The sequence below is a fragment of the Pseudobutyrivibrio sp. MD2005 genome (assembly GCF_000621865.1).
Taxonomy (GTDB): domain Bacteria; phylum Bacillota; class Clostridia; order Lachnospirales; family Lachnospiraceae; genus Pseudobutyrivibrio.
This window is the reverse complement of sequence record NZ_JHXE01000014.1, coordinates 57672-115342: the sequence shown is the minus strand read 5'-3', so window position 1 is coordinate 115342 and position 57671 is coordinate 57672. Positions and strand designations below refer to the sequence as shown.

The following is a 57671-nucleotide window of genomic DNA, read 5'->3' as shown; positions in this document are numbered from 1 at the left end:
CTGGCAATCTTACACCTGATGAGATAAGCTCATTTGATGAAAAGGTTCCTTGGGAGTTCGGATTAGGGCAAAGTCTTTTCAATTACTCAACCAAGACATTAGATGAAAAGATTTTTGAGGCTCAAAAGGAAGCTATCAGAAAGGTTGCCGAAAAGGGTAATTGCGTTATCGTTGGAAGAAATGCAAATATAATCCTAAAAGAATTCGAAAGAACTTTACATGTGTTTGTTTCAGGAACAGAGTATTTCAGAGTAAAGCGTATGGCTGAGCGAATGAATTCTTCTGAAGACAAAGTGAGAACAGTACTTCACAACATTGATAAGGCTAGACACAAATACTGCAAGCACTACACAGGCACTGAATTTGGAAGTGCTGAATTCTATGACTTATGCCTTAAGAGTTCTACACTTGGCATTGATGGTTGCGTAGATATTATCTGCGAAACAGCAAAGAATTATTAAAAAAATCTTGCATAAAAATAGAATAAGTAGTATAGTTTTGCACAAGACAAAGGCGTCTAAAGAAATTCCCGCAGTGGGAGTTTCTTTAGGCGTCTTTTTTTGTACCCAAACGGTAATGGAAGGAGTAGCGTATATGGACAATTGCAATCAGCAGGTTGGATTATATGATCCATCATTTGAGCATGATAACTGTGGAATCGGAGCAGTGGTTTCTATAAAAGGAATCAAGACACATCAGACAGTGTCAGATGCTTTGAAGATAGTTGAAAACCTGGAACATAGAGCTGGCAAGGATGCATCAGGTGAGACTGGTGATGGTGTAGGTATTTTGCTTCAGATATCACATAAGTTTTTCAAGAAGGCTTGTGATGAACTTAAGATTAAAATCGGTGACGAGCGTGAATACGGCGTGGGAATGTTTTTCTTTCCTCAGGATGAGTTAAAGAGAAAACAGGCAATGAAGATGTTTGAAATCATTGTTGAGAAAGAAGGAATGGAATTCTTAGGATGGAGAGAGGTTCCAACAAGAGCAGAGATTCTTGGAAAGCTTGCGAAGGATTGCATGCCATTTATTTGTCAGGCATTTATAAAGAAGCCAAAGGATGTAGAAAAGGGACTTGAATTCGATAGAAAGCTTTATGTGGCAAGACGTGTATTTGAGCAGACTGCTGAGGATACATACGTAGCATCTCTTTCTAGTAGAACAATCGTATACAAGGGAATGTTTTTGGTTAATCAGCTTAGACTTTTCTTTGAAGATCTGTTAGATGAGGATTTTGAGTCTGCAATTGCGACAGTGCATTCTCGTTTTTCTACTAACACAAATCCATCATGGGAGCGAGCACATCCAAATAGATTTATTGTTCACAATGGTGAGATTAATACAATCAAGGGTAATGCGGATAAAATGCTTTCCCGTGAAGAGAAAATGGTATCTCAGGTGTTAGAGGATGAGATGACAAAAATCACTCCTGTATGTAATCAGGCTGGTTCAGATTCAGCTATGCTTGACAACGCGTTGGAATTTCTTGTAATGAATGGAATGCCACTTCCTCTTGCAGTAATGATTACTATTCCAGAACCATGGGTAAAAAACAAGGCAATGGATCAGGCGAGAAGAGATTTTTATCAGTATTACTCAACAATGATGGAGCCATGGGATGGACCTGCATCAATACTATTCTCAGATGGAGATATTATGGGTGCGGTACTAGATAGAAATGGTCTTCGTCCATCCAGATACTATATTACAAATGATGATTATCTCATCCTTTCTTCAGAGGTTGGTGTACTTCCAATTGAAGAAAGCAGAATCAAGATTAAAGATAGATTAAAGCCAGGCAAGATGCTTCTTGTAGATACTGTAAAGGGGCGTCTCATTGATGATGATGAGCTCAAGAAAGAGTTTGCAGCAAGAAAGCCTTATGGTCAGTGGCTTGATGCAAATCTTGCTCATTTAGCAGATATAAAGATTCCAAATGAGCCAGTACCAAAGTATTCACAGGAAGAGCGTGACAGATTACAGAAGGCATTTGGATATTCATACGAAGAGATTAAGGATTCAATCCTTCCAATGGCATTAAATGGAGTAGAAAACACAGGTGCAATGGGTATCGATGTGCCTCTTGCTGTGCTATCTAAAAATCATCAGCCACTTTTCAATTACTTCAAGCAGCTGTTTGCCCAAGTAACCAATCCACCTATCGATTCAATTCGAGAGGAAATTGTCACAGCTACAACTGTATATCTTGGAACTGCAGGAAACGTGTTAGAGGAGAAGGAAGAAAACTGTAACATGTTGCAGATTAATAATCCTATCCTTACAACAACAGATTTGATGAAGATTAAATCTATGAAGGTTCCTGGTTTGCAGGCTGCCACTGTTCCAATCATTTATTACAAGAACACATCTCTTGAAAAGGCTATTGAGCATCTTTTTGTAGAGGTAGATAAGGTTAACCATGAGGGAGCTAATATCATCATCCTTTCAGATAGAGGTGTTGATGAGAACCATGTTGCGATTCCATCACTTCTTGCTGTAGCAGCAGTGCAGCATCATTTGGTTCAGACAAAGAAGCGTACATCACTTTCACTTATTCTAGAATCAGGTGAGCCAAGGGAAGTTCATCATTTTGCAACATTGCTTGGATATGGTGCATCTGCAATCAATCCATATCTTGCACAGGAGACTATTGCTGAGCTTATCGAAAAAGGACAGCTTAAGAAGGATGTTCATGCTGCAATCGATTCTTACAACGAAGCAGTAATAAGTGGAATCATTAAGATTGCATCTAAGATGGGTATTTCAACAGTTCAGTCTTATCAGGGTGCAAAGATTTTCGAAGCTATCGGAATCAGTAAGGATGTAATAGATAGATATTTCACAGGAACTATTTCAAGAATTGGTGGAATAACTCTTAGCGACATAGAGTCTGATGTGGAAATGCAGCATTCAAAGGCATTCGATCCACTAGGTCTTGATGTGGATGAGACTCTTGATTCAAGAGGCCAGCATAAGATGCGCTCTGGAGCAGAGGAGCATCTTTATAATCCTGCAACAATACATCTTTTGCAGCTTGCAACAAGAACAGGAGATTACAATACATTCAAGGAGTATACAGCCCTTGTAAATGAAGAGGATAATATCAGAAATTTAAGAGGATTAATCGATTTCAAGTATCCTAAAAAGGGAATCAGCATTGATGAGGTTGAATCAGTTGACTCAATCGTAAGAAGATTCAAGACTGGTGCTATGAGCTACGGATCTATTTCTAAGGAAGCTCATGAGACTATGGCTATCGCCATGAACATGCTTCACGGAAAATCTAACTCTGGTGAAGGTGGAGAGGAAGATGAGCGCTATGAAATCGGTCCAGATGGACTTAATCGTTGCTCAGCAATTAAGCAGGTTGCATCAGGAAGATTTGGTGTTACCAGCAAATACGTAGTATCTGCTAAGGAGATTCAGATAAAGATGGCCCAGGGCGCAAAGCCAGGCGAAGGTGGACATTTGCCAGGTAAGAAGGTGTACCCATGGATTGCAAAGACACGTCTTTCAACACCAGGTGTAGCCCTTATTTCACCACCACCTCATCATGATATTTATTCAATCGAGGATTTGGCAGAACTTATTTACGATCTCAAGAATGCAAACAAGGATGCACGTATTTCTGTAAAGCTTGTATCAGAGGCAGGTGTTGGAACAATTGCATCAGGTGTTGCAAAGGCTGGTGCGCAGGTAATCCTTATTTCCGGATACGACGGAGGAACAGGTGCTGCGCCAAAATCTTCAATCCATAATGCGGGACTTCCATGGGAGCTTGGTCTTGCTGAGGCTCACCAGACACTTATCATGAATGGCCTTAGAAACAAGGTTGTAATCGAGACAGATGGAAAGCTTATGAGCGGCCGTGACGTTGCTATTGCATGTGCTCTCGGAGCTGAGGAATTTGGATTTGCAACTGCACCACTTGTAACAATGGGCTGCGTTATGATGCGTGTATGTAATTTGGATACTTGCCCTGTTGGTGTAGCTACACAAAACCCAGAGCTTAGAAAGCGCTTTAAAGGAAAGCCAGAGTATGTTGTAAACTTCATGCGCTTTATTGCACAGGAATTACGTGAATACATGGCAGCCCTTGGCTGCAAGACTGTAGATGAACTCTGCGGTAGAAGTGATTTACTTAAGGTTAAGGAAAATGCTGACAGTGTTTATGCCAAGGTCGATATGACAGCTGTTCTTAGCAACCCATCAGGTGGAGAAAAGATTTCTTATGCCTCAAAGAATGTGTATAACTTTGAGCTTGAGAAGACAGTAGATGAAAGAGTTCTCTTGAAAGAACTTAAGAGTGCAATTGCCTCTGGTAAATCTAAGGAAGTATCTGTTGATATCGTAAATACGGATAGATCCCTTGGTACACTTCTTGGCGCAGAGCTTACAAGAAAGTTTGGCGAAAGCTTGGCAGAAGATACTTATAAGGTACATTGCCATGGAGCTGGTGGACAGTCATTTGGTGCATTTATTCCTAAGGGACTTACACTTGAACTTTCAGGTGATTCTAACGATTACTTTGGAAAGGGATTGTCAGGAGGAAAGCTCATTGTATATCCACCAGAAGGCGCAACATACAAAGAGGATGAAAATATCATCATCGGTAACGTAGCGCTATATGGTGCCACAAGTGGAAAAGCGTTTATCAATGGTGTGGCAGGAGAGCGTTTTGCTGTAAGAAACTCTGGCGCTACAGCTGTTGTAGAAGGAGTGGGCGACCACGGTTGCGAGTACATGACAGGTGGACGTGTTGTAGTTCTTGGAGAAACTGGCAAGAATTTTGCTGCTGGTATGAGCGGCGGAATAGCATATGTGCTTGATGAGGATGCTACTCTTTACAAGAAGCTTAATAAATCTATGGTAAGCCTTGAAACAGTAACAGATAAATATGATGTTATGGAGCTCAAGGAAATTATCGGAGAGCATGTAAAGGCTACTGGTTCCAAGAAGGGACAGGAAATATACGACAACTTCAGCGAATATTTGCCTAAATTTAAGAAGATAGTGCCATTTGATTATAAGAAGATGCTAGAGGCCATGGTTAATATGGAGGCTAAGGGCTTGTCATCTGAACAGGCTCAGATTGAAGCATTTAATTTCTTGATTTCCCAGCAGAGCGTAGGAAATCGAGAACATGACGAGCCCCTTTTCCGAAGGAAAAACTCAGATGGGCGAGTATCAAATTTAGTTATGAATGGTCATACAGCGTAAGAGGAGGATTAGTCATGGGAAAATCTACAGGATTTTTAGAATATGAGCGTGTAGAGGAAGTGGCTGTTAGTCCTCTAGAGCGTATAAAGAATTTTAATGAGTTTCACACACCTTTATCTATTGAGGAGCGTGAGCGTCAGGCTGCAAGATGTATGGATTGTGGTGTGCCATTTTGCCAGTCTGGAATGACAATTAAGGGGATGACATCAGGTTGTCCTCTTAACAACCTGATCCCTGAATGGAACGATTTGGTTTATCAGGGAAACCTTGATATAGCATATAAGAGATTGCACAAGACTAGCAATTTCCCAGAATTTACATGCAGAGTTTGTCCAGGTCTTTGCGAAAAGGCATGTACATGTAGCTTGAATGGAGAGGCTGTTACAACAAAGGCTAACGAGATGGCCATAATCGAGTATGCTTATGCAAATGGTTTGGCGGATGCTAACCCACCAAAGCAGCGTACAGGAAAGACTGTTGCTGTAGTTGGATCTGGCCCTTCAGGCCTTGCTGTAGCTGACCAGTTAAACAGAAGAGGACATAGTGTTACTGTCTATGAAAGAAATGATAAAGTGGGCGGTCTTTTACGCTATGGAATTCCAAACATGAAGCTTGAAAAGCAGTACATTGATAGAAAGATTCATGTAATGGAGCAGGAGGGTGTTAACTTTATCGTAAATGCGAATATTGGCGATAACGTTAAAGCTAGTGAACTAACTGAAAAGTATGATGCAGTTGTATTATGCTGCGGTTCATCTAACCCAAGAGACATTGATGCAACAGGCAGAAAAGAGGCAAAGGGAATCTATTTTGCAGTAGATTTTCTTACATCAACAACAAAGTGTCTGTGGGCAAATGATATGAAGCTTGTAGATGGTCAGTATATCTCTGCAAAGGGAAAGGATGTAATTATCATCGGCGGTGGCGATACAGGAAATGACTGTGTTGGTACATCTATTCGTCATGGCTGCAAATCAGTCACACAGCTTGAAATGATGCCTAAGGCACCTGATACAAGGGCTGAAAATAACCCATGGCCACAGTGGCCACTTGTGTGCAAGACTGATTATGGTCAGGAAGAGGCTATTGCTAAATTTGGCCATGATCCACGTGTCTACACAACAACTGTAAAGGAATTTAAGACAGATAAATCTGGCAATCTAAAATCTGTAGTTCTTGTATCACTTGAGTCTAAAGTTGATAAGAAAACTGGCAGAAGAATGATGGTGCCTGTAGAGGGAACAGAAAAAGAAGTGAAGTGCCAGCTTTGTCTTATTGCAGCAGGATTCTTAGGTTCTCAAAAGTATGTTACTGATGCCTTTAAGGTGGAGCTTGATGGCAGAACAAACGTGGCTTCAAAGGCTGCAAATAGCTTCGCAACAAGTGTACCTAAGGTATTTACAGCAGGCGATATGCACACAGGTCAATCCCTTGTAGTAAAGGCTATCAGACAGGGACGTGATTGCGCTCGTGAGGTGGATGAGTATCTGATGGGATACACTAATCTCTAGTAAAATAGGCCTATATTAGGTATTATATTTTTAAAATAATCCATAGGAGGAGATTCTATGTCACATTTATCTATCGAAGATACCATAGAGTTTGTAGAAGAAAACGATGTGAAATTCATCCGTCTTGCGTTTTGTGACCTGTATGGAAATCAAAAGAATATTTCAATTATGCCATCAGAGCTGAGAAGTGCCTTTGAAGATGGTGTTAATTTTGATACATTTTTAATATTGGGCTTTGATGACGAGTCAGGGAAGGATTTGTTTTTGAAACCTGATCCAGACACTATGCATGTGTTGCCTTGGCGTCCACAATCAGGCCGAGTAATCAGATTTTATTGCAACGTTGTTTATGCTGATGGTACTCCATATGCTATGGATTACCGTCAGTTCCTAAAGAATACAATGGAAGAATGTAATGAGATGGGATTCTCTACCAGAATGGGACTTCGTTCAGAGTTTTATCTGTTTAAGACAGACGATGATGGTGCTGCCACAGATGAAACTTTTGATAATGGTGGATATCTTGATGTTGCTCCTAATGATAAAGGGGAAAACATCCGTAGAGAAATCTGTCTTACATTGGAGGAGATGGGCATTTCGCCTCAGACTTCACATCATGAGAGAGGTCCAGGACAAAATGAAATCGATTTCCAATCATCAGATGTGCTTACAACAGCGGATAATTTTGTTACCTACAAAAACGTTGTTGAGAATATGTCTGCCAGAAATGGAGCTGTGGCATGTTTCGAGCCTAGACCAATAAATGATGCGCCTGGCAATGGCCTTCACATTATGATGGCCAATTATAGGGGCAGTGCCAATCTTTTCAACGAGGATAGAGAATTCTCAGAGAGCTTTATGGCTGGAATTATAAACAGAATGAGGGATATTACAATCTTCTTGAATTGTAGAAGAGATTCATACGATAGACTTGGTTTTATGGAAGCACCAAAGTATATTACATGGTCAAAGCAAAACAATTCACGTCTGTTTAGAGTGCCTGAAATTAATGGTAAGAGAAAGCATTTTATTTTGCGTTCTCCAGATTCTTGTTTGAATCCATATCTCGCAAGTGCCGTTATTTTGCAGGCGGGCATGGCTGGTGTTAGAAATAACGAGAAGCTTCCACCAGCTTTAGAGGTAAACTCACGTCTTCTCACAGAAGAAAAAAACGCCAGCTTAGAAAAGCTTCCAGAGACTATCGAGGAAGCAATTAAATGCGCTGAAAACAGCAGCTTTTTGAATGAATCTAATTTTGCAAAAATAGCTAAGAACTATATTGAGACAATTAAGATGAACATTTAGTCGCAAAAGGAGTGGACTATGGAAAGAGCATTAATTGTCTGCGATAACGAAAAAGGTACAGCCTTCTATAAATCCTTTCTAAAAGAGAATGGATATATTGACATAATGAGCGTGGAGAGCTTTCCTGCTGCCAAACGTGTGATAATGGATTATGATTTTGATTTATGCTTTGTGAATCTACCTTTGGGCAATTCTAATTCTGTAGAGCACGTTATTGATTTGGCGGAAAAAAACGTATGCCAGATTTTGTTATTTATCAAAGCTGACTACTATGATGAAATCACTGATAAGGTGGTTGAATATGGCGTAATGACTATATCAAAGCCTATTAATAAACAATTACTGTGGCAGACTTTAAGACAGGCCCTTGCCACCCAGAGGCGCATCGATATGGCCAGAAGCCAGAGTGCAAAATTGGAGAAAAAGCTAGATGAGCTAAAGACGATTTCAAGAGCAAAGTTGCTTTTGATTGTCAATGAGGGCTTGTCTGAAGAGGACGCTCATAAGTTTATAGAGAAGCGTGCCATGGATCTGAGAATATCCAGATATCAAATGGCAATGGATATAATAAAAAAATTTGAAAAATAATTAAAAAAGATATTGACAATGATTTGTCAAAAGAATATTATACTAAACAAATAAAAATCAATGGAACGACAAAGGCGTCGTAAACGTAGAGCTAATCTATGTTTACGGCGTTTTTTTTATTTAGCTGGTAGCCGTAACCAGCGTCAATGGGAAGGTGATTTTATGTGTTCAATAATGGCTTTAAGTAAATGTCATATCGGAATGAAAGATTTCGAAGAGGCATTTTCAAAAACAATTAGCAGAGGCCCAGATATGCAAAAGGTAATCACAGTAAGTGATAGCGTGCTAGGCTTTCAGAGACTTTCAATCATGGGATTGACAGATGCAGGAATGCAACCATTTGAGATGGATGGAAACTATGCAATCTGCAACGGCGAGCTTTATGGATTTAAAAAAGTTCGCAAGGAGCTAAAGGGAGAAGGATATAGATTTAATAGTGATAGTGATTGCGAAATAATTCTTCCAATGTATCGTAAATACGGTACAGGGATGTTTGAAAAGCTTGACGCAGAATATGCAATGGTTATCTACGACAAGGAAATTGATGATTTGGTAGCAGCAAGAGATCCAATCGGAATCAGACCTTTGTTTTATGGATATGATGAAGAAGGCGCAATAATGTTTGCATCAGAGGCGAAAAATCTGGTTGGTCTTACAGATGAAATACATCCATTTCCACCGGGACATTTTTATTACAAGGGTGTGTTTACCTGCTACAGAGATTTGGCAAAGAGAAAAGAATACTCGAAGGATAGCCTAGAAGAGGTTGCAGCAAAGATTAAGGAAAAGCTGGTGGCAGGAGTTGAAAAAAGACTTGATGCAGATGCTCCTGTAGGATTCCTGCTTTCAGGCGGACTGGATTCATCTTTAGTGTGTGCCATAGCTCAGAAAATGATGGATAAGCCAATTAAGACTTTTGCAATCGGAATGAACGAGGACGCCATTGATCTTAAATATGCCAAAGAAGTTGCAGATTACATCGGCTCTGAACATCATGAAATCATCATCAATAAGGATATTGTACTTGAATCATTAGAAGAGGTGGTTGCAGCCCTTGGAACATACGACATTACAACAATCAGAGCAAGCATGGGAATGTATCTTATCTGCAAGGGAATCAAGAAGCAGTTTCCAGAAATAAGAGTTCTTCTTACCGGAGAGATTTCAGATGAGATATTTGGTTACAAGTACACTGATTTCGCACCAAACGCAGAAGAGTTTCAGTTGGAAGCAGAAAAGAGACTGAGAGAGCTGTACATGTACGATGTGCTTAGAGCAGATAGATGTATTTCAGTTCATTCCATGGAAGCAAGAGTTCCATTCGGAGATTTGGATTTTGTTGATTACGTAATGAGCATCAATCCAGAAATGAAGATGAACAAATACAACAAAGGAAAGTATTTACTTAGACATGCATTTGAAGGCGATGATTATCTGCCATACGACATTCTCTTTAGAGAAAAGGCTGCATTCTCAGATGCGGTAGGACATTCAATGGTTTATTACCTTAAGGAATATGCAAACAGCATCTATTCTGATGAGGATTTGGAGAATGCAAAACGTAAATACGAATACAGAGCACCATTTACAAAAGAGTCTCTTTTATACAGAGATTTGTTTGAAAAATATTATAAAGGTCAGGCTCATATGATAGTAGATTTCTGGATGCCTAATAAGCATTGGGAAGGCTGCAATGTAGATGACCCATCTGCAAGAGTGCTGAGCAATTATGGTGCAAGTGGAATATAGTAGCCGTAAAGCGACAAATGGTTTATTAAGTGAGCTGGTAGGCATCAAGCTCTTAGGTTTCTCAAACGAAGCTTTCTTCAGCTGAGTTGAGAAACACTAAGGCTTGTAGCCGTAACCAGCGGATTAAGGAGGATAAAATTATGAGTAGAGTAACAGAATTGTTTGGTTCCAAAGTATTTAACGATGAAACCATGAAGGAGCGTCTTCCTAAGGATGCCTACAAGGCCCTTAAAAAGACTATTGAGGAGGGACGCCCACTTGATAGAGATTTGGCAAATGTAATTGCCCATGCAATGAAGGAGTGGGCAATCGAACTTGGAGCAACACACTTTACACATTGGTTCCAGCCAATGACAGGTGTTACAGCTGAAAAGCATGATTCATTTATCCAACCAGAGGAAGGCGGAAAGGTAATCATGACTTTCTCTGGAAAAGAGCTTATAAAGGGCGAGCCTGATGCATCATCATTCCCATCAGGTGGACTTAGAGCCACATTTGAAGCAAGAGGTTACACAGCATGGGATCCAACAAGCTATGTATTTATCAAGGATGACACACTTTGCATTCCTACTGCATTCTGTTCATATTCAGGAGAGGCACTTGATAAGAAGACACCTCTTCTTAGATCTATGGAAGCTCTTGATAAATCAGCAGTTAGAGCACTTAAGCTATTCGGACATGAGGAAGTCAAGCGTGTAATTACAACTGTTGGACCAGAGCAGGAATACTTCTTAATCGATTCAGAAATGTACAATAAGCGTCCAGATTTAATATATACAGGAAGAACACTTTTTGGAGCAAAGCCTCCAAAGGGACAGGAGCTGGAAGATCACTACTTTGGAACAATCAAGCCAAGAGTTTCAGCTTACATGAAGGAGTTAGACGAGGAGTTGTGGAAGCTGGGTGTACTTGCTAAGACAAAGCACAACGAAGTTGCACCAGCTCAGCATGAGCTTGCGCCAGTTTACTCAACCACTAATATAGCAACTGATCATAACCAGCTCACCATGGAAATGATGAAGGTAGTGGCTGGAAGACACGGCATGACATGTCTCCTACACGAAAAGCCATTTGCTGGCGTAAACGGCTCTGGTAAGCACAACAACTGGTCTATTTCAACTGATACCGGAGTAAATCTTTTAGAACCAGGTGCGACTCCTTCCCAGAACACACAGTTCTTATTATTCCTTACAGCTGTAATCAAGGCTGTTGATGAATATCAGGAGTTGCTCCGAGTATCGGTTGCATCTGCTGGAAATGATCACAGATTAGGTGCAAACGAGGCACCTCCAGCAATCATATCAATGTTCCTTGGCGATGAGCTTGAGGCTATTGTCGAATCGATTGTTGATGGCACAGATTATGAGGATATTAAAAAGAAGAAGATGTCAGTTGGTGCTGTTGTAATTCCAAGCATTTCACAGGATACAACAGATAGAAACAGAACATCACCATTTGCCTTCACAGGAAACAAGTTTGAGTTCCGTTCACTTGGTTCATCAGCATCTATCTCTGGACCAAATGTTATCTTAAATACAATTGTTGCTGAGGAGCTTGATAAGTTCTCAGATGAACTTGAGGAAGCAGCAGATTTTGATAAGGCTTTAGAAAAGCTTCTTAAGCGTGAGCTTACAGCTCATCAGAGAATCATCTTTAATGGTAACGGATATTCAGATGAGTGGGTAAAGGAAGCAGAGAGAAGAGGTCTTAAGAATCTTAAATCTACAGTCGATGCGCTTCCAGCATTTATCGACAAGAAGGCAATCGACGTATTTACAAAGCATAACGTATTTACGGAGCAGGAGCTTTACAGCCGCTACGATATTCAGCTAGAGAATTATTACAAAGTAATCGATATCGAAGCTCTTACAATGGATGCTATGGTTAAGAAAGAAATCATGGCTGCAGCAAATGATTATCAGTACACACTTGCAGAGACATTAAATGCAAAGGCTGCAACAGGACTTGCTGTTGATTCAACTGTAGAAAAGAAGAGACTTGAGCAGGCTTCAAAGCTTACATTCGATATGGATGAGCGCCTTGAAAAGCTTGAGGCAGATATCGAAAAGGCTAAAGAGCTTACAGATACTTACGACCTTGCAAAGTTCCATCATGATGTAATCTTTGCCGATATGAATGAGTTACGTGAGGTTGTTGATGAGCTTGAGACAGTGGTACCAAGTGATATTTGGCCTTATCCTACTTATGGGGAGATTTTATATTCAGTTAAATAAAGAAGCCTTCCCCCTTTGGGGGAAGGGGGACCGCTTGCGGTGGATGAGGGTTCACATAAACACATAAACACAAAGAGGTGTAGTCAAAATTATTGACTGCACCTCTTTTTTAATAAAAGGAGGAAAAGAATATGGAAGAATATTCAAGCATGTTATTTGGCGTTTGGTTCTTAATTGGCGCCGCATTAGTATTTTGGATGCAGGCAGGATTTGCAATGGTGGAGGCAGGCTTCACTAGAGCGAAAAATACTGGAAACATCATTATGAAAAACCTTATGGATTTTTGTATTGGAACAGTGATGTTTGTTGTTTTAGGATTTGGATTAATGTTTGGCGAAAATGCATTATTTGGTCTTGTAGGCAAGCCAACATTACAGGTATTTACAGACTATGCAAGCTTTGATTGGAGCAACTTTGTATTTAACCTTGTGTTCTGCGCAACTACAGCTACAATCGTCAGCGGTGCCATGGCAGAGCGCACAAAGTTCATTAGCTATTGCGTCTATTCTGGAGTTATTTCACTTGTTATCTATCCAATCGAGGCACACTGGGTTTGGGGAGGCGGCTGGCTTTCACAGTTAGGATTTCATGATTTCGCCGGCAGTTGCGCAATCCATATGGTAGGCGGCATCTGTGCTCTTATTGGAGCAAAAATCTTAGGACCTCGTATTGGTAAGTTTAACAGAGACAGAAAAGGCAGAATTACAAAGGTCAACGCATTCCCTGGTCACAACATTGCACTCGGTGCACTTGGCGTATTTATTCTTTGGCTTGGATGGTATGGATTCAATGGAGCAGCTGCAACATCTGTAGAACAGCTTGCATCTATCTTTGTAACAACAACAATTGCACCAGCTGTAGCTACTTGCACAACAATGGCTTTCACATGGATTAAATTTGGCAAGCCTGATGTATCAATGTCACTTAATGCATCACTTGCTGGACTTGTAGCAATCACAGCCCCATGCGACGTAACAGATGCCCTTGGCGCAATTGTCATCGGTATAGTATCAGGTTTCTTAGTAGTATTTGGTGTATGGCTTTTAGACTACAAGCTTCATGTAGATGATCCAGTTGGAGCAGTAGCAGTACACATGATGAATGGTATTTGGGGAACATTAGCAGTAGGCTTATTTGCAACAACATCAGCTCCAGACAGCGAGCTTACAGGTCTTTTTTATGGAGGAGGATTCAAGCTACTTGGCCTTCAGTTACTTGGTGTTTTATCTGTAGGCGCATGGGCAGCCGTAACGATTACAATCACATTTTCTATTATCAAGGCAACAATAGGACTTCGCGCATCAGCTGAAGAAGAAATCGTAGGTCTTGATAGAACAGAACACGGTCTTCCATCTGCATATTCAGGCTTCAACATGCTTGAGGATGACTTTGATACAGATGAGTATGATGATGAAACTGCAACACTTATTTCAGACACACTTGAGGCTGCTGGTCTCGCTTCTATGGATGAAGCTGTAGAGGTTGAATACGCTCCATCACAGATTACATCAGCTGGCAAACCTCGTATGACAAAGGTTGAAATCCTTTGCAAGGAGCGCAACCTTGAAAAGCTCAAGAATTCTCTCATGAAGCTTGGCATCACAGGAATGACTGTATCACATGTAATGGGCTGTGGTGTACAGAAGGGTGCTCCTGAATACTACAGAGGCGTAGCCTTAGAGCCAGCACTTCTTCCAAAAATTCGTGTTGACGTTGTTGTCTGCAAGGTCCCAGTTCAGCAGGTCATTGAAACCGCAAAGAAGGTACTTTACACAGGCCACATCGGCGATGGCAAAATCTTTGTATACGACGTTGAGCAGGTTGTCAAAATCCGCACAGGCGAAGAAGATTTCGCAGCCCTTCAGGACGTCGAATAACATTTGCACAGGCGTTACCACACACTTAGCCTAAAGCAGGCCTGTACAATATTGAAAAAAGTTTTTGGGTGGCGGACACACAGCATAGTGTAAGTTGTACTTCTTAGACTGAGGGGAACTTGGTTGATTTTGGAGCGCGCTTAGTAACATAAAAGCAGGTTTTGCAATATATAAGCATGCGCTGCCATGGACGGCAGCGCAAGTGGTCACTTAAAACACGATGTTGAATGTGCCACGGTGATTATATATGCAAAACCTGCTTTGTCATGTTACTTAGCAAGTGGAATATGAAACCAAGTCCCCTCAGCCTAAGAAGTACGCAAAATACTAAAGTGTCCGCCATATAATGTTTGACATAATATAGCGCCTGTGCTATATTGCTGTCGTTGTACTTTGATAATTGCATACAGATATTGAAATTCACGTATTTATTTCTCGTTTTAGCGCCATGCACCAGCGTAGGCTGGTTAACGAGGAGGAGGGATTATCGAAAATTCGGCGGGTGCCCTCCCGTGTGACCTAACGCGAAACGCATTAGCAAATATGCAGGTGACTGCAAAACAAAGATGATGCGATAGGTAAGTTTGATTTTTATTAACTTTGATTTATAGAAAGAATGAGGAATAAATTATGTGTGGAATAATAGGATTTATCGGAAATGATGCTTTAGCTAATATTTTAAATGGATTAGAGCTTTTAGAGTACAGAGGATATGACAGTGCTGGTCTTGCCGTGCGACGAAACGATGAAGGCGAGTCAGAGATTTATAAGTGCCAGGGTCGAGTTAGTGATTTGAGAAAATTGGTTCCTTCTTCAAACGCTGATTTCAACTGTGGTATTGGTCATACCCGTTGGGCAACTCACGGTGGAGTTTGTGATGCAAATGCTCATCCTCATAGGGTCGGAAAAGTCACATTAGTTCATAACGGTATTATTGAGAACTATGCTGATTTAAAAGAAGAGTATGAGCTTGAAGATTATCTTGTATCAGAGACAGATACAGAGGTTGTCGCTGCACTTCTAAATAAGTTTTATGATGGCACAAATCCAAAGAAGGCTATTAAAAGAACTGTTAAGAAGCTTAAGGGCACATATGCATTTGTAATTATGTTTGCAGATAGACCAAATACTATTTACGCAGTTAGAAATGTCAGCCCTATCGTTGTTGCTACAACAGAAGATAATATTATTCTTTCATCTGATCCAGCTGCTCTTTATAAATACACTAAAGAGTATTTTGTACTTGATGAGGGCACAATTCTTACAGCAACAAAGGATGGCTATACTGTTGAGAACTTCGATGAAGAGCCAGTAGATGTTAAAATGACAGTTGTTGACTGGGAAGTTTCTTCACTTGATAAAGGTGGATTCCCATACTACATGGCAAAGGAAATCTTTGAACAGCCTTCTTGCATTCGCAGAATCTTAAGCACTTACCTCACTAATGATGATATTAATCTGGGATTTGATGGAAAGCTTGATGAAGCTTTGACACGTTTCAATCGTATCTGCATTGTCGCTTGTGGAACAGCGTTACATGCAGGTCTTGTTGGCGCACATCTCTTTAAAAAGTGGGCTGGCATGAATGTTGATGTGGAGATGGCTTCAGAGTTTATCTATTCAGATACAATCGTAGATGAGAATACACTTTTCATTGCAGTATCTCAGTCAGGTGAGACAATCGATACACTTGAGGCTATGAATAAGGCTAAGAGAGCAGGAGCTCTTTGTGTTGCAGTGCTTAATGTAAGAGGTTCTTCAATCTCAAGAGTTGCAGACTACACTTTATATACAGATGCAGGTCCAGAGATTGCAGTTGCTAGTACAAAGGCTTACACAACTCAGTCATTGGTATTCTATTTACTTGCCCTTAAGACTGGAATGGTTAGAAATAGATTATCTAAGGAAGATTTGGCTAAGGCACTAAGCAATCTTAGATTAGTTCCAGATGCGATTTCAGCTGTTTTGGAGCAGAAGGATAGCATACATAGACTTGCGAAGGAAGTAATTACAGCATCTGATTTATTTATGATTGGTAGAGGTCTTGATTATGTTGTTCTGATGGAGGGAGCTCTTAAGTTAAAAGAGATTTCTTATATCCATTCAGAGGCATACGCATCTGGTGAATTAAAGCATGGACCAATTGCTTTAATTTCAGAGAATACACCAGTTATCGCTGCCGTTACTCAGGAGAAGCTTATTTCTAAGGCTCTTTCAAATGTAAAAGAGATTAAGGCCCGTGGAGCAAATGTAGTGCTTCTTGCAAAGAATGAGTTCAAGAATGATTTCGATAGCGAGTATCATGTTATTGGCCTTCCAGATCTTGACGATGAGTATATGACATTCCCTGAAATTGTAGCTCTTCAGATTTACTCATATTATGTATCTGCAGATAAGGGACTTGATGTTGATAAGCCAAGAAACCTTGCAAAGGTTGTAACAGTAGAATAATTATATTGAGAAATAGATGCGTGGATTTCATGTCAAAGTACGCAAAATCAAAGCTTTAATTCATGTCACTTTCCATTGTGACAAATTAAAATATCTATGAATTGAAAATGTTCACATATCCCCCTTATAATACAATCAAGAAGAATGCATTCGGATTTATAACCAAGGCCACGGTAGACGTGCCAACGCCTTATATAGTTTTGGAGGAGAATCCTAATGAAAGAGAGAATACAAAGTTTTGGTAGGTTCCTCAGCGGAATGGTTATGCCAAACATCGGTGCTTTTATAGCGTGGGGTCTTTTAACAGCACTTTTTATTGACACAGGATGGTTACCAAATGCACAGCTTAGTACCATTGTTGGTCCAATGCTTACATATGCACTTCCAATTCTTATTGCTTATCAAGGTGGTAAGATGGTCGGCGGAAGCAGAGGAGCTATCATGGGTGCAATCGTCACAATAGGTGTTATCTGTGGTACAGAATACACAATGTTTATGGGGGCGATGGTTGCTGGTCCACTTGGTGGCTGGGTTATAAAGAAATTTGACAAAGCCGTTGAAGGCAAAATTCCTTCTGGTTTTGAAATGCTTGTTAACAACTTCTCAGTTGGTATCTTTGGTTTAATTCTTGCGATTATTGGTTACTACGTAATTGGCCCATTCATGGGAGCAGTTCTTGCAGTACTCAATGCAGGAGTTCAGATACTTGTAAACAATGGTTTACTTCCACTTGTTTCAGTATTCGTTGAGCCAGCTAAGGTATTATTCCTTAACAATGCTATCAACCATGGTATCTTCACTCCACTTGGAGCAGAGGATGTTGCTAACGCAGGTAAGTCAATTTTCTATATGATTGAGACAAACCCAGGTGCAGGTACTGGTGTACTTTTAGCTTACTGGTTATTCGCTAAGGATAAGACAACTAAGGATTCAGCACCAGGAGCACTTATCATTCACTTACTTGGTGGTATTCATGAGATCTATTTCCCATATGTTCTTATGAATCCAATCCTTTTACTTGCTACAATTGGTGGTTCAGTAGCAGCAATGATCTTTAACACAGCACTTGGTCTTGGACTTGCAGGTCCTGCTTCACCAGGTTCAATCATTGCATATGTTGGTATGGCACCAAAGGGATCTACAGTCCTTGTACTTTTATCAGCAGTTATTGCAGCAGGCGTTTCATTTGTAATCGCTGCTCCAATTATTAAGTTATCAAACAGCAAGGCAACACTTTCAGATTCAACAAATCAGATGAAAGAAATGAAGGCTCAGGCTAAGGGCGTTTCAGTAGATAAGGTTTCTACAGTTGCTGATGCTATTACTACAGATATTAAGAGCGTAAAGCACATCGTTTTCGCATGTGACGCTGGTATGGGATCTTCTGCAATGGGAGCTTCTGTACTAAAGAAAAAGCTTTCTGATGCAGGAAGAGGAGACATTGAAGTTAAGCATGCTTCAGTTTCAGAAATCCCTTCCGACGCGCAGATAGTTGTTACACACAATGAGCTTGCAGAAAGAGCAAGAAAGAGTGCTCCAAAGGCTAAGCTTGTTACAATTACAAATTTCATGGCAGCACCAGAATATGATGCACTTGTAAATGAGTTGAAAGCATAAGATAGGATTTTATTATGGATATTACACCTCGTACTAAACAAATAATTATAAATTTGTTGAGCGTTAAGCACCCGCTGACAGACAATGAGCTGGCGGAGGCTTTAGGTGTAAGCAAACGTACAATCCTTAGAGAAGCAGATTATGTTTCATCTGCACTTGCAGATTACAATCTTGAGCTTGTACGCAGAAAGGGTGAGGGGAGTAGTATTGAAGGCTCTGAGGAGGATAAGAAAGCCATCTTAGATGCAATTAGTACTTCTCGTGAGATGGTAGTTACTGATAAGGAACGAAGAAGAAACTACCTAAAAATAGAACTTCTTCGTAATCGCGAACCTCAAAAATTGTTTTACTACAGCAATAAGTTTGGGGTGAGCGAAGCTACTATCAGTAATGACTTAGATGCAATAGAGGAATGGGCTAAAGAATTTCATCTTGAACTTGTGAAAAAGCCTGGCTATGGAATAATGCTATCGGCTTCAGAAAAGAATTACCGAGTTGCAATGCAGCGTTTTGTTACAGAGAGCATGAGGCTTGAAAACAATCCAAATCTTGGAGATAACATTTATTCGCTGTTAAACGAAGGCATCCTGGCAGAGGTTGGAAATGCTTTGGATGACATGGATGAGCCTTATTTAAAGAATATTACAAACGATGCCTATATTGGATTACTAGTGCATCTGGCAGTTGCAGTAGAAAGAATTCAGCAAGGTAAGTTTGTTACGGAAGAAAGCTATGATGCCTCACTTGATAAGGGATATGACATAGCTAAAAAGATAGCAGAAGCGCTAGAAAAAGCATTTGATATTAGGATTCCAGAGGCAGAAGTAAACAATATTCTTTTACATATTAGAGGTTCAAAATTCAAATATTCTAACGCAACAAAGTTTGAGCAGGTTATGCAGGCTGAAGAGCTTCTTAGCATTGTTGAAGGAATGATAGATTCCATTGATGAAGACTATGCCAGCGAAATAAAGTATGAAGATGATTTTATTACAGGCCTAATCGTCCATCTGGAGACAGCATTATATAGAATGAAGAATGATCTTCCTATATCAAATCCATTACTGTCACAGATAAAAAAGGAATACCCTTCAGTATATGAAGATTGTAAAAAGGCAGCAGGTGTCATATATGAGCGCACAGGGCTGATGCCAAATGAATCAGAAATCGGATATCTTTGCATGCACTTTGGAGCAGCAAAGGAGAAGATTCAAAGTAGAAAGAGAAAGAAAAGAACTGTTAATATAGGTGTCATTTGCGCAAGTGGTTTTGGAGTAGCGCAGCTAATGATGGCTAAGCTTAGAAATCATTTTGCAAATGACGATATCGTACTCAAGGCTTATGGCGTTGATGAGATAACTGAACATATCATATCACGTACTGATTTCTTTATATCAATCATTGAACTCAATGATTTCGGAACAGACTATTTAATGGTAAATCCGATGATTACACCAAAGGATATTTTACAAATCAGTACAAAAATTGATGAGTATTCGTCACTGCCTCTTCGAAAGGCGGATACTGACTTTACAAGGCAGCTTGATGATATAAACAATATCATAATTAGGTTAAAAGGTATTATCCGAAAATATCACCATAAAAAGATTTCCCCTCTTACATCTTTTGAAGAAACGGTGAGTATTCTGAGTGAGGATATTACAGAATCGCCTAAGGCAGCTGCAATATTAAGCTCGGAAATAATGGCTCGTGAACAGGTCATGAGCCAAGTATTTCCAGAGATTGGAATAGCTCTTCTACATGCTAGAAGCAGAGCTGTTAAAGAGTGTGAAGTGGTTACAGCCAGCTGCGAAAATCAGCAGGTTATACAGGGTGAAGGTCTTGAAAACATAAAGGCTGTTATCTGTATGGTAGTTCCACTTGATGAACACAGAAAAGAAAATTCAGAGATGCTTGGAAGAATAAGCAGCGCAATTATTGAGGATGAACATTTTCTTTCAGACATTCAAAATGGAAAAGAAGATGAAATTAGGAATAGGCTACAGGAAATACTAAAAGGATATTTCAGTGAGCATTTGAATGAGTTATAAATGGAGGTTATGTTTTGGTACTAGAAAAAAATCATATCTTTTTAAATCAACAACCAGATACAAAAGAAAATGTTATCAGAAGAATTGGTGCTATTTTTACTTCTGAGGGATATACAAATGAAGAATACACTCAGGCTATGCTTGAGAAGGAAAAGATCTTCAACACATATATGGGTAATTTTGTGGCCCTTCCACATGGAGTTGAGGAAGCAAAGAAAGAAATTAAGAAAACAGGAATAGTACTTATTACAGTTCCTGACGGACAGGACTGGGGTGCCGCTGAAAAACCAAAGGTTATCATTGGCATTGCAGCAGTAGGTAATGAACATTTAGAGGTCCTTTCTAAGATAGCACTATCATTTTCTGATGCAGACGGTATAGATAGATTACTTTCAATGACGGAGGATGAAATCAGCGCTATGTTTGAAGGATAGGACCTGACATATCGGAGGTATAACTTCAAATGAAAACAAGAGCAGTTAGAATGTATGGCGAAATGGATCTTAGATTGGAAGAGTTTGAGCTTCCAGAGATCAAAGATGATGAAATCTTAGTTAAGGTAATTAGCGACAGTATTTGTATGTCGACATATAAATTGGCAAAACAGGGTAAGAAGCACAAAAGAGCACCACAGGATATAGATGTTAATCCTATCATCACTGGTCACGAGTGCTCAGGTGTAATTGTTCAGGTAGGTGACAAGTGGAAAGACAAGTATAAAGTAGGTGATAAGTGGGCATTACAGCCAGCTCTCAACTATCAGGGAAAGCTTGATTCACCTGGATACTCTTACAGATTCTGTGGTGGAGATGCTACATATTGCATCATGCCACACGAGGTTATGGAGTTAGATGCACTTCTTCCTTATGATGGAGAGGCTTTTTATCAGGCATCACTTGGAGAGCCAATGAGCTGTGTTATCGGTGGATATCACGCTAATTATCATACAAACAAGCAGAATTACAATCACTCTATGGGTACAAAGAAGGATGGAAACATTCTTATCATGGGCGGTTGCGGTCCTATGGGACTTGGAGCTGTTAGCTACGGTATCAGATTTGAGAACAAGCCAAAGAGAATCGTAGTTACAGATGTAGATGATGCAAAGCTTAAAAGAGCAGCAGAGGTTATCAGCCCAGAATTTGCAGCATCAAAGGGAGTTGAATTAATCTATTTCAACTCATCAAAGGAAAACGCAGAAGAAGAGCTTATGGCACTTACAGATGGACATGGATATGATGATGTATTTGTATATGTTCCATTTAAGCCGGTTGCAGAGATGGGAGACAGACTTCTTGCATTTGATGGATGTATGAACTTCTTTGCAGGCCCAACAGACAATCAGTTTAAATCTGAAATCAATCTTTACAATGCACATTACACCAGCACTCATATTTTAGGAACAACTGGTGGAAACAATGACGATTTGCTTGAGGCACTTCAGCTTGCAGCAAAGGGTGAGATTAATCCTTCTGTTATGGTTACTCACGTAGGTGGACTTGATGCTGTTGCAGATACAACATGTAATCTACCGGGAATCCCTGGTGGCAAGAAGCTTTGCTACACACAGTTTGACATGCCACTTACAGCCATCGATGATTTCGAAGAGCTCGGTAAATCAGACGAATTATTTGCTAAGCTTGATAAGAGCTGCAAGGAGCATAATGGACTTTGGAATCCAGATGCAGAAAAGATTCTTTTTGCACATTTTAATGTAGAGATTTAAAATGAATTTATGGTAAAAGTAAATTATGAAATAACTGAGCCGGAGGGGCTACATGCCCTTCCGGCTACAGCTTTAATTGAGAAACTTAATACTTTAAATTGTGATGTATGGGCATCACTCAATGGCCAAATGATAGATGCTAAATCTATGTTTGGCCTTATGTCACTTGGAGCAAAGTATAACGATGTAATAGAGTTTACAGCATGTGGTGATGATGAAGATAAGCTTGAAAATATCTTATTTGTTCGGTAGTATTGTAATAATTATCTGGGATATGCCATTTCAGCTCCCATTCTATGGAAAATTCCTTATTTTGATTGCAGCATCATGGATAGCCCTTGTAGTTCTTATTGCACGAGGTATTGATGAAATCAACAAGCTTAATAGTCAAAATCAGAATTCTACTGAAGTAGCTGCGTAGATTAATTATTTCAATTATAAATTTAATAAAAGAAGTAACCAGAATTGGTGGGATTATGAATCTCACACTGGTTACTTCTTTTTTATTTGCTTATCGTATGAGTGATATTTACATTTGTCTAGGAAAAACTGTTGATAGATTATATTTTTTGCTGAATTCCCATTCTTCATCGATATATTCTTGAAAGGTTAAGAGATTTTAATGAAATATGCGAGATTTTTAGACGAGAGATTGAACTAGACTTTGAAAAAAACAGTACAAATTAGTATTAACCTAAATAGCGCTGTGTATTTTCGATGATATGATAATATGCGCTATGGTATTTAGTATTAATAAAACTCAGAATTATATATATGAGCAATAACTGTTGGCAATAATCCTCTAAATATTAATTAAGAGTAATAAATTTTTATAAGCAACAGCGCCGCTAAATTATTATTTGAAATGCACTGTTTTTCTTTAGAAAACATTTCTTTACTTCATATTTTTAAAGTCTATATAGCTATGAATGAGTGCAAAAAACTATGTGGGAGGTAAAGCAGACCTCCCACTTTAATATTGAGACTCCTTTTTATTCTGTAAATATTATATTGCCAGCTGCTGATTAGGACGAATTAAATTAGGGTCGGATATAATATCTTTATTTGTGTCATAAAGCTTCCACCATAGATTTCTATCTCCATATACTCTTTCAGCAATGATACTGAGGTTGTCATTTGGTTGAACTACATAAAACTGTGGGGCTGCTTCGGCAGGTGTAGCAGTAGTGTCAGCTGGAATGATGTAAGTAGAATAGTATGTGTCATATAGACCAAGGCAAGCGTCTGCACCTGGATTAGATGACAAAGACTTTTCAATTACAATGTCCCATGAACCATATTTTTCGTAAAAGAAATCTGGCGTGCCGCCATTTTCGTTTCCATAGTTTTCAAGATTACTTTTTTTAGCTTTTTCAAGTCCTACTGGATCATCTTTATATGATTCAAGCCTTATTTCATTTCGACGATTGCAGAGAGTTCTTGCAATTTCTTCAGTTGAGCATCCAGAAGCCTTCATTACTTCTAGAGTTTGATAAAGCTCTTTCATACTTTCGTGATATTCTTCACGCTGCTTTCGCATAGCGCTAACCGCATTAGCGTCGGTCCAATCATAATCGGCATAATCATGTAATCGTTCAGAGGTTGGGCTAGGAGAGAAACCATATACAGCATCATCGTTTACAATGATATCCTTTGCAGCCTTAGGATTATCCATTGGATTGTGCACATAGGTGCTAGGTGCAGCAACTGCAGTGATATTCAATGCCAATAGCAATGTGCACGTAAGAAACAATCCATGACTTCTTGCTGACAGAACAATGAAATTGTCAGCAAGAATCCTGCTTTGCAGGACATGAAAATAGATAAATCTATTTTCATGGTATTTACGATTCCTGAAAAACTGATGTTTTTTCAGGAATCTATATAATTTTGATATAAAATGATTCATTGAGTTACCTCCTTGATAATATTGCGATAGTTATTATATGAGTATCGATGAGGTCATACTAGCAGAAAAATATGTCGGGATTTTGAAACGGGGGAGGAAGTAACGCCTGAGGAAGGAAAATGTTTTTAGGCGTCAGCAATTTTGGAGTTGACTGACGCCTAGTGGAAGAAAGCGGTTTATAGGAGTCAGTGATTTTGGAGTTGACTGACGCCTAGGGGAAGAAAGCAGCTTATAGAAGTCAAGGATTTTGGTATTTACTGACGCCTCAGCAAATAAATATGCTTTAGGAGTCAGGAAATCAAGAAAAAGTTGACGCCTATATAAGAAAACAAAACATAGGAGTCAAAAAATAGAAAAATAGATGACGCCTATTATGGATAATTAAATATAGGCGTCATCTAAAAGCTGTAGTTGTTATTGGTTTTCCATGTTTCATTCTATTAAAGCTACACATAGTGAGCGATGGTTCTTAAGTAGTTTATTCAAAAAATTCAATTCATAAACTATTTTCTAAATAAGAAAAACTTTTTCACATAAGGCTCACTTTCAATATCCAAAACTGTGTAGCCCGTGTCAGCAACAGCGGCAATCAACTTATCATCATCAATGTCTTCGGCCAAAAAAGTAGCTACGCCTTTCTTGTGAGAGGATGTTACTTTGGCAGCAGCTGGAATAGTTTTTCTAATCACATCATTGACGTGTGCTTCGCACATGCCACACATCATGCCATCTATCTTAACTGTATATTTCTTCATATTTTTTTATTCCTTTCAATTATTAAATAGATATCTAAACTTTGGTCATATTATAGCATTTATAGTTAGATAAATCTAACCTTATTTATTACCTCTTGTGAACAATCACGATTCTGAGATTTAATGATTGAAGTATCACTTTTTCTTATATTTGCAGAGTGATACTAGAAAATCGCTTGAAATACTGTTTTAAAAGAAAATTAAGTATCACTTTGAGCTGAAAATCAAAAGTGATACTAGAAAAGAGGCTTTATAGGGGGATTTTGACATAATATGAGTATCACTTTTTAAATATGGCCGAAAGTGATACTAGATTTTGCAATAATTGCCAAAAGCAAAGAGAAAATAAGTATCACTTTTAAAAATAAGCAAATAGTGATACTTAATTTTCCACGGTGAACATCAACATATGTTTTTGAGTACAATCTGTATTTAAAGAGTTACATATTACTAGTATAATCATGATAGTTCTAGAAATATTATTGGGATTAGGGAACCCATAGTAATTACAAATCAGCCAGAAAGGAAATGGAGAATAATGGGAAGATGGAAAAGAAGAGGTGACATTGCATTATGTATAGCAACTATGCTAGTTATGCTTGTGTTTGTGGGGTGTAGTAAAAGTAAGAATGATGAAGAGACCTGGAGAGGAGTACTAACTGCGACGATAGAAAATTGGAATGAATTTGGCGGAGACGATGCTGAGCCTCAAGAGCTTGAAGGGTTGAAAAAGGGCGATGTAATATATGATGGAATGGGATATAAACTGACAGTTAAAAAGATTTCAAAAGATGAAATTATATTAAAATCTACAGGCGGTATCATTGAAACGGAAAAAGGTGGTGGCATTGATCTTAATAGTATGGCCCCTCATAAGCTTGTTATTGAAAATGGTGAAGAGAAGTACTACGCGACCCAGTCAATGGATGCAGGTGTGACATTCACATTTCATTACGAGGTTAGAACTGAATAAATGAAGAAAAAAGGCACTTAAGCAATAGAAGTAATATTTCTAGCTTAAGTGCTTATTATTTTGCAACAAAGTTGCATATATTGACAAATATATAGAATATTGATAGAATATGCAATCAAGTTGCAAAATGGTTTAGTTATAGAAATGAGGTTAAAAATGTCAAAAAGAGAAGTTCCAGTTGTATTGATTACAGGTTATTTAGGTTCAGGAAAAACTACATTGATGCAGCATTTGTTGATGCAGGAGGAGCGAAAGGTTGCTCTTATCGTCAATGATATGGGCAGTATCAACATTGACGCATCTATTTTAAGCAAGACAAATAATCAGGTAGCTCAAGTCGAGATGGTGGAGATGCAAAATGGCTGTATATGTTGCACATTAAAAGATGAGTTTATGAATGAGATAGAGCGTCTTGCAGCAGATAAAAGCATTGAGGCTATTTTTGTGGAAGCATCAGGCATTAGTGAGCCTTCATCCATAGCTGGTGCTTTTGTTAATTATGAGGAGTCAACTGAAACTAGAGTGTATTTGAAAACAGTAGTTTCAGTAGTAGATGTGGATAGAATTTATCGTGAATTCTTGAATGAGTTGTCCGAGGAAGAGGATGTGGAGGACGGAGATGTTATTAATTTGATTATGGATCAGATTGAATTTTGCAATATCATGCTCCTGAATAAAACAGATCTGCTTTCAGCCAATCAGTTAGAGGAAGTGAAGTCGGCTCTAAGAAATATACAACAGGAAGCGGAAATGATTCCATGCGTTAATGGAGAGGTTTCATTGGAAAAATTGTTGGATAGAAAGGATTTCGATTTTGATGAGGTACTTGCTTCAAGCAGTGTCCAAAGAGCACTCAATGAATGTGAGCCTGATAATGCAAAAGCCTGTGTTGATGAATATGGCATTTCTTCTTTTGTGTATGAGGAGAGGGCTCCATTCAACAGGGAAGCATTCAATAATTTGGTGGAGAATTATCCTAATACGCTGATTCGTTCTAAGGGATATATTTGGTTTTCAGATGATGACGAACATATTCAGCTTTTTGAACAGGCAGGAAGGAATGCTTCCATCACAGAGTTGACACCATGGGTATCGGCGTGGCCTAAGGATGAGCTGGATGCATTGATAAAAGATTTCCCAGATATCTGTGATGATTGGGACGAAAAATATGGAGATAGAATTAATCAGGTGGTCTTCATTGGTAAAGGTTATGAGAAGGCGGATATTATTGAGTTGGTAGAAAAGTGTATTGATAGGGAAAAGTGGGCATAACAAATGGCAAGAATATACTTCATAAATGGTTTTATGGATGCAGGTAAGACCACATTTATAAAAGAGCTTTTGGGACAGGATTATTTTCAAATTTCCGGAGAAACTCTACTCATAGAATGCGAGGAAGGCGACGAAGAGTATCCTGAGGATTTTTTAGAGGGGCATCATGTAGAAAAAATCTCTATAGAGAAAGAAGAGGATTTTAATCCTGAATATCTTGCTGAGATAGAAAAAGAGTACAAGCCAAAACGAGTGATAATTGAATACAATGGAATGTGGAATAGGAAGGATTTGGAATTTCCATGGTATTGGGAAGATTTAGTGGAAATCAGTATTTTTGATGCTACTACATTTGAAATGTATTCTAGAAATATGAAACCTTTAGTGGCAGAACAAGTGAGAAATTCTCTTATGACGATTATTAATCGTTGTGATACTGTTTTGGATAAAATTGGAGGCTATAGGCGTAGCCTTAAGGCGGTTAATTCATATTTGAATGTTGTTTTCTATGATAAGGATGGAGAAATGAGTGGCAGGCTTGATGAGGATCTTCCATATGATATAAATGAAGATGACCTCACTATTACAGATGACAATTATGCTACTTTTTACATTGATATCATGGAAAATGTGGACAGGTATGTTGGCAAACAGGTTAATCTTCAAGGTATGGTTATAAAAAAATCTGATGATGTTTTAACCTCATTCATTTTGGGGAGATTTGCTATGACTTGCTGCGCTGAGGATTTGTCTATGTTTGGTTTTGTTTGTAATTATTCTCACGCTGATGAACTGGAGCTGGATGATTGGGTAAAATATTCAGGGATAATTGATAAGGACTATATAGAAAAATATAATTTGTGGTATCCTGTAATATATGTAAAGGAAATTGAACACTGTAATCCTCCAGAAAACAATTTTGTGGATGTGGTGTGACAGGTGAGGGAATATGAAAACAGAGTATAGGACAAAGGCGAGGACTGCACTATTAGAATTTTTACAGGAGAATCCAGATAGAGGGTTTAGTGCCATTGATTTGTTGACATATCTTCAATTAAATATTGATGGTGTTAATAAAACCACTGTTTACAGAAATCTTGATAGACTATGCGAGCAGGGAGTGATTTACAAATACAGAGAAACAGAGCACGAAGGCTGGTTCTATCAGTATTCTCCAGAACACACAAATTGCAGCACACACATGCATGGCAAGTGCTCTGAATGTGGTAAGTTATTTCACATTGAAGCTGATTTTGTGAAAGGATTTGCGGATAATGTGAAAAAAACTTATGGGCTTAAAATCGATTTCGGGAAAACGTTACTAATTGGTGTTTGCCAAAACTGTACTTGTAAATAGACAGGACTTATAGTAAAAATGCTAATCAGAAAAATCCGTTTTGGAGTTTCCGGCTTTTATTATCGTATTTACGGTAAATACCATGGTGATAAAACAAGCTAATCCGCCAACCACATTGCTTATAGGTTCGGCTGCAAATACGCCATTAGTTCCCATATGAAATGCATAAGGCAGAATGTATGTCAGAGGAACAACAATAATTACTTTTCTAAACAATGAGAAGAATATAGCCTGATGCTTTAATCCTAAAGATTTAAATGTTACCTGGCCGGTATGCTGGAATGTCATAAATATAAATGTTGAAAAATACAGATTAAAGGCAGGAATAGCGTCTGCAAGGATTGTTTTATCGTTGCTGAATATGCCAATTATTGCAGCAGGGAACACTCTGATGATGGTCCACACGATTAATGAATATATTATGTCTATGACAAACATAATGGTAATTGCTTGTTTAATTTTAGGGTATCGTTTTGCGCCATAGTTGTAGCTGATGATAGGAGATGTTCCTTCAGTAACTGCCAGCATAGGAGTTTCCATCATTTGCCTAGCGCTGTTTACAATAGTCATGATAGAAACATATATGTCTCCACCTGTAGCTGACAGCACATTGTTGCAGGATATTTGTACTACTGCGTTTGTAAATTGCATGATAAATGCAGCGGTACCAAGTCCAATAATCTTTTTTGCTCTATAGCCACAATGCTTGATTTCATCAAGATTAAGGATATGGAGTCTGTAATCACTTTCTTTTCTTAATAAGAAGCTCATTACATATACGGCAGATAGGGCCTGAGAGATAACCGTGGCTATTGCCGCACCTCGAATGCCTAATCCAAATACAAAAATAAATAGGGGATCAAGAATAATATTTGCAACAGCACCCACAACGACTGTTGTCATTCCTACAACAGCAAAACCTTGGGCAGTGATAAATGGATTCATTCCAGTGGAAATCATTGAGAATAATGTACCAAGCAGATATATTCGTAAATACGGTAGGGCATATACCATAGAAGATTTTGATGTTCCAAAAACACTAAGGATTGGTTCCCCGAACACTTCGCCCACAATAATAAGCACAATTGCTGTAGCAACTAATAAGAAAAAAGAAGTGTTCTGGAGGGCCACTGCTTCATCCTTGTCTTTTTGTCCTCTTGCAATAGAAAAAAGTGGAGCGCCGCCGCTTCCATACATATTGGTAAAGCCAGTAATTAGAATAACAATGGGAAAGCAGAGGCCTACTGCACCAAGGGCAACAGTACCAATTTGTGGAATTCTTGCGATATATATTCTGTCTACAATGTTGTATAGCAGATTTAATATCTGGGCTACAAGCATAGGGAGTGCAGCAGAAAGTATATTATTAAGTGTTTTTCCTTTTTCAAAATCAATTGGTTTCATATAAATATCTCGTTTCTAACATTTATTCAAGGATGAATTCTTTCATGTTTTCAAATACCACTTCATAAGCATCCGACCACATATGTATACCATCAATTGAATATTCTTCTTTTGTTTGATTATCAGCTACAGTAAGTCCTTCATTAACATCTATATATTTATATCCAAATTCTTTGGCAAGATTTTCTACAGCTTTATTACAATCATCTAGTCTCTCTAGTCTAAGTTTAGCAGCCATGTCAGCATCAGGCCATGGTTGTTTTGCGGCAACGCCAACATTTACAGGATAGTATGCCATCATATATACCTTTGCTTCAGGCAGTCTTTCCTTGATTTGAGTAAGTATTTGGCGATAGTCTGATATGAGTTTTTCGGTAGTTTCTTCAGGCTTACTAATATCGTTTGTGCCTATGTTTATAAAAATCTTTGAAGGCTCTAATGCAAAAATCTGCTCATCCATAGCATTTAGCATTTCAGGGATTGTGTATCCTCCGATTCCACGATTATAGATAGTGCAATTGATATCATGGTTTTGCAAGATTTCATTTATTGGAAATTGTTCCATTAGAGATGAGCCAGTAAATAAAATCTGTCCTTTTTTTACATATTTGTTTAGATGACGATAGCGTTCTAGCTTTTCTAGTTTTTCTTTTTGGAAAAATCCATTTAGGATTTCATCTGGCTTCATGTTGTAGTTCCTCCTATTATCGATTTGATAGATACTATTTTAAGCACATTTGAAACATTAGTAAAATTACTTATAATTATGAATTGATAAGTAGAACTAATATATCGGGAGGTACATATGATTTCCAATTTAGATTATTATAAGACATTTTTCTACGTTGCTACATATTCATCCTTTTCTTCCGCAGCAAAGGCTTTGTTTGTTTCACAATCCGCAGTAAGCCAAACAATTAAAAAGCTTGAAGAGGAACTTGGTACAACGCTTTTCACCAGAAGCGGACAGCATATTAATCTAACTGAGTCAGGGGAGCTCTTGTTTGATCGTGTAAAAATAGCCTTTAATGAATTTCAAAAGGCAGAATTAGATATAAAAAATTATGAATCTATGACATTAAACAATATTTCTGTTGGAATCACCGAAACCAGCTTGAGATATGGCTTTTTGGATTGTCTTGAGGCCTTTAAAAATCGTCATCCAGATGTTCATTTGTCTATATCAGGAAACACTACACAGGAGATGTTTTCTTATTTGAGAGAAAATCGAATTGATTTTGCACTAATTATCATTTCAGATTTACTGGCTCACAAAAATCAAGATATTCAGCTGGAAAAATGCTTTCAGATACAGGATGTATTTATAGCCTCAAGCGAGATGGAAATCGATTTTTCAAAAGAGTATTCACTGTCAGAATTGCTTTCTTACCCAACCATATCTGTCTCGGAAAGTAGTAATTTCAGAGAAAACTTAGACAGACTATTTCAAGAAAACGGACTTGTTTTCCAGCCTACATATAAGCTTGAAAATATGAATCAGGTGCTGAATTTTACTAAACGAAAATTTGGTATTGGTGTATTGCCTTATGCCTATGCTAAGGATGATATTGAACGTGGTACTTTGAAAATAATTAAGACAACACCTGTACCAAAAAGAACTGTTTACATTGCCTGTTTAAAAGGGAAAAGTCTTTCGGGCATGTGTTTATCACTATATGATTTTATAAGAAGATATAATGTGATAGAGGATATAGATGTATAACTTAAGTTAGACAAATCTAACTTAATGTGGTATGATTTTACCAATTTAAGGAAAGGGGGACTTATTTTGAGGACAGCTCAGGAATATAAAAAACTAACAATTCAAGAGTTTACAAAAGCCGCAGATATTTACGAGTCTGGAAATGCTGGGATTTATGAGATGTGTAAAGACGATTATCCATATATCGAAGCAGAACTTGAGAAAGTAGAATATCAGGATTTGTTAGATTGTGGATGTGGAACTGGGCCGATGATTTCTCTTTTATATGAGAAAAATCCAAGTAAGCATTACACAGGGATAGATATTACTCCTAAAATGATTGAGGTCGCCAAGGCTAAAGACTTGAAAGGCGTTGATTGGATAGTGGGTGACTGTGAGAGCCTTCCATTTGATGAAGCTAGCTTTGATGTAATAATATGCTCTAACAGTTTTCATCATTACCCTAATCCACAAAAGTTTTTTGACAGTGCAAGGAGAGTGTTGCGACCAGGTGGAAGATTAATCTTACAAGATTATACAGCTCCAAGTTTAATTCTTTGGTTTATGAATCACACAGAAATGCCTATAGCTAACCTTATGGGACATGGAGATGTATCAGCATATTCATTGGATGAAATAAGAATTTTTTGCAATAATGCAGGGCTAAAAGTAGAAAAATTAGAGGCAGGCAAAAGATTTAGGATGTATTTAGTTGCAAGAAAATAATGGTAAAGAAAGGATAATACGATGACAGTTGATTATAAGAATTGGATGCCCAAGGGGATGATTAATGGATTTGCCTTGGTAGGAGTTTTTTGGTTAGCAATAGCTGGAATAATTAATTATTTTAAATTGATAACTACTCAGCCTATAAGAAATGTTGTAAGCATAGTATTTATAACATTATGTGTATTGTCACTAATTATGTCTGTTTGGATGCTTCTAATGCATAGGGCCTTTTCATATAAAGGAAAGCGTCAAATGTCAAAGCAGATAATAGAAGGCATTGCTGAATATGTAAATGTACCTCATGAAGGAAAGGGACTTGATGTAGGATGTGGAAGCGGAGCACTTACAATCGCTTGCGCTAAAAGAAATCCGGATGTGACTTTTATGGGAGTTGATAGATGGGGCAAGGAATATGCTTCATTTAGTAGGAATCTTTGCGAAAACAATGCACATGCGGAAGGGGTGTCAAATGTCAGTTTTAGACAGGGGGATGCGACCAAATTACCTTTTGAAGATGATACATTTGATGTTGTAACAAGCAATTATGTCTACCACAATATTCCAAGTTCAGATAGACAGGCTATTCTTTTAGAGACCCTTAGAACATTAAAAAAAGGTGGTACTTTTGCTATCCACGATATCATGTCAAAAGGTAAATATGGCGATATGAAAGCTTTTGAAAAGACGCTTAAAGATATGGGCTATGAGGATGTAAGACTTATCGATACCACAAATGGAATGTTTATGAGCAAGTGGGAAGCAACCTGGATGGGGCTTTCTGGATCTACTTTATTGGTGGGAAAGAAATAGGAGACCTTTGGGTCTCCTTATTCTTTTTAGCTACCAAATAGTAATCATGGATAACTAATAGGAGGGGAAGATGCCAAAAGATAAAAGCTTGAGCCATGAAAGAGTACTTAACGCAGCGAAAAAGGAGTTTTTTATTCCTGGATGGAAGAAAATTCTGGGACTGTAGAAAGGAGAGATTAGTAATGAAAAATTTAAAGAAAGAAGAGGGAGTAGTAAAGCAGCTATTAGATTTAGCGGGCAATTACAAGTATTTTGCCATATCTTCCTGGGTACTTGCCACTATTTCAGCGATTGTTGCCCTGATGCCATATTATTTTATATGGCGAATTATCAAGGAAATTGTAGAGGTAAAACCTGATTTTTCCCAGGCTGTAAACATCAAAAGTAACGGTTGGTGGGCTGTAGGGTGCGCCACACTTGCGATGGTGATTTATATAGCAGGACTAATGTGTTCTCACGTTGCAGCTTTTAGGATTCAGTCTAACATGCGAATAAAAATGCTAGAGCATGTGATGAAATTGCCACTTGGATACATCGAGCAGGAAGGTAGTGGAAAAATTCGTAAAACCATTTCTGAATCTAGCGCCAGTACAGAAACTTTTGTGGCACATAACTTGCCTGACAAAGCTGTCAGCTATGCAACACCTATAGGGCTGATTTTTATGATGCTATATTTTGATTGGAGAATAGGATTATTGTGTCTACTTCCTGCGCTTTTTGCATTCTTATGCATGGGTGGAATGATGGGACAAAAGATGCAGGATTCGATGAGAGAGTATCAAAATGCTTTAGGAGAAATGACATCAGAAGCTGTTGAATATGTGCGAGGCATTCCTGTAGTAAAGACCTTTGGTCAGACTGTGTTTTCCTTCAAGCGATTTAAGGCTGCTATAGATAAATATGAGAAATGGACTATCGCATATACGGTAAGTTTTACTATGCCGATGGTGGGCTTTGTAACATTTGCAAATAGTATATTTGCAGCAATTGTTATTTGCGCATATATTTTCGGTGGCTCATCTGTATCTGATACAGTACTGTTTAACATTCTGTTTTATATAATCATCACGCCGGTTCTGACAATTACGCTAATGAAAATTGCCTATGCTGGAGAAAGTGAGATGATTGTTAAGGATGCATTAGATAGAATGCATGGACTTATGAATGTGGCTCCTCTTAGTGAGGCGACTAGTCCTAAAAATCCTAAAGATAGTAGCATTGATTTTGTTAATGTTTCATTTTCATATGATGAGGCAAAGAAGAATGCAATCGATGGAATCAATCTATCCATTAATCCGGGAGAGCATATAGCGTTCGTTGGACCTAGTGGCGGTGGTAAGACCACATTAGCTTCACTAGTTGCCAGATTTTGGGATGTAGATAGTGGAAGCATATCAATAGGAGGGGTAAATGTTAAAGATATAGCCTCAGCAGAACTCATGAAAAAAGTATCTTATGTTTTTCAGGATAGTAAGCTTTTAAAAACATCTATCTTAGAAAATGTTAGAATGGGAAATCCTAATGCTTCAGATGAAGAAGTAATGAAGGCCCTTAAGGATGCACAGTGCATGGACATAATCGAAAAATTGCTAGATGGTGTCAACACAGTGATAGGTGCGGAGGGCACATATGTATCTGGAGGTGAGGCACAGCGACTTTCAATAGCAAGAGCCTTCTTGAAAAACTCAGCAATTCTCATTTTGGATGAGGCAACAGCATTTGCAGATCCAGACAATGAAGAAAAGGTGCAGCAGGCCTTTGCAAATCTATCTAAGGATAAAACTGTAATCATGATTGCACATAGACTTTCAACAGTGACAAGTGCGGACAAGATTTGCGTTCTGGATAATGGACAAATTACTGAGCAAGGCACACATGATGAGCTTATAAAAGCAGATGGCACATATAATCACATGTGGCACGAGTACAATAAATCAATCAAGTGGAAGGTAGGTAAGGTATCATGAGTTTGACGGATAGATTACAACATAGATATGCCCTATCAAAGCAAGGGGCAAAAGATATGAAAAAGGCCTTTGTGGCGTGCACTGTTGCAAACATAGCCCAGATGTTTCCCGTTGGCATTTTATATATGCTGACAATTGATTTGTTTAACGGAGGCATACCGGCAATTCATGGAGTGTACTATATAGTGGGCTCATTGGCGTGCCTAGCTCTTATCGCATTTACGGAAAAATTACAGTATAACGCGACTTTTTATTCTACTTACATTGAAAGTGGTGTAAGACGTAGGTCACTTGCAGAAAAGCTTCGTAGGCTTCCACTATCATTTTTTGCGAAAAAAGATATAGCAGATTTGACAGCAACAATAATGAATGATTGTGCGCAGATTGAGACTGCAAGCTCCCATTGGCTGCCTGAATTGGTAGGAGCCATGATTTCTACATCTATCATCGTAATCAGTATGTTTTTCATTGATTGGAGAATGACAATTGCTGCCATGTGGGTTCTTCCAATTTCCTACTACATCGTTTTTGTATCAAGAGAGACTGTAGGGATAAGAGTAAGAAAGGGCTACAAGTACAATTTGGAGTGCCTTGATGGAATCCAGGAAGCACTTGAAACAGTTAGAGATTTGAAGGCCTATAATGCACAGCAATCATATATGGAAGACCTGACAGGTAGGATTAAAAAGGTTGAAAGTCACAATCTGGTTCTAGAATTTACTAACGCAGCTTTTGTTGTTACGGCACAAATGATTTTAAAGCTTGGTATTGGTACAGTGGCTGTAGTAGGCTCTGGGCTTTTGATATCTGGGCAAATCTCTGTTATCACATTTTTCATGTATCTGCTTTTGGTATCAAGGGTGTATGAACCACTCCAAATTTCATTACAGAATCTTTCAGCCTTAATCAATACTGGCATACAGTGTGAACGTATGGATGAAATTTTATCTCATGAAGAGCAGGAGGGGGCAGATTATCTTACTAACAATGGATATGATATTCGTTTTGAAAATGTGAAATTCGCATATGAAGATGGAGAGACAGTACTTGAGAATGTGTCATTCACAGCAAAGCAGGGGGAAGTTACTGCTCTTATTGGACCAAGTGGTGGAGGAAAAACCACGGTATCTCGCCTTGCTGCCCGTTTTTGGGATATAGCAGAAGGCAGGGTTACAGTAGGCGGAATGGATGTATCACAAATTGATCCAGAGACGCTGCTTTCTATGTATTCAATTGTGTTTCAGGATGTGACACTGTTTAATAACACGGTTATGGAAAACATTAGAATAGGCAGAAAAAATGCTACAGATGAAGAGGTGATAGAAGCTGCAAAACTTGCACATTGCACGGAATTTATAGAAAGACTTCCAGAAGGCTACAATACTATGATTGGTGAAAATGGCTCAGAACTTTCAGGTGGAGAACGCCAAAGAATTTCCATTGCCAGAGCATTCTTAAAAGATGCGCCAATCATCCTCATGGACGAGGCGACTGCATCACTTGACGTAGACAATGAATCTTTGATTCAGGAAGCAATATCCCATCTAATTCAGGATAAAACGGTGCTTATCATTGCCCATCGCATGCGTACAGTTGATGGAGCTGATAAAATTGTGGTATTAAAAGACGGCAAGGTAGCGGAGGCCGGAGCACCAGAGGATTTAAAAGAAGCAAAGGGCGTCTACGCTCATATGATTAAAACACAACTCCAGACAGAGAATTGGAAGATGGCCTAAAAAGCCTATTTCAGACACTTAGCAACAATTTTATGCAATCCGTAAGCTAGTGGTACAGCAGGAATGATTACTGCAGCGATATAAAGTATCTGGTTGTGTATATAGAATACTGGAGTGGAATCATTTTGAACAAAGGCAAAGGAAAAAAGGTGCACAAACAACGGATGCACAAGGTATAGCTCTAAAGTGAAGGCGCTTAAGAAGAAAAGTGCTTTGTTTCCGATTCTGACCTTCATTCCAATAAGGAGCATAAGCCACACGAAGGTGAGCGAGCTGATAACCTGCCCGGTAATTTTGACATAAGTATATACATTTTCGCTGTATGGCATGCCGAGGATAGCTGTTATCTTATCATAATAAGCTGCAGCAAAAAAGCCTATCAGTGTAATCACAAGACTTAAGACAATCTTACCCTGATAATTATGACGGTTCCACTGGGTAAAGCTATCGACATGGGCTGCAACCATAGCACCTGTGGCAAACATAAACTGAGTGTTGAACCACCATGAGCCTGGACTGAAGAACCAGCAAAACACAAAGTATGCAATTACACATACCCATAAAAGAATAAAAGAGAGTCGTTGATCTTTTATTAGCTTAAAGCAAAGGTAGAAAACGACATACATATATATAATTGCTGGCACAAACCAAATATAATCATAGACATTAATCCAGACAGGAGGCTTGATGGTCATACCCCTGTACTTTTCGATAAAGAAAAATATAAGCCACATGAATACAGTAGGGATTACAAGAGGAAGGATACGTTTTTTAAAATAATGCTTAAAAAATGAATCGCCTTTTTGAGATGATATGTACATGCCATATCCTGAACAAAAGAAAAACATGGCAACACACAGGTATCCAACAAAGACAAAGAGTTCAAGACCAGGTCGGAGCTCTACAGAAAACTGGTCAAGATAGTGATCACAAGTCTTTTGGGAAATATGATGAAAAACAATGAGTACTGAACAAAAGCCTAGAAAGGCCTTGGTTTGCTCAAAAGATAGATAATTGCTGTTCCATTCGCCTCTTTTCAACAGCTTAGAACCGTAAAAGAGTAAGAATAATAGTAGTGGATATACCAAATATACGGCCATAAACACCTCCCCCAAAATATGCAACCTCTCGAACTAATTATACCATAGTAGCTTTAGCTGCGTCTTCGAATATATTGATTTCATGTAAAAAGGCTGCCTGGTGCAGCCTTTTTAATATATTTCAATATTAAATTAACTTTTAATCCATTTCTTAAGGAATCCATTTCCCAAGGTCGTTACTTTGCGCAACGATGGCAGCAGGACTTATCACTGGATGTGGAAGTTCAGACTCAGCTTCAGGGGACAAAAATGCTGAGGCAAAACTGTAATCAAGGTATTCTCAAATCTTCCAGATCGTACAAGCGGACAAGGTTATATCGAGCAGATGCTTTTTGATCAGTACATGGAAGAAAATCCAGATATTATAATTGAAACTGAAGAACTCGATGATGAGAGTTACAAGACAAAGTTTAAGGCTTATGCATCTGGCTCAGATATGCCAGATTTAATCAATGTATGGGGACAGCCATCATTCCTCGATGAGGTTATAGATGCTGGTTTGATCGCTGAGTTAAATCCTGATGATTATGCAGATTATGGCTTTATTGAGGGTTCACTTGAAGGCTTTAGATTTATTTGAAAAGTCTGTTGATGCTGGAATGTATTATCAGCAGTTTACACGTCCTGGAAAGGCAAAGCTTTTAGACAAGGAAATAGATGTATGGCAGGAACTATTAATCCCTGGTAAAGATACTGAGGCCACCTACTATGAGCACAAATACTGGGGCGAGTACGCAGGCATTACAAGACATAAGTACGGTAAAGGTTCTGCAATCTATATTGGTTGCTGGTGCCACAAGGATATACTTAAGTCTGAAGTTAGGACGGCGGCAGAACTAGCTGATGTTAAGCTAGAGGATTTTAGCTTCCCTGTTATAATTCGCAGCCTAAAGACTCGTGATGGAAAGAATTTGCATTTTGTATTTAATTATCAGGAGGATGAAACAACGTTTTCATGTCCATGGGATGCAGTAAAGAATCTTGTGACAGGCATGCATTATGTAAAGGGCGATTCTATCAGTCTTTTAGACTGGGGCACAGCTATTTTGATTGAGGATTAATAGCCTTATCGGGAAGTTAATGATAATAATAGCTTGAAATTAACTATAGCTAAAAAATTTTAATGAAAATAACAAGGTTTTTTGCCCAAGTGGCGAACTGGACTTGGAAAAAAACAGTGCGAATTGCAAATATAGCAATAAGCACTGTTTTTTTACAGAAATACCCTAATAATCGCAACGAAGCAGCAAAAAGGAGCCGGATATACGGCTCCTTTATGAATGTTTTACTGTGGCAATGCGTATAATGTGGAATCTGACTTCCCGTCTCCTGCTGTAGGCAGCTCTTTGCCTTCTGGATCTTTATAGAATTCGTAGCCATCTTTTGGAATAGTATATACTCTATAGTTGTTATCTACCTTAATTTGGAAGGTCTCTTCCTGATCAGTTCCAGGATCATAAATAACTGTTATAGTACGACTGTTATTATCATCTTTTCCGATGATATCGGTAGTCTTTAGTTTTTCTACTAATTCTTCGCAGACTTCAGGTGGGGCTACGTCATATTCTACAGTTTCTTCTAAAAATGATATTTCTTCATTGTTGTTATTGATATAGCATTTTAATGATAAGCATTCCAATGTCTCATAATCTAGTACATAGGCATAGTTCATAATTGCATTTTCAAAATTGTCAGGAACGCTTTGTACTTCAGGGGTTTCATTTAAAGGAACTGTGGTGTGAACTGTGATTGTTCCATCGCCATTATCGTCTATTCCAGTTAAGGTTTCATTATAGCTTTCATTAAATTGAACTGTGGAAAATGTAACTGCATTGTATGCAGGAAGCGGAGTATCATCATCGTTCATTGCATACCATGAGTAAGCATATTCAGATCCACCATTAGATAGATTTTTTTTAAATATGCCAGTATGCCCAGCAATGATTGAATCTTGAGAGATACTATCGTCATCATCATACAGGCCTTCATAGTCTAGATTTGAATATACATAATCTTTTGTGACGTAGTTATAGACTGAGTTAAAAGTATAGAGTTCAGCCTGGAAATTGTATGTGCTATCGGGAACAACCATCGCCTGAACTGAAATGCTATCATGACGCTTAAATAATTCCTCTTGGGCGTTTGCTATACTGATATCATTAAGTGTTATGGAATCTAAATCTCTTTTTGTTTCAGTAGGAGCTACTTCAGCAGACTCAGTAGAGCTTTCTTCTTTTGTAGCAGTATTTGTGTCATCCGTAGTATTTTTGCAACTAGCCATAAAAGTGGACAGACATCCAATCAGTAATAAAGCAATTATTTTTTTGTTCATACGAATACCTCCTATAAAAGGATAGGGTAGGCAACTGCCTGGTTATACGGGACTTCTTAATAGTAGCATGAATTATAAGGATAATGCCGGAGTACACGGTTATTTAACAGAATGTTCAAAGTTGCAAAGCCTAGTCAAATAATATTATTGAGAAAATGATTTTATTCAATAATCAAAAAAGTGCTTGCAATTTTACCTCAAATGTAGCATTATGGTGGGGAATTAAATATGAAACGGGAGCTTGTAGACAGGCTGAGAGGAAGTTGTGAACTTCGACCGAGAACCTGATTTGGATAATGCCAACGTAGGGACGCCGATTAATATTGAATTATATGCGGAAGCCATTTGAGAAATCAGGTGGCTTCCGTTTTTTGTTTCTATTCAGTGCAAAGTAAGAATAGAAACGACGTGAAAAAAGGAGGAATAATGGAATTCGATAGTAGGCTTTATTTCATAACTGACAGCACAAGCTACGATGTAGATGAGTTTTTGTTCAGAGTTGAAGAAGCGCTAAAAGGGGGCGTCACCTTGATGCAGCTTAGGGAGAAAAACCGAACGACTCGTGAGTATATTGAACTGGCGAAGGCTGTTCGTGAAATCAGCAGTCGATATAATGTTCCACTGATTATTGATGATAGGGTGGATGTTATGCTGGCAGTTGATGCGGAAGGGGTGCACTTGGGAGCTGAGGATATGGATTTGGCGACGGCCAGAAGGATTATTGGAAAGGATAAGATTCTTGGTGCTACTACAAAGACTGTGGAAGCGGCTAAGGCTTCGTATGATGCTGGGGCTGATTATCTGGGAGTTGGGGCGATTTACCCTACAACAACAAAGGTTAAAACGATAATCACATCAGTGGAAACGTTAAATGATATCGTAAATGCGGTACCAATACCGGTCAATGCAATCGGAGGTCTTAATCCAGGTAATATGGATGTTTTGAGGGGAATAAACATTGCTGGAGTGTGTGCAGTTTCGGCAATTATGAAAGCTGATTCACCAAGAAAAGCTGCAGAAGAAATGAAAGCAAAATTTAAGGAGATTAGGGGATGAAAGTAGTCTTATCTATTGCGGGAAGTGATAGTAGCGGGGGCGCTGGAATTCAGGCGGATTTGAAAACAATGACAAGCCTTGGAGTGTATGGGATGACTGCAATCACGGCACTTACGGCACAAAACACATTGGGAGTTGATTCGGTTGTGGAAACAAGCCTTGATATGCTTGAAGCACAAATCGATTCTTGTCTTTCGGATATTGAAGCAGATAGTGTAAAAATCGGCATGCTGCCATCTGCCGAGCAGGTTCTTGTGGTGGCACGGAAGCTGAAGGAATACAAGTGTAGAAATGTGGTGGTTGATCCGGTTATGGTGGCAACCAGTGGAAGTGTTCTTATGAAGGATTCCACAAAAGATATTATGGCAAAATATCTGTTTCCAATTGCTAAAGTCATTACACCAAATATTCCAGAAGCTCAGGTATTAACTGGAAGAGAAATAAATAACCGGGATGATATGGAAAATGCAGCTATAGATATTGGAGTTAAGTATGGTTGTTCAGTGCTTGTTAAAGGTGGACATAGTGTTGCTGATGCAAACGATGTGCTGTTTGATAAAGGGCTAATTACCTGGTTTGAGGGAAAAAGGATTAATAATCCTAATACTCATGGTACAGGCTGTACCCTTTCTAGTGCCATAGCATCACACCTTGCTCTTGGCTACAATTTGAAAGATTCAATTTCAAGATCAAAGCGTTATCTTGAAAATGCCATTTCTGCAGATTTGGATTTGGGCCATGGTCATGGACCACTTAATCATATGGTAGGGATGTTTAGCTTAGTGTAAAGGGAGGAGAAGCCTATGGTGTTTATAAACGGAACTGAACAGGAATTAAAGGGCAAAAGCGTAGAAGAAGTAATTACTGCAATGAATTATGACAAAAGAACTATCGCTGTTGAACTTAATGAAGAAATAGTCTCAAAAGCTGATTATATCAATACTATTCTCAAGGACGATGATGTTTTAGAGGTAGTTAGTTTTGTGGGAGGTGGATGATTTGATTCCTACAAAACAAGAGTTTTATCAGGCTTTAGAAGAACGTCATGGAGCCGACAATCAGCGTAAGTTTAGCGATGCAACGGTGGCAATTTGTGGCCTTGGAGGACTTGGTTCAAATATAGCAATCTGTCTTGCTAGAGCCGGAATTGGGAAGCTGATACTGATAGATTTTGATGATGTAGATGTAACTAATTTACATAGGCAGCAATATAAGGCAAGCCAGGTGGGGCTGCCAAAATGTCAGGCATTAAAAGAGAATTTGTTAGAGATAAATCCATACATTAGTATTGAATGTCATAACACTAAGGTAACAGAAGATAACGTATATACGTTAATCGAAGATGCAGATATTGTGTGCGAAGCTTTTGATAAGGCTTGGTGCAAATCAATGCTTGTGAACGCTGTGTTAGAGGGATTTAAAGACAAGCCTATTATAGCGGGCTCGGGCATGGCTGGATTTGGCAGCGCCAATGATATTGCAACTCGAAAAGTATCTGGCAGGCTTTATATCAGCGGCGATGGGGTGAGTGATGTTAATGATGGAATTGGCTTGGTGGCTAGCCGAGTAATGGTATGCGCCGCCCATGAAGCACATATGGTTTTGCGATTTCTTATGGGGTGTGAGACGCCTTAAAATGTGAAAGGAATAATGAAATGGAAAAAGATAAGTTAGTAATTGGTGGTAAAGAATTCGATTCAAGATTTATTTTGGGTTCTGGAAAATATTCAATGAAATTAATTGATGCGGCAATTAAAGATGCAGGCGCAGAAATAATCACTCTTGCAGTTCGCCGTACTAACACAAAAGAAGAGGAGAATATTTTGGATTTCATTCCAAAGAATGTAACACTTCTTCCTAATACAAGTGGCGCAAGAGACGCAAAGGAAGCAGTTAGAATTGCAAGACTCGCAAGAGAGTTGGGCTGTGGCGACTTTGTAAAGATTGAAATAATGAGAGATAGCAAGTATTTACTACCAGACAACTATGAGACAATTAAGGCTACAGAGATCCTTGCCAAGGAAGGATTCGTGGTTCTGCCATATATGTATCCAGATTTAAATGTGGCAAGGGAGCTTGTAAATGTAGGTGCAGCAGCAGTTATGCCACTTGCTTCTCCAATCGGATCAAACAAAGGACTTGCTACAAAAGAATTTATCCAGATTTTAATAGACGAAATTGATCTTCCAATAATTGTAGATGCAGGTATTGGTGCACCATCTCAGGCTTGCGAAGCAATGGAAATGGGTGCCGCAGCAATTATGGCAAATACGGCACTTGCCACAGCAGGAGATTTAACTCTTATGGCATCAGCCTTCAAGGACGCTATAAATGCTGGTAGAAAAGCTTATCTTGCTGGGCTTGGAAGAGTACTAACACGCGGTGCTTCAGCATCAGATCCGCTTACAGGATTTTTGCATTAGGAGGCTGACATGGAGAATAAGTTTTTTATTGATAGTGACGAGCTGACAGCCACAGCTCTTGAAAAAAAGCATAGACTTGAGACAGATCCAAGCTGCCGAATCGATCATATGAAATACTTACCAGGGATGGACGTGATAGAGTCTGATGTATGCAAGAATGTCATGTCTGAAATGGAATCTTTTGACTACAGTAAATATACAGCTGCAGATGTGCGAAGAGCCCTCGCAAAAAGTAAGTGTGATATAGAAGATTTCAAGGCTTTGCTATCACCAGCGGCGGAGCCATTCTTGGAGCAAATGGCAGCAAAAGCAAAGCTTGAAACAAGTAAGCACTTCGGAAATACGGTATATCTATTTACACCTTTATATATAGCAAATTACTGCGAAAACTACTGCGTTTACTGTGGCTTTAATTGCTACAACAAAATCAATCGCCTGAAGCTTTCTATGGAGCAGATAGAGCACGAAATGAAGATAATTGCTGACAGTGGAATGGAAGAAATTCTGATTCTTACAGGTGAAAGTCCTAGCAAATCTGATGTGAAGTACATTGGCGAAGCCTGCAAGATTGCGCGTAAGTATTTCAGGATGGTTGGCATAGAAATCTATCCTGTAAACGTAAAGGATTACAAATATCTTCATGAGTGTGGAGTTGATTATGTCACAGTATTTCAGGAGACATACGATACTGATAAGTATGAGACACTTCACCTCATGGGAAATAAGAGGATTTGGCCATACAGATTTGATGCACAGGAGCGAGCACTGATGGGGGGAATGAGGGGTGTAGCTTTTTCAGCGCTTTTAGGTTTATCCGATTTTAGAAAGGATGCCCTTGCATCAGCCCTTCATGTGTACTTTCTGCAGAGAAAATATCCTTATGCAGAAATGTCACTATCATGCCCAAGATTAAGACCAATCATAAATAATGATACCATCAACCCACTTGACGTTGGGGAAAAGCAGCTTTGCCAGATACTTTGTGCTTACAGGATTTTCCTTCCATTTGTGGGCATAACAGTATCATCTAGAGAGACTGCTGAATTTAGAAATGGAATAGTTAAGATTGCGGCAACAAAGGTGTCAGCAGGTGTTTCAACTGGAATTGGTGACCACGAGGAAAAGTACGCAGGAAAAGAAGTGGATGAAGATGCCGGAGATGAGCAGTTTGAAATATCAGATGGCAGAAGCTTAATTAAAATGTATAACGATATTTCAGATGAAGGCTTACAGCCAGTATTTAACGATTATATATATGTTTAGAGGAGAAAGATAATGAGAGAATATACAACACAGATGGATGCGGCTCGCAAGGGGATAATCACTTCAGAAATGATGCAGGTGGCACTCAAGGAGTACCGTACTTCTGAGGAAATCAGGGAGCTGGTTGCGAAAGGTCAGGTGGTAATACCTGCAAATATTAATCATAAATGCATCAATCCTGAGGGTGTAGGAAGTATGCTTCGCACAAAGATAAATGTAAATCTTGGTGTTAGTCGCGACTGTAAAGATTATGATATTGAGATGGAAAAGGTGATGGCAGCTGTTGATATGGGGGCAGAGGCTATCATGGATTTGTCCAGCCACGGCAACACTCAGCCTTTCAGACAAAAGCTTACATCAGAATGTCCAGCAATGATTGGAACAGTGCCTATCTACGACAGCGTAATCCATTATCAGCGTGATCTTGCAACTCTTACAGCAAAGGATTTTATCGATGTGGTAAGGCTTCATGCAGAGGATGGCGTGGATTTTGTCACACTTCATTGCGGAATCACCAGAAAGACAATCGAGCAGATTAAGAAGCATAAGCGTAAAATGAACATCGTGTCTCGTGGAGGTTCGCTTGTGTTTGCATGGATGTGTATGACAGGGGAAGAAAACCCATTTTATGAATACTATGATGAGATTCTTGATATCTGCCGTGAGTATGATGTTACAATTTCACTTGGAGATGCCTGCCGTCCAGGATGTTTGGCTGATGCATCTGACGTGTGTCAGATAGAAGAACTGGTTCGTCTTGGAGAGCTTACAAAGCGAGCTTGGGAAAAGGACGTTCAGGTGATGGTGGAAGGCCCTGGACATATGCCAATGGATGAAATTGCAGCAAATATGAAGATTCAGCAGAAAATCTGCATGGGCGCACCATTTTATGTACTAGGACCGATTGTTACAGATATTGCACCGGGCTATGACCATATCACCTCTGCAATTGGCGGAGCTATCGCAGCTCAGTCTGGCGCAGCTTTCTTATGTTATGTTACACCAGCAGAGCACTTGGCTCTCCCAAATGTTGATGATGTAAAGCAGGGAATAATCGCATCGAAAATTGCAGCTCATGCAGCTGACATTGCAAAACATATTCCTCATGCTATGGATCAGGACAATGCCATGGCCGCTGCAAGACAGTGCTTTGATTGGGACAAGCAGTGGGAATGCTCGCTTGATCCTGAAACAGCCAAAGCAATCAGAGCAGACCGTTCGCCTGAATTTGATGATACATGCTCTATGTGTGGAAAATTCTGTGCAGTTCGAAGCATGAACAAGGCATTGGCAGGAGAGTACATTGATATTCTAGGATAGTGCATTTAAATAGCCCATGGCCTTTCGACCATGGGCTTATATTTTACATTGAATTTCTTGGGTTCCAAATCAACTGGTCCCAATGCTCAAGCTGCTCTTCAGTCATAAATCCATTTGAGGTACCCATGTAGCCAATTTTGTTAGCAGCAAAGAGTAATGCTTTATGGATCGCAACTTTTGAATCCTGTGTCTTTAAATAGTAGTGCAAGAAGCAGGCGAAAAGGGCATTGCCGGCGCCAGCTGTGTTTACAATCTGTCCTGAACGAACTGGATCATAGTGGGCGGTAAAATCCTTGTTCTTATCGTAAATTACCACACCATGTTCACCCTGACCTAACAGAATAATTTCAGGGTCATATTTTTCAGCCATTTCTTTTACAAAATCATAAGGATCTTCTTCAATAGAATTATCATTGAAATAAAGAATGTCTGCATTCTTTAAGAAATCCTCATTGTAAATTTCTTTCTCTCTTTTGAAGCTATGAATCTTAACAGCAAGCTTTTTCTTATAATCTATAGCTCTTTCTATGAAAGGTCTGCAGAAGTTAACATTTGAAAGAACCATCATATCGCATTCTGGAACCAAAGGATCAACCAATAGCATATTATATTTTGCATCGCGGATGTCCTTTAAATCTTCGAAGCACTGAGACTTTCTTCTGGCGTCATAAAGATGGACCTCCATAGGCGTTTCCTTGATAATAGGAAGAGCGTATTTGGTGGAAAGAGTTACCTCGCGATCAGGAGGATTAAAGATGCTTAAATCTTCTTTTTCACCAACGACAGTCATGAATTCAACATCATTACCGAGCCATTTTAGTGCAAGAGATTCATTGAAAGCATCACCTCCAGCCGAAACATAGATAGTATCTCTTTCTCCAGTATAAGGTACATACTTAATTGGAATTTCTTTTACTTTAACGATTGTTTCTAGCTGAGTAATTCCAGCAACGATAAATTTACTCATAATGTGCCTCTCCTTAAATATATGTTCGCACTTCATTACAATAATATACTATTATCGTTATATTATGCTGAATTTCCTAAAAAAAACACAAAATCTTTAATTTGTGTTAACAAATTAGCAATTATTGCACATTATTCAGTACTTGCACTTAAAGTTATAATCGTCAATAATTGAGATAAAGAGGGGAGTAATAGGAGGAAAAAATGCCAAATAAGCAAAATTATGGAGAGCAATATCTAAGAATTCTGTCAAAGCAATTTCCTAATGTAGCTACAACGGCTACAGAAATCATCAACCTACAATCAATCCTGAGCTTGCCAAAGGCTACGGAGCATTTCTTATCTGACATTCATGGTGAGGATGAGCAGTTTGCCCATGTCATCAAAAATGGCTCAGGCGCTGTAAAAAGAAAGATTGACGAAGAGTTTGGGAATATGCTTTCTGAAAAAGAGAAACGTGACTTAGCTACTCTTATATATTACCCAGAAGAAAGAATTAGAATGATAAAGGAATCTGCTTGGGGCAATTCCATGGACGATTGGTATGTGGTGATGATTAATCGTCTTATTCAGGTGTGCAAATCGGCAGCCAGCAAATATACTCGCTCCAAGGTGAGAAAATCTCTGCCTAAGGATTTTGCCTATGTCATTGAAGAATTAATTACTGGAAGAAGAGATCATGGAGATCAAGAGGCATATTTCAATGAAATCATTCATACAGTAATTCGTATAGGAAAAGCACCAGAGCTTATTGTTGCTTTGTCAAATACGATTAGCCGATTCGTTGTAGATCATCTTCATATTGTTGGAGATATCTATGACAGAGGTCCAAGACCACATAAATGCATGGACACTCTTATGAAACATCACAGCGTGGATATCCAGTGGGGCAATCACGATATTGTGTGGATGGGAGCAGCGTCAGGACAGCTTGCCTGTATAGCGACAGTGCTTAGATTCTCAGCAAGATATGGCAATCTGGACATTCTTGAAGATGGTTATGGAATCAATTTGCTTCCACTTTACAGATTTGCTGTTGAGGCATACAAAAATGACCCTTGCGACTGCTTTAAGCTTCATTATCGAGAAGGAGAGTATGATCTTTCAAATGCTGAATGTGATAGGAAAATGCATAAAGCAATGGCTATAATTCAGTTTAAAATTGAAGGCCAGCTAATAAAGCAGCATCCAGAACTTCATATGGAAGATAGACTATTGCTTGACAAGATGGATTTGGAAAAAGGTGTAGTTCGTATAAACGATAAGGAGTACAAGCTACTTGATACTAATTTCCCAACACTAAATCCAGAAGATCCATATGCACTATCTGCTGAGGAGGCAGAAGTAATGGAAAAGCTTCGAATCGGCTTTATCAATTGCGAAAAGCTGCAGGAGCATGTAAGCTTTTTATACAGAAAAGGAAGCTTATACAAGACATATAACAACAACCTGTTATTCCATGGCTGCGTACCACTTGACGATAATGGCCAGCTGAAAGAGGTGGAGTTATGCGGGAAGAAATACAAGGGCAAGGCACTTTATGATGCTCTTGAGCAACTGCTTCGCCAAGGCTATTATGCTATAGATCCAGTCGAGAAGGAACGAGGCATGAACATGCTTTGGTATACATGGTGCCACGCAAATTCGCCTGTGTTTGGCAAGGATAAAATGGCTACCTTTGAAAGGTATTTTGTGGAGGATAAAGAGACTCATGTCGAAAAAAAGAATCCATACTATACCTGGTATGATAAAGACGAAACAGTGACCATGATTTTAAAAGAGTTTGGGCTTGATTCTCCAGATAGCCGTATTGTTAATGGACATGTTCCTGTTGAGGCTAAAAAGGGTGAACTTCCAATCAAATGCGGTGGACGTCTCATTGTAATTGATGGTGGCTTTTCAAAAGCTTATCAGCCAAAGACTGGAATCGCTGGATACACTCTTACATATAATTCATATGGCTTCCTGCTTGCTGCACATGAGCCATTTGAATCTGTTGAAAAGGCAGTAGAGACAGGTAGTGATATTCATTCTGACACAGTTTTGGTGCAGCATGTGGAAAGACGTAAGACTGTTGCCGACACTGATATTGGGCAGGGCATAAAAGAAACAATTGCTCAGCTCGAAGAACTACTTGAAGCATACCGCACCGGTGTGCTGGTAGAAGCATAGTAGAGTTTTGAGATAGGAATCTTCGGATTCCTATCTTTTTTGTTGACAGAAAACAGTTAGACATAACTAACATGTAGTGGTAGAATATTCACGTTCGAAATTAAATAAAGGGGTGAGATTTTATGGCTAGAAAAGATTCAGAACATCAAAAGAAATCAATGAGCCTTTTATTTAGAGGGAAAGCAATATTCAAACCGCTAAATACAGGCAGGATTGATGAGCGTGTAGCGTGTGTAAGAGAGTGGGTTGCAAATATCTTCTTTTACACGAAAAATGGAACAACTATTATGATTGACGCTGGCTACAATTATGAGAAGCTGGAAGAGAAGATGAGGTGGCTGGATATTGACCCAGCAAATATCAGGCATATATTGGTTACTCATCAGGATACAGATCATGTCGGAGCGCTTGAAAATGATAGTGAGTTGTTGTTTAAGGATTCGACGGTCTATATTGGCGAGATTGAAAATAGATATCTAACTGGGGAAATTCGTAGAAAAGTATTTCGAGGCTTTTATAAGCTTCCGATGGTGAAGATGCCGAATGAGAAGAAGCTGTTGAAGGATGGAGAAGTCTTTTATATTGATGATATAAAAATAGAATGCATTTTGGTGCCTGGGCATACATGGGGGCATATGGTTTATTTGATTGATGATGAGTACCTGTTTACAGGTGATACAATCTGGTTTGGGGCCGATGGTGGATATAGCTTTATTAGTACCTTAGCTGAGGATAATAAGCTTTCGGTGGAGTCACTTCATAAGCTTGAGCAAAACATTAGAGGCAGAAATCATCATATTTCAGTGATTACTGGCCATACAGGATGGACGGATAATCTTGATTTTGTTTTCGCCCATATTGATGAGATATGTAAGCCTTTTTCAAAAAAGTATTCGGATCCTGATGCGCCTTATGATGGATATGATGAGGAAGATGATACAGAAGATAAGGCTAGAAGCGTATTACTTTCAAAGAAAAGGTAATGAAAAACATTAATTCCTGCTTGGAATTAATGGTGGGCATGATTGGAATTGTTAATTGAAATCGCTGTATATAAAATGCTATCTAAGGGTGAATGGTTATAAATTCTGAAAGGAAGGTATAAGTATTCAATGAAGAAAAGATTATTTAAGATGGCAATGGCTGGTATGATGAGCTTTTCTCTAGTTGCTTGTGGGCAAGCGACCTCAAGCTCTAATGATTCAACTACGACTTCGGCTGAATCATCAGTTGATAGCTCAGAGATTGTTACCAATCTTGCTCAAATTGATAACACGAAGTGGCTCTACAATGAGGATGATAATGTTTATTATCAGATAGGAATTCAGTATTGTGAGAATCCTGCTGATTTAAACTATGAGACATTAGCTGTATATGTTCCAGGCGAATATATGAATGCTACTGATAATGGTGATGGTACATATACTTGTGAGATTAATTACGACAATACAGCTGGAAGTAGCAATTACACAGCAGCTACAGCTCCTATAGCACTTCCAGTAAATACTCCAGGCTATGCAGCAATGGATGCACCTACGGAGTATGATTCTAATTTTGGATATGGTTCAGTTTCAGATTACACTAGTGAGGGATTTATCCTTGTAGTTGCAGGCTGTCGTGGTCGTGATGCAGGCGCACCTGCTGGTGTGACAGATTTAAAAGCTGCAATCAGATATATTCGCTACAATGATGGAAACATTGCAGGCAATATGGAACGTGTATTTACACTTGGCATGTCTGGTGGTGGCGCCCAGTCAGCACTTCTTGGCATTACAGGTGATTCAGCTTTGTATGACCCATATCTTGAAGAAATCGGAGCAGTAATGGGTGTTTCTGATGCAGTAATGGGTTCGCAGTCATGGTGTCCAATTACAAATTTAGATAGTGCAGATGCTGCATATGAGTGGAATATGGGCAACACTCGTACAGATTTAACAGATGAAGAACAGGAAATATCTGATTCTCTCACAGCCTACTATGCAGACTATATTAATGCACTTGGGCTTACTGATGAAGATGGAAATGTTCTTACATTGGAAGAATCAGAGGATGGAAGATATCAGGCTGGCACATATTATGAATATATTAAGGATGTAATAGAAACATCTTTGAATAATTTCCTTGAGGATACAGAATTCCCTTACGATGCTGATGCATCATCACAAGGTGGCGGCATGGGCGGCCCAGGTGGTGACAGGGGTGATTTTGATCCAGAAAATGCTCCGGAAGGTATGGAAGGATTTGGAGGACCAGACAAAGACACCGAATCTACTGATGCTAGTGAAGAGACAGACTATACAGCAATTGATGATATTTCTCGTACAGAGACCACTTCAGGAATTACAATAAGTGGTACTTATGAGACGGTACAGGATTACATTGACGCTTTAAATGCAAATGGAACTTGGGTAACCTATGATGAGGAGACAAATACTGCGACTATAACAAGCGTTTCTGATTTTGCAGCAGCAGTTAAAAATGTGTCTAAAGAGCTTGGTGCTTTTGACCAATTAGATGGTGGACAAGGCGAGAATACACTCTTTGGCTATGGCGATGGAGAAGGGGCACACTTTGATTCAGCCCTTGCAGACATACTTGAAGAGATTGGTTCTGACTATGCAGAAGATTATGCCGAGGATTTAACTAAGACAGATTCGGTTGGAAATACTGTAGATGTTCGTTTGAATATGTATAGTCCAATGTACTATTTACTCTCTAGTTCAGAAGGATATCAAAGTTCTTCAGTTGCTCAGTATTTCAGAATTAACACAGGATTATGGCAGAGTGACACAGCTGTCAATACAGAGGCTAATCTGGCTCTTGCTCTTGAAAATTACTCTGAGGATATTGATGTAGATTTCACAACAGTTTGGGGAATGCAACATACAACAGCAGAAAGAACAGGAGATTCAACTGCTAACTTTATTGAATGGGTAAATGAATGCTTGGCAGAACAATAGAATAGATATAGTTTAGGCGGCCATATGGCCGCCTTTATCTATTTAAAATTAAACTAATTTGATGTACAGAAATTCAAAAACTGTTTAGCTGCTTTTGAGAGCGGCTCATTGCTGTTATAGCAGATAGAGATTTGCGTTTTTATTTCAGGAGAGACAGGAATCAGTGTCCATGGTGCATCTTGAGTCATGGAAGCTGGTGCATTTTGAGGCTTTTGTAAGTGTCTATCCATGAGAAGCGCGATACAGTTTTGATTTGAAACCATATCGATAATTGAATCGATGCGGTGGCTTGTAAAGATTACATTTGGGATAAAGCCGGCGCGTCTGCAGGCATCTGTGCTGATTTCATACATTAGTGAGCCTTCTTTTATTAGGCAGAATTTTTCGTCTTTCAGCTGCAGCAAAGTTAATTCTTTCTCTTTTGCAAGAGGGTGGGCTTTAGGTAATAAGATTGCTAAATGATCCTGAAGATAAGGTATTCGTACAATATTCTGATCCGATTCAGTGGTGTTTCCCAAGTCATTGATTGTCTCTCGGGTAATGATTATTTCACAGCTTTTATTGGATAAGTATTCTTTTAAATTGATTGGATCGTCTTCTGTGATTCTGATAGAGGCATCAGGATATTTTTTCTGAAACTGTGCCAACAGATAGGTAATACCATATTGAGGCATAGATGGAATAGATCCGATTGAAAGTAAACCATTTTCAATATTTTGCAATCTCTTAATGGCGGTCAAACCTGCATATTCAGAACTGGAAATTGCTTTAGCGTAAGGCAAATAAGTCCGCCCATAGTTGGTCAATTCAACACGCCTGGTGGTGCGGGTAAAAAGTGCTACACCCAGCTCAGCTTCAAGTGATTTGATATGCTTGGAAAGAGTAGATTGATTCATAAATAGTCTTTCGGACGCTTCCCAAAAGTTTTTTGTTTCGGCTAAAACTACGAATTCATGTATGTATTCAGTATTCATATAAAAACCTCCATAAAACCTACATTTATACTATCACAAAACTAAGTCCAAGTGCGACTTAATAGTAATCAAAGTTGAATTGTAGCAGAAATTCCAGACATTTTATAATCTACAGAATGGAAGTTTTTTAGGAAGAAAAAAATAGAAAAGAGGATGAGAAAATGCCGATTGGTGTAATTGTAAATGTATTGTCTGTTGTGAGCGGAGGGGCAATTGGTGCTTTGGCAGGTAATAAGCTTTCAATGGATTTTAAAGAAAAACTTAATCTGATTCTAGGTTTGTGCTCTATGGGAATGGGCATAAGTACAATTGTGCTTATGCAAAACATGCCGGCTGTAATTTTTTCCGTAATAATTGGGACAGCTATAGGCCTGGTACTGCACTTGGGAGACAGAATTAATATGGTTGCTCAGGGAATGCAGAAGGTAATAAGCAAGCTGATGAAGGATGACAGAAGCACTGGGGCTCAGGAAGAATTCATTGCAACGCTGGTGACTTGCATAGTTTTATTTTGCGCTTCTGGTACAGGTATATATGGCTCCATTGTATCAGGTATGACAGGGGACCATAGTATTCTTATTGCAAAATCAATATTAGATATGTTTACAGGAGTGATTTTTGCTTGCACACTTGGGGCAGTAGTTTGCATAGTTGCTGTTCCACAGTTTGTAATATTTTTCTTGCTGTTTTTATTGGCAGGAATAATCTATCCTGCTACAAATGAAATAATGATAGCAGATTTTAAGGCTTGCGGCGGGTTCATCATGCTTGCTACAGGTTTTAGAATGATAAAAGTAAAGATGTTTCCGGTGGCAGATATGATTCCATCTATGATAATTGTTATGCCTATTAGTGCATTATGGGTTAGCATTCTCTAACGTGAAGTAGTATTATATAACAGGTATGAAAATTTACTTAATATATAATGCTAGGAGAAAAACTATGACTTACGAAGAGATGGGAAACATATCTGGAAAAACACTGATGTTGTTGCCGGGGACATGTTGTGATTGGCAGACTAATTTTGGAACAGTTATTGATGATTTGGCTGAAAAGTATCATTTGATTTGTGTAAATTATGATGGGTTTGATGGTGGGGATTCAATCTTTACAGATATGCTTTCTGTTACGGAAAAGATAGAGAGCTATATTACAGAAAATCATGGTGGAAGAATTGATGGTGCTATTGGTTCATCATTAGGCTCTAGTTTTGTAGGACAACTGGTTCAAAGACAGAAAGTGCATGTGGACCATGCAATCTTTGGAAGCCCTGACTTGGATCAGAGTGGGAAGCTGGCTGCGAAGCTACAGGCAGCACTTGTGGTGCCGCTTCTTACAAGTTTTACTAAAAATGAAAAGAAACAAAAAAGGACAAAAGAATTATTAAAAAAGTTCTTTCTAATGGATGATGAAAATGCCGAGCGCTTCATGAAATGCTTTTCAAAGTTCAGCCCGGAATCTATAAGGAATGAGTATTATACAGATCTTTTGACTCATCTAGAGGATGACATAAATGTGGAGAATACAACAGCGCATTTTATCTATGCCAATAAAATGGGTGAGAAGTATTTGAAGCGATATAAAAAGTATTTCCATAATCCGGATATTCGTGAGTTTGATATGCAGCATGAGCAGTGGTTGTTTGGCAGCAGGGAGTACGCAATTCCTGTACTAAACGCCATCGATGTTATTTTAGGTGTAAGTAAATAGTCTTGTAGCATATTGTCCATAGCTTTGATAAAATAATCTAAGATATTTTTTACCTGTATTGAGGATAATAAATGAAAGAATTAGTTAGATATCACATGGTTTTTAGCGGTCGTGTGCAAGGTGTTGGTTTTAGATATAAGGCGAATTATATCGCAGATCAATATCGCCTCACAGGATATGTGAGAAATGAATATGATGGCTCGGTTACTGTGGAAGTTCAGGGTTCGGAGCAGGAGATTTATATGTTTTTAAAATCACTTGCTTCAGATAGATTCATCGCAATTCATGACCTGAAAAAAGAAAAAATCCCAGTGGAAGATGATGAGCGAGGCTTTATAGTGAAGTATTGATAAAGCAATCGCTAGCAGATAATAGATAAGCAAGCTGCAGAAAGCTATAATGCGGCTTGGAACGATTATAGATAGGCTGGAATATTTAATAATATAGAGGAGTAATGTAGATGAAGGGGAGTGTAAAAATCATCTTTTTACTGGCAGCTTTAACACTTATGAGCTGCGGTGCAAAAAAGGATGATTTGGGGTCAGATGCATTGGTGGAGGAAGCTAATGTAGCTGAAGCTGAGGAAGAAAAATCGGAGGAGTCCCTTGTGTTTAGGGATGTTTTCGGAGAAGAATACGAAACAATAATAAACCCAGATGTGCCTGCTAACGAATATGATAGCAAGGCATTCTCTTTTGATGGGCAAAAAGTAAAGTTTGCTGATTCAGATTACATGCTTGGAGTGGACGTATCACATCATCAGGGAGACATAGATTGGAACAAGGTCAAGGAGGCTGGATTTGATTTCGCAATCTTGCGAATTGGCTATAGAGGCTATGGTCAGACTGGTTCTTTAAATGCCGACAAGATGTTTGAAACTTACTATACTCAGGCCAGGGAAGCGGGCTTGCAGGTGGGTGTTTACTTTTTTGCTCAGGCTATAAATGAAGATGAGGCAAAGGAAGAGGCTGAGTTTGTATTAAATATACTCGATGGAAGAGAGTTAGATTTACCTGTTGTTTATGATCCAGAGAGCATTTTAGATGATGAAGCAAGGACTGATAATGTAACAGGTGAACAGTTTACAAAAAACACCAAGGTGTTTTGCGAAAAAATATCTGAAAATGGCTATCAGCCTATGATATATGCAAACATGCTGTGGGAGGCATTTGAACTTGACTTGTCACAGCTTACAGAATATCCAGTTTGGTATGCGGATTATGAGCCAGTACCACAGACTCCTTATAATTTTCAGTGTTGGCAGTATTCTAACACCAGCACTGTTGATGGCATTGAAGGAGAAGTGGATTTGGATATATGGATATATACAAGTGATGGAAAAAATCACCATTAATTCATAACTTGAGTATATAATATGCTTGGATGGTGTGAATTGCCACAATGTGTCCGAATATTTTATATAAAGGATATAAAAGTATATTATGGCTGATAAAAAAACTTCTGATAGATTTAACAATTACAGGTTAATTATTCTTGATATTATCTTAGTTATTACCTTTTTTGCATGTATTTTTATAACTACAACTATGCTTGTTACTACACAGGATAGACAATATAGAGAAATTATTGATGATAGTGTTAACAAGATGGTTCACTATTTGAATGTCTCTAAAACTGAGGGTTGGGATGAGATTCTAAGTGAATATAGGATTCGATACAATCTAAACATTATCTTGAAGGACAAGAATGGTAATATCTGTTATTCATTTTATACTGACGATGTTCTCGAAGAAAATCAGCTGAATTATGAGAAAATACTTGAAGATAGCGAATATACGCTATATGTGACTGCAGATAAGACAAAGGCAAAAACATATTCTAATACAATGATAGTGGCAATCGACGTGTTGGTTGGTACTCTATTTCTGATTATTATTTTGATAGTAAATTCATTTATGCAGCACTTCAGAAGTCAAATTATCAGGCTTGCTACTATAGATGAAGTGACGGGACTATCCAATAGAAAGAATTTTTTAGGTCGCTATGATGCTTTGGTTAGTCAAGGGGCTGCAAGGCACGCTGTACTTTTCATGATTGATATAGATAAGTTCAAAACAATAAATGACACAAAAGGACATGTGGTAGGTGATTTAGCTCTAGCCATGGTGGGCAATCTTTTACAAGAATTAGATGGCAATGAATGTATTATAGGCAGATGGGGTGGAGACGAGTTTATTGGTATATATACTTCTGATGGTAGCAGGAAAAGCTATTGTGCTATTTACGATAGACTTAGGAAGCTTATTTGTGATACTGCAAAGGAGAAGCTTCTCGATGGCTTTAATATCACTCTTAGTATGGGTTCTTGCATTATAGGTGAAAATACTAATATCACATACAATATGGAGAGGGCTGACAAGGCGCTATATGTTTCCAAGGAAAATGGTAGAAATCAGCTTAACATTTATGAAGATATTTATTCGGAAGA

49 protein-coding genes and 1 riboswitch (2 of these 50 cut by a window edge) are annotated in these 57671 nt (G+C 38.7%); of the genes, 41 read left to right on the top strand and 8 right to left on the bottom strand.

The features are described 5' to 3' along the window. From T498_RS0106225 to T498_RS0106155, 15 genes are all read left to right on the top strand, one after another. Positions 1 to 461: the 3' portion of a cytidylate kinase-like family protein gene (locus tag T498_RS0106225; RefSeq protein WP_028235168.1), read on the top strand. It extends 127 nt beyond the left edge of the window; only the last 461 of its 588 coding nucleotides appear in the window; its start codon lies off the left edge, out of view; the stop codon is at positions 459 to 461. Between the two features lie 133 nt (positions 462 to 594). Next, entirely contained in the window at positions 595 to 5223 is a 4629-nt protein-coding gene (gene gltB / locus T498_RS15100) for a glutamate synthase large subunit (RefSeq protein ID WP_081779698.1), read from the top strand. A gap of 14 nt (positions 5224 to 5237) precedes the next feature. Next, the gene (locus tag T498_RS0106215; protein WP_028235167.1) at positions 5238 to 6734 is read left to right on the top strand and encodes a glutamate synthase subunit beta; all 1497 of its coding nucleotides are present in this window, start codon (positions 5238 to 5240) and stop codon (positions 6732 to 6734) included. A gap of 57 nt (positions 6735 to 6791) precedes the next feature. Next, positions 6792 to 8039 carry a glutamine synthetase family protein gene (locus T498_RS15095; protein ID WP_036977957.1) on the top strand — a complete coding sequence of 416 codons (1248 nt, stop codon included), beginning with the start codon at positions 6792 to 6794 and terminating at the stop codon, positions 8037 to 8039. An 18-nt stretch (positions 8040 to 8057) separates the two neighbouring features. Next, the gene (locus T498_RS0106205; RefSeq protein WP_028235166.1) at positions 8058 to 8627 is read left to right on the top strand and encodes an ANTAR domain-containing response regulator; all 570 of its coding nucleotides are present in this window, start codon (positions 8058 to 8060) and stop codon (positions 8625 to 8627) included. A gap of 162 nt (positions 8628 to 8789) precedes the next feature. Further along, positions 8790 to 10376, top strand: coding sequence for an asparagine synthase B (asnB, locus tag T498_RS0106200; RefSeq protein ID WP_028235165.1), 1587 nt, complete (start codon positions 8790 to 8792; stop codon positions 10374 to 10376). A gap of 140 nt (positions 10377 to 10516) precedes the next feature. After that, a complete protein-coding gene (locus T498_RS0106195; protein WP_028235164.1) occupies positions 10517 to 12610 on the top strand; it encodes a glutamine synthetase III family protein in 2094 nt (697 codons plus the stop codon). Positions 12611 to 12741: 131 nt separating this feature from the next. Beyond that, the gene (locus T498_RS0106190) at positions 12742 to 14487 is read left to right on the top strand and encodes an ammonium transporter (RefSeq protein WP_028235163.1); all 1746 of its coding nucleotides are present in this window, start codon (positions 12742 to 12744) and stop codon (positions 14485 to 14487) included. Between the two features lie 630 nt (positions 14488 to 15117). Continuing rightward, positions 15118 to 16938, top strand: a complete 1821-nt coding sequence (gene glmS, locus T498_RS0106185; RefSeq protein ID WP_028235162.1) for a glutamine--fructose-6-phosphate transaminase (isomerizing) — start codon at positions 15118 to 15120, stop codon at positions 16936 to 16938. A gap of 216 nt (positions 16939 to 17154) precedes the next feature. Beyond that, on the top strand, positions 17155 to 18555 hold the full coding sequence (locus tag T498_RS0106180; RefSeq protein ID WP_028235161.1) for a PTS mannitol transporter subunit IICB: 1401 nt from the start codon (positions 17155 to 17157) through the stop codon (positions 18553 to 18555). Positions 18556 to 18569: 14 nt separating this feature from the next. Further along, positions 18570 to 20606: a BglG family transcription antiterminator gene (locus T498_RS0106175; RefSeq protein ID WP_028235160.1), complete on the top strand. Its 2037-nt coding sequence runs from the start codon at positions 18570 to 18572 to the stop codon at positions 20604 to 20606. Positions 20607 to 20620: 14 nt separating this feature from the next. Beyond that, positions 20621 to 21040 carry a PTS sugar transporter subunit IIA gene (locus T498_RS0106170; RefSeq protein ID WP_036977956.1) on the top strand — a complete coding sequence of 140 codons (420 nt, stop codon included), beginning with the start codon at positions 20621 to 20623 and terminating at the stop codon, positions 21038 to 21040. A 29-nt stretch (positions 21041 to 21069) separates the two neighbouring features. Then, a complete protein-coding gene (locus T498_RS0106165; RefSeq protein ID WP_028235158.1) occupies positions 21070 to 22332 on the top strand; it encodes a zinc-binding dehydrogenase in 1263 nt (420 codons plus the stop codon). Between the two features lie 9 nt (positions 22333 to 22341). Further along, complete coding sequence (locus tag T498_RS0106160; RefSeq protein WP_028235157.1) at positions 22342 to 22584, top strand: HPr family phosphocarrier protein; 243 nt, start codon at positions 22342 to 22344, stop codon at positions 22582 to 22584. After that, the gene (locus T498_RS0106155; protein WP_028235156.1) at positions 22559 to 22753 is read left to right on the top strand and encodes a hypothetical protein; all 195 of its coding nucleotides are present in this window, start codon (positions 22559 to 22561) and stop codon (positions 22751 to 22753) included. Before T498_RS0106160 ends, T498_RS0106155 begins: the two co-directional genes overlap by 26 nt. A 585-nt stretch (positions 22754 to 23338) precedes the next feature. On the opposite strand, the gene T498_RS16505 is transcribed toward T498_RS0106155, so the two are convergent. Both T498_RS16505 and T498_RS0106140 read right to left on the bottom strand, forming a co-directional pair. Further along, complete coding sequence (locus T498_RS16505) at positions 23339 to 24241, bottom strand: LysM peptidoglycan-binding domain-containing protein (RefSeq protein ID WP_081779697.1); 903 nt, start codon at positions 24239 to 24241, stop codon at positions 23339 to 23341. 503 nt (positions 24242 to 24744) lie between these two features. Beyond that, positions 24745 to 24996 (bottom strand): heavy-metal-associated domain-containing protein, encoded by a 252-nt coding sequence (locus T498_RS0106140; RefSeq protein WP_028235155.1) that lies wholly within the window; start codon positions 24994 to 24996, stop codon positions 24745 to 24747. A 538-nt stretch (positions 24997 to 25534) separates the two neighbouring features. Between T498_RS0106140 and T498_RS0106135 the strand changes: the two genes are divergently transcribed. From T498_RS0106135 to T498_RS0106120, 4 genes are all read left to right on the top strand, one after another. After that, positions 25535 to 25969 (top strand): hypothetical protein, encoded by a 435-nt coding sequence (locus tag T498_RS0106135; RefSeq protein WP_028235154.1) that lies wholly within the window; start codon positions 25535 to 25537, stop codon positions 25967 to 25969. Between the two features lie 156 nt (positions 25970 to 26125). Continuing rightward, a complete protein-coding gene (locus T498_RS0106130; protein ID WP_036977955.1) occupies positions 26126 to 27241 on the top strand; it encodes a CobW family GTP-binding protein in 1116 nt (371 codons plus the stop codon). Between the two features lie 3 nt (positions 27242 to 27244). Next, the gene (locus T498_RS0106125) at positions 27245 to 28177 is read left to right on the top strand and encodes a TIGR03943 family putative permease subunit (RefSeq protein ID WP_028235152.1); all 933 of its coding nucleotides are present in this window, start codon (positions 27245 to 27247) and stop codon (positions 28175 to 28177) included. A 13-nt stretch (positions 28178 to 28190) separates the two neighbouring features. Continuing rightward, the gene (locus T498_RS0106120; RefSeq protein ID WP_028235151.1) at positions 28191 to 28598 is read left to right on the top strand and encodes a Fur family transcriptional regulator; all 408 of its coding nucleotides are present in this window, start codon (positions 28191 to 28193) and stop codon (positions 28596 to 28598) included. A 21-nt stretch (positions 28599 to 28619) separates the two neighbouring features. On the opposite strand, the gene T498_RS0106115 is transcribed toward T498_RS0106120, so the two are convergent. Beyond that, positions 28620 to 30002 (bottom strand): MATE family efflux transporter, encoded by a 1383-nt coding sequence (locus tag T498_RS0106115; protein WP_028235150.1) that lies wholly within the window; start codon positions 30000 to 30002, stop codon positions 28620 to 28622. 22 nt (positions 30003 to 30024) lie between these two features. Further along, positions 30025 to 30690: a GDSL-type esterase/lipase family protein gene (locus tag T498_RS0106110; RefSeq protein ID WP_028235149.1), complete on the bottom strand. Its 666-nt coding sequence runs from the start codon at positions 30688 to 30690 to the stop codon at positions 30025 to 30027. Between the two features lie 117 nt (positions 30691 to 30807). Here T498_RS0106110 and T498_RS0106105 point away from each other — a divergent pair, with 117 nt between their 5' ends. The 5 genes from T498_RS0106105 to T498_RS0106080 all read left to right on the top strand — a co-directional run bounded on the left by T498_RS0106105 (position 30808) and on the right by T498_RS0106080 (position 36946). Further along, on the top strand, positions 30808 to 31725 hold the full coding sequence (locus T498_RS0106105) for a LysR family transcriptional regulator (RefSeq protein ID WP_028235148.1): 918 nt from the start codon (positions 30808 to 30810) through the stop codon (positions 31723 to 31725). A 66-nt stretch (positions 31726 to 31791) separates the two neighbouring features. Continuing rightward, a complete protein-coding gene (locus T498_RS0106100) occupies positions 31792 to 32430 on the top strand; it encodes a class I SAM-dependent methyltransferase (RefSeq protein WP_028235147.1) in 639 nt (212 codons plus the stop codon). A 255-nt stretch (positions 32431 to 32685) separates the two neighbouring features. Next, complete coding sequence (locus T498_RS0106095) at positions 32686 to 33243, top strand: class I SAM-dependent methyltransferase (RefSeq protein WP_330372232.1); 558 nt, start codon at positions 32686 to 32688, stop codon at positions 33241 to 33243. A gap of 182 nt (positions 33244 to 33425) precedes the next feature. Beyond that, positions 33426 to 35210, top strand: a complete 1785-nt coding sequence (locus T498_RS0106085) for an ABC transporter ATP-binding protein (RefSeq protein ID WP_028235145.1) — start codon at positions 33426 to 33428, stop codon at positions 35208 to 35210. A gap of 2 nt (positions 35211 to 35212) precedes the next feature. Further along, positions 35213 to 36946 carry an ABC transporter ATP-binding protein gene (locus tag T498_RS0106080; protein WP_155951027.1) on the top strand — a complete coding sequence of 578 codons (1734 nt, stop codon included), beginning with the start codon at positions 35213 to 35215 and terminating at the stop codon, positions 36944 to 36946. 5 nt (positions 36947 to 36951) lie between these two features. On the opposite strand, the gene T498_RS0106075 is transcribed toward T498_RS0106080, so the two are convergent. Continuing rightward, positions 36952 to 38046, bottom strand: a complete 1095-nt coding sequence (locus tag T498_RS0106075) for an acyltransferase family protein (protein WP_028235143.1) — start codon at positions 38044 to 38046, stop codon at positions 36952 to 36954. Positions 38047 to 38371: 325 nt separating this feature from the next. Here T498_RS0106075 and T498_RS0106070 point away from each other — a divergent pair, with 325 nt between their 5' ends. Beyond that, a complete protein-coding gene (locus T498_RS0106070; RefSeq protein WP_028235142.1) occupies positions 38372 to 38626 on the top strand; it encodes an extracellular solute-binding protein in 255 nt (84 codons plus the stop codon). Further along, positions 38604 to 39107 carry a beta-galactosidase trimerization domain-containing protein gene (locus tag T498_RS0106065; protein WP_028235141.1) on the top strand — a complete coding sequence of 168 codons (504 nt, stop codon included), beginning with the start codon at positions 38604 to 38606 and terminating at the stop codon, positions 39105 to 39107. The genes T498_RS0106070 and T498_RS0106065 overlap by 23 nt, the downstream gene beginning before the upstream one ends. Positions 39108 to 39331: 224 nt before the next feature. On the opposite strand, the gene T498_RS0106060 is transcribed toward T498_RS0106065, so the two are convergent. Continuing rightward, positions 39332 to 40378 (bottom strand): hypothetical protein, encoded by a 1047-nt coding sequence (locus tag T498_RS0106060; RefSeq protein ID WP_028235140.1) that lies wholly within the window; start codon positions 40376 to 40378, stop codon positions 39332 to 39334. 223 nt (positions 40379 to 40601) lie between these two features. Next, positions 40602 to 40707: riboswitch (TPP riboswitch) on the top strand. Positions 40708 to 40804: 97 nt separating this feature from the next. On the opposite strand from T498_RS0106060, the gene thiE reads away from it, so the two are divergent. Genes thiE through thiC form a run of 7 tightly spaced genes read left to right on the top strand, consistent with a single transcriptional unit; the run spans position 40805 to position 46440 of the window. Further along, entirely contained in the window at positions 40805 to 41434 is a 630-nt protein-coding gene (gene thiE / locus T498_RS0106055; protein ID WP_028235139.1) for a thiamine phosphate synthase, read from the top strand. Beyond that, positions 41431 to 42222, top strand: a complete 792-nt coding sequence (gene thiD, locus T498_RS0106050) for a bifunctional hydroxymethylpyrimidine kinase/phosphomethylpyrimidine kinase (protein WP_028235138.1) — start codon at positions 41431 to 41433, stop codon at positions 42220 to 42222. The genes thiE and thiD overlap by 4 nt, the downstream gene beginning before the upstream one ends. A gap of 15 nt (positions 42223 to 42237) precedes the next feature. Then, complete coding sequence (gene thiS / locus T498_RS0106045) at positions 42238 to 42432, top strand: sulfur carrier protein ThiS (protein WP_028235137.1); 195 nt, start codon at positions 42238 to 42240, stop codon at positions 42430 to 42432. Then, positions 42425 to 43069 (top strand): sulfur carrier protein ThiS adenylyltransferase ThiF, encoded by a 645-nt coding sequence (thiF, locus tag T498_RS0106040; RefSeq protein ID WP_036977979.1) that lies wholly within the window; start codon positions 42425 to 42427, stop codon positions 43067 to 43069. The genes thiS and thiF overlap by 8 nt, the downstream gene beginning before the upstream one ends. A gap of 20 nt (positions 43070 to 43089) precedes the next feature. After that, a complete protein-coding gene (locus tag T498_RS0106035; RefSeq protein ID WP_028235135.1) occupies positions 43090 to 43857 on the top strand; it encodes a thiazole synthase in 768 nt (255 codons plus the stop codon). 9 nt (positions 43858 to 43866) lie between these two features. Then, a complete protein-coding gene (gene thiH / locus T498_RS0106030) occupies positions 43867 to 45120 on the top strand; it encodes a 2-iminoacetate synthase ThiH (RefSeq protein ID WP_028235134.1) in 1254 nt (417 codons plus the stop codon). A 12-nt stretch (positions 45121 to 45132) separates the two neighbouring features. Next, the gene (gene thiC / locus T498_RS0106025) at positions 45133 to 46440 is read left to right on the top strand and encodes a phosphomethylpyrimidine synthase ThiC (protein WP_028235133.1); all 1308 of its coding nucleotides are present in this window, start codon (positions 45133 to 45135) and stop codon (positions 46438 to 46440) included. A gap of 43 nt (positions 46441 to 46483) precedes the next feature. Here the strand turns inward: thiC and T498_RS0106020 are convergent, their stop codons facing one another. Further along, entirely contained in the window at positions 46484 to 47407 is a 924-nt protein-coding gene (locus tag T498_RS0106020; protein WP_028235132.1) for a carbohydrate kinase family protein, read from the bottom strand. Between the two features lie 203 nt (positions 47408 to 47610). Between T498_RS0106020 and T498_RS0106015 the strand changes: the two genes are divergently transcribed. The 3 genes from T498_RS0106015 (at position 47611) to T498_RS0106005 (ending at position 52538) form a co-directional block, all read left to right on the top strand. Then, positions 47611 to 49578 (top strand): fructose-bisphosphatase class III, encoded by a 1968-nt coding sequence (locus tag T498_RS0106015; protein WP_028235131.1) that lies wholly within the window; start codon positions 47611 to 47613, stop codon positions 49576 to 49578. A 122-nt stretch (positions 49579 to 49700) separates the two neighbouring features. After that, a complete protein-coding gene (locus T498_RS0106010) occupies positions 49701 to 50561 on the top strand; it encodes an MBL fold metallo-hydrolase (RefSeq protein WP_028235130.1) in 861 nt (286 codons plus the stop codon). Positions 50562 to 50690: 129 nt separating this feature from the next. Then, positions 50691 to 52538 carry a subtype A tannase gene (locus tag T498_RS0106005; RefSeq protein WP_028235129.1) on the top strand — a complete coding sequence of 616 codons (1848 nt, stop codon included), beginning with the start codon at positions 50691 to 50693 and terminating at the stop codon, positions 52536 to 52538. 53 nt (positions 52539 to 52591) lie between these two features. Here the strand turns inward: T498_RS0106005 and T498_RS0106000 are convergent, their stop codons facing one another. Then, positions 52592 to 53512 carry a LysR family transcriptional regulator gene (locus T498_RS0106000; protein ID WP_028235128.1) on the bottom strand — a complete coding sequence of 307 codons (921 nt, stop codon included), beginning with the start codon at positions 53510 to 53512 and terminating at the stop codon, positions 52592 to 52594. Positions 53513 to 53673: 161 nt separating this feature from the next. Between T498_RS0106000 and T498_RS0105995 the strand changes: the two genes are divergently transcribed. The 5 genes from T498_RS0105995 to T498_RS16170 form a co-directional block, all read left to right on the top strand. Next, positions 53674 to 54390 (top strand): DUF554 domain-containing protein, encoded by a 717-nt coding sequence (locus T498_RS0105995; protein WP_028235127.1) that lies wholly within the window; start codon positions 53674 to 53676, stop codon positions 54388 to 54390. Between the two features lie 64 nt (positions 54391 to 54454). Further along, positions 54455 to 55222 carry an alpha/beta fold hydrolase gene (locus T498_RS0105990; protein WP_242839211.1) on the top strand — a complete coding sequence of 256 codons (768 nt, stop codon included), beginning with the start codon at positions 54455 to 54457 and terminating at the stop codon, positions 55220 to 55222. A gap of 71 nt (positions 55223 to 55293) precedes the next feature. Next, positions 55294 to 55572, top strand: a complete 279-nt coding sequence (locus T498_RS0105985) for an acylphosphatase (protein WP_028235125.1) — start codon at positions 55294 to 55296, stop codon at positions 55570 to 55572. A 110-nt stretch (positions 55573 to 55682) separates the two neighbouring features. Further along, the gene (locus T498_RS0105980; protein ID WP_242839210.1) at positions 55683 to 56576 is read left to right on the top strand and encodes a glycoside hydrolase family 25 protein; all 894 of its coding nucleotides are present in this window, start codon (positions 55683 to 55685) and stop codon (positions 56574 to 56576) included. 88 nt (positions 56577 to 56664) lie between these two features. Beyond that, positions 56665 to 57671, top strand: partial view of a fructose-specific PTS transporter subunit EIIC gene (locus T498_RS16170; protein ID WP_051524631.1) — the start only. 1213 nt of this gene lie beyond the right edge of the window; 1007 of the gene's 2220 nt are visible here — the first part of the coding sequence; it begins with the start codon at positions 56665 to 56667; its stop codon lies beyond the right edge, outside the window.

What these genes read in the sequence shown, in the direction of transcription:
- thiD (WP_028235138.1), top strand. Translation starts at nt 41,431, where the DNA reads ATGAAAGTAGTCTTATCTATTGCGGGAAGTGATAGTAGCGGGGGCGCT.
- T498_RS0106070 (WP_028235142.1), top strand. Translation starts at nt 38,372, where the DNA reads ATGCTTTTTGATCAGTACATGGAAGAAAATCCAGATATTATAATTGAA.
- gltB (WP_081779698.1), top strand. Translation starts at nt 595, where the DNA reads ATGGACAATTGCAATCAGCAGGTTGGATTATATGATCCATCATTTGAG.
- T498_RS15095 (WP_036977957.1), top strand. Translation starts at nt 6,792, where the DNA reads ATGTCACATTTATCTATCGAAGATACCATAGAGTTTGTAGAAGAAAAC.
- T498_RS0106010 (WP_028235130.1), top strand. Translation starts at nt 49,701, where the DNA reads ATGGCTAGAAAAGATTCAGAACATCAAAAGAAATCAATGAGCCTTTTA.
- T498_RS0106195 (WP_028235164.1), top strand. Translation starts at nt 10,517, where the DNA reads ATGAGTAGAGTAACAGAATTGTTTGGTTCCAAAGTATTTAACGATGAA.
- T498_RS0106060 (WP_028235140.1), bottom strand. Translation starts at nt 40,378, where the DNA reads ATGAACAAAAAAATAATTGCTTTATTACTGATTGGATGTCTGTCCACT.
- T498_RS0106205 (WP_028235166.1), top strand. Translation starts at nt 8,058, where the DNA reads ATGGAAAGAGCATTAATTGTCTGCGATAACGAAAAAGGTACAGCCTTC.
- T498_RS0106115 (WP_028235150.1), bottom strand. Translation starts at nt 30,002, where the DNA reads ATGAAACCAATTGATTTTGAAAAAGGAAAAACACTTAATAATATACTT.
- T498_RS16505 (WP_081779697.1), bottom strand. Translation starts at nt 24,241, where the DNA reads ATGAATCATTTTATATCAAAATTATATAGATTCCTGAAAAAACATCAG.
- T498_RS0106180 (WP_028235161.1), top strand. Translation starts at nt 17,155, where the DNA reads ATGAAAGAGAGAATACAAAGTTTTGGTAGGTTCCTCAGCGGAATGGTT.
- T498_RS0106165 (WP_028235158.1), top strand. Translation starts at nt 21,070, where the DNA reads ATGAAAACAAGAGCAGTTAGAATGTATGGCGAAATGGATCTTAGATTG.
- T498_RS0106175 (WP_028235160.1), top strand. Translation starts at nt 18,570, where the DNA reads ATGGATATTACACCTCGTACTAAACAAATAATTATAAATTTGTTGAGC.
- T498_RS0106190 (WP_028235163.1), top strand. Translation starts at nt 12,742, where the DNA reads ATGGAAGAATATTCAAGCATGTTATTTGGCGTTTGGTTCTTAATTGGC.
- T498_RS0105995 (WP_028235127.1), top strand. Translation starts at nt 53,674, where the DNA reads ATGCCGATTGGTGTAATTGTAAATGTATTGTCTGTTGTGAGCGGAGGG.
- glmS (WP_028235162.1), top strand. Translation starts at nt 15,118, where the DNA reads ATGTGTGGAATAATAGGATTTATCGGAAATGATGCTTTAGCTAATATT.
- thiE (WP_028235139.1), top strand. Translation starts at nt 40,805, where the DNA reads ATGGAATTCGATAGTAGGCTTTATTTCATAACTGACAGCACAAGCTAC.
- T498_RS0106000 (WP_028235128.1), bottom strand. Translation starts at nt 53,512, where the DNA reads ATGAATACTGAATACATACATGAATTCGTAGTTTTAGCCGAAACAAAA.
- T498_RS0106125 (WP_028235152.1), top strand. Translation starts at nt 27,245, where the DNA reads ATGGCAAGAATATACTTCATAAATGGTTTTATGGATGCAGGTAAGACC.
- T498_RS0105990 (WP_242839211.1), top strand. Translation starts at nt 54,455, where the DNA reads ATGACTTACGAAGAGATGGGAAACATATCTGGAAAAACACTGATGTTG.
- thiS (WP_028235137.1), top strand. Translation starts at nt 42,238, where the DNA reads ATGGTGTTTATAAACGGAACTGAACAGGAATTAAAGGGCAAAAGCGTA.
- T498_RS0106075 (WP_028235143.1), bottom strand. Translation starts at nt 38,046, where the DNA reads ATGGCCGTATATTTGGTATATCCACTACTATTATTCTTACTCTTTTAC.
- T498_RS0106015 (WP_028235131.1), top strand. Translation starts at nt 47,611, where the DNA reads ATGCCAAATAAGCAAAATTATGGAGAGCAATATCTAAGAATTCTGTCA.
- T498_RS0106005 (WP_028235129.1), top strand. Translation starts at nt 50,691, where the DNA reads ATGAAGAAAAGATTATTTAAGATGGCAATGGCTGGTATGATGAGCTTT.
- thiC (WP_028235133.1), top strand. Translation starts at nt 45,133, where the DNA reads ATGAGAGAATATACAACACAGATGGATGCGGCTCGCAAGGGGATAATC.
- T498_RS0106120 (WP_028235151.1), top strand. Translation starts at nt 28,191, where the DNA reads ATGAAAACAGAGTATAGGACAAAGGCGAGGACTGCACTATTAGAATTT.
- T498_RS0106135 (WP_028235154.1), top strand. Translation starts at nt 25,535, where the DNA reads ATGGGAAGATGGAAAAGAAGAGGTGACATTGCATTATGTATAGCAACT.
- T498_RS0106105 (WP_028235148.1), top strand. Translation starts at nt 30,808, where the DNA reads ATGATTTCCAATTTAGATTATTATAAGACATTTTTCTACGTTGCTACA.
- T498_RS0106110 (WP_028235149.1), bottom strand. Translation starts at nt 30,690, where the DNA reads ATGAAGCCAGATGAAATCCTAAATGGATTTTTCCAAAAAGAAAAACTA.
- T498_RS0106140 (WP_028235155.1), bottom strand. Translation starts at nt 24,996, where the DNA reads ATGAAGAAATATACAGTTAAGATAGATGGCATGATGTGTGGCATGTGC.
- T498_RS0106215 (WP_028235167.1), top strand. Translation starts at nt 5,238, where the DNA reads ATGGGAAAATCTACAGGATTTTTAGAATATGAGCGTGTAGAGGAAGTG.
- T498_RS0106130 (WP_036977955.1), top strand. Translation starts at nt 26,126, where the DNA reads ATGTCAAAAAGAGAAGTTCCAGTTGTATTGATTACAGGTTATTTAGGT.
- asnB (WP_028235165.1), top strand. Translation starts at nt 8,790, where the DNA reads ATGTGTTCAATAATGGCTTTAAGTAAATGTCATATCGGAATGAAAGAT.
- T498_RS0106035 (WP_028235135.1), top strand. Translation starts at nt 43,090, where the DNA reads ATGGAAAAAGATAAGTTAGTAATTGGTGGTAAAGAATTCGATTCAAGA.
- T498_RS0106085 (WP_028235145.1), top strand. Translation starts at nt 33,426, where the DNA reads ATGAAAAATTTAAAGAAAGAAGAGGGAGTAGTAAAGCAGCTATTAGAT.
- T498_RS0105980 (WP_242839210.1), top strand. Translation starts at nt 55,683, where the DNA reads ATGAAGGGGAGTGTAAAAATCATCTTTTTACTGGCAGCTTTAACACTT.
- T498_RS0105985 (WP_028235125.1), top strand. Translation starts at nt 55,294, where the DNA reads ATGAAAGAATTAGTTAGATATCACATGGTTTTTAGCGGTCGTGTGCAA.
- T498_RS0106095 (WP_330372232.1), top strand. Translation starts at nt 32,686, where the DNA reads ATGTCAAAGCAGATAATAGAAGGCATTGCTGAATATGTAAATGTACCT.
- thiH (WP_028235134.1), top strand. Translation starts at nt 43,867, where the DNA reads ATGGAGAATAAGTTTTTTATTGATAGTGACGAGCTGACAGCCACAGCT.
- T498_RS0106020 (WP_028235132.1), bottom strand. Translation starts at nt 47,407, where the DNA reads ATGAGTAAATTTATCGTTGCTGGAATTACTCAGCTAGAAACAATCGTT.
- T498_RS0106160 (WP_028235157.1), top strand. Translation starts at nt 22,342, where the DNA reads ATGGTAAAAGTAAATTATGAAATAACTGAGCCGGAGGGGCTACATGCC.